The organism is Aminobacter sp. Y103A (assembly GCF_030294925.1).
Lineage (GTDB): Bacteria > Pseudomonadota > Alphaproteobacteria > Rhizobiales > Rhizobiaceae > Aminobacter > Aminobacter ciceronei.
Map to the genome: position 1 here is coordinate 115343 of NZ_AP017989.1, position 56271 is coordinate 171613.

The 56271-nt window shown below is 59.8% G+C and carries 48 protein-coding genes and 17 pseudogenes (1 of these 65 running past the window's edge); 44 read left to right on the top strand and 21 right to left on the bottom strand.

The window, feature by feature from the left end; all coding sequences use genetic code 11:
• Window positions 1-586: 586 nt before the first annotated feature.
• The 4 genes and pseudogenes from istB to Amn_RS31835 all read right to left on the bottom strand — a co-directional run.
• Window positions 587-1342 carry an IS21-like element helper ATPase IstB gene (gene istB, locus Amn_RS31820; protein ID WP_286299698.1) on the bottom strand — a complete coding sequence of 252 codons (756 nt, stop codon included), beginning with the start codon at window positions 1340-1342 and terminating at the stop codon, window positions 587-589.
• A gap of 15 nt (window positions 1343-1357) precedes the next feature.
• Window positions 1358-2893, bottom strand: coding sequence for an IS21 family transposase (gene istA, locus Amn_RS31825; protein ID WP_286299700.1), 1536 nt, complete (start codon window positions 2891-2893; stop codon window positions 1358-1360).
• 503 nt (window positions 2894-3396) lie between these two features.
• Window positions 3397-4284: pseudogene (locus tag Amn_RS31830) on the bottom strand (IS91 family transposase); the annotation flags it as partial.
• A gap of 15 nt (window positions 4285-4299) precedes the next feature.
• Window positions 4300-5202, bottom strand: a pseudogene (locus tag Amn_RS31835) (IS91 family transposase); the annotation flags it as partial.
• Here Amn_RS31835 and Amn_RS31840 point away from each other — a divergent pair.
• From Amn_RS31840 to Amn_RS31885, 10 genes and pseudogenes are all read left to right on the top strand, one after another.
• Window positions 5191-5961 (top strand): annotated as a pseudogene (locus Amn_RS31840) (IS110 family RNA-guided transposase); the annotation flags it as partial. The pseudogenes Amn_RS31835 and Amn_RS31840 sit on opposite strands and share 12 nt — an antisense overlap.
• 306 nt (window positions 5962-6267) lie before the next feature.
• Window positions 6268-6969, top strand: coding sequence for an IS6 family transposase (locus tag Amn_RS31845; RefSeq protein ID WP_199202433.1), 702 nt, complete (start codon window positions 6268-6270; stop codon window positions 6967-6969).
• Between the two features lie 302 nt (window positions 6970-7271).
• Window positions 7272-7772 carry a hypothetical protein gene (locus tag Amn_RS31850; protein WP_199202518.1) on the top strand — a complete coding sequence of 167 codons (501 nt, stop codon included), beginning with the start codon at window positions 7272-7274 and terminating at the stop codon, window positions 7770-7772.
• Between the two features lie 128 nt (window positions 7773-7900).
• Window positions 7901-8365 carry a phasin gene (locus tag Amn_RS31855; RefSeq protein WP_199202503.1) on the top strand — a complete coding sequence of 155 codons (465 nt, stop codon included), beginning with the start codon at window positions 7901-7903 and terminating at the stop codon, window positions 8363-8365.
• 105 nt (window positions 8366-8470) lie between these two features.
• Window positions 8471-9214 (top strand): class I SAM-dependent methyltransferase, encoded by a 744-nt coding sequence (locus tag Amn_RS31860; RefSeq protein WP_202367958.1) that lies wholly within the window; start codon window positions 8471-8473, stop codon window positions 9212-9214.
• The gene (locus Amn_RS31865; protein WP_199202516.1) at window positions 9211-9888 is read left to right on the top strand and encodes a sugar transferase; all 678 of its coding nucleotides are present in this window, start codon (window positions 9211-9213) and stop codon (window positions 9886-9888) included. Before Amn_RS31860 ends, Amn_RS31865 begins: the two co-directional genes overlap by 4 nt.
• 452 nt (window positions 9889-10340) lie before the next feature.
• Window positions 10341-10841: a hypothetical protein gene (locus Amn_RS31870; protein WP_199202518.1), complete on the top strand. Its 501-nt coding sequence runs from the start codon at window positions 10341-10343 to the stop codon at window positions 10839-10841.
• 128 nt (window positions 10842-10969) lie between these two features.
• The gene (locus tag Amn_RS31875) at window positions 10970-11434 is read left to right on the top strand and encodes a phasin (RefSeq protein WP_199202503.1); all 465 of its coding nucleotides are present in this window, start codon (window positions 10970-10972) and stop codon (window positions 11432-11434) included.
• Window positions 11435-11539: 105 nt separating this feature from the next.
• A complete protein-coding gene (locus Amn_RS31880) occupies window positions 11540-12283 on the top strand; it encodes a class I SAM-dependent methyltransferase (protein WP_202367958.1) in 744 nt (247 codons plus the stop codon).
• Window positions 12280-12957, top strand: coding sequence for a sugar transferase (locus Amn_RS31885; protein ID WP_199202516.1), 678 nt, complete (start codon window positions 12280-12282; stop codon window positions 12955-12957). The genes Amn_RS31880 and Amn_RS31885 overlap by 4 nt, the downstream gene beginning before the upstream one ends.
• Window positions 12958-13177: 220 nt before the next feature.
• On the opposite strand, the pseudogene Amn_RS31890 reads toward Amn_RS31885, so the two are convergent.
• Window positions 13178-14519: pseudogene (locus Amn_RS31890) on the bottom strand (IS1380 family transposase).
• A 221-nt stretch (window positions 14520-14740) separates the two neighbouring features.
• On the opposite strand from Amn_RS31890, the gene Amn_RS31895 reads away from it, so the two are divergent.
• A complete protein-coding gene (locus Amn_RS31895; protein WP_286299711.1) occupies window positions 14741-16258 on the top strand; it encodes a transposase in 1518 nt (505 codons plus the stop codon).
• 130 nt (window positions 16259-16388) lie between these two features.
• Window positions 16389-16603: pseudogene (locus Amn_RS31900) on the top strand (IS630 family transposase); the annotation flags it as partial.
• A 38-nt stretch (window positions 16604-16641) separates the two neighbouring features.
• On the opposite strand, the pseudogene Amn_RS31905 reads toward Amn_RS31900, so the two are convergent.
• A pseudogene (locus Amn_RS31905) lies at window positions 16642-16797 on the bottom strand (IS630 family transposase); the annotation flags it as partial.
• On the opposite strand from Amn_RS31905, the gene Amn_RS32785 reads away from it, so the two are divergent.
• The 4 genes and pseudogenes from Amn_RS32785 to Amn_RS31925 all read left to right on the top strand — a co-directional run.
• A complete protein-coding gene (locus tag Amn_RS32785) occupies window positions 16739-16900 on the top strand; it encodes a hypothetical protein (RefSeq protein WP_502874787.1) in 162 nt (53 codons plus the stop codon). The pseudogene Amn_RS31905 and the gene Amn_RS32785 sit on opposite strands and share 59 nt — an antisense overlap.
• 79 nt (window positions 16901-16979) lie before the next feature.
• Window positions 16980-17222: pseudogene (locus Amn_RS31915) on the top strand (IS110 family transposase); the annotation flags it as partial.
• Window positions 17223-17313: 91 nt separating this feature from the next.
• Window positions 17314-18468 carry an IS110 family RNA-guided transposase gene (locus tag Amn_RS31920; protein ID WP_202353872.1) on the top strand — a complete coding sequence of 385 codons (1155 nt, stop codon included), beginning with the start codon at window positions 17314-17316 and terminating at the stop codon, window positions 18466-18468.
• Window positions 18469-18768: 300 nt separating this feature from the next.
• A pseudogene (locus Amn_RS31925) lies at window positions 18769-19542 on the top strand (IS110 family RNA-guided transposase); the annotation flags it as partial.
• Window positions 19543-19615: 73 nt separating this feature from the next.
• Here the strand turns inward: Amn_RS31925 and Amn_RS31930 are convergent.
• A protein-coding gene (locus Amn_RS31930) for an IS630 family transposase (protein ID WP_502874785.1) occupies window positions 19616-20577 on the bottom strand; the annotation gives its coding sequence in 2 pieces (ribosomal slippage) (window positions 19616-20244 and window positions 20244-20577; 963 coding nt in all).
• A 595-nt stretch (window positions 20578-21172) separates the two neighbouring features.
• Between Amn_RS31930 and ltrA the strand changes: the two are divergent.
• Window positions 21173-22432, top strand: a pseudogene (gene ltrA, locus Amn_RS31935) (group II intron reverse transcriptase/maturase).
• Window positions 22433-22512: 80 nt separating this feature from the next.
• Window positions 22513-22857, top strand: a pseudogene (locus Amn_RS31940) (transposase); the annotation flags it as partial.
• A 206-nt stretch (window positions 22858-23063) separates the two neighbouring features.
• Here Amn_RS31940 and Amn_RS31945 read toward each other — a convergent pair.
• Window positions 23064-23756, bottom strand: a pseudogene (locus tag Amn_RS31945) (IS6 family transposase); the annotation flags it as partial.
• 56 nt (window positions 23757-23812) lie between these two features.
• On the opposite strand from Amn_RS31945, the pseudogene Amn_RS31950 reads away from it, so the two are divergent.
• Window positions 23813-23944: pseudogene (locus Amn_RS31950) on the top strand (IS6 family transposase); the annotation flags it as partial.
• A gap of 92 nt (window positions 23945-24036) precedes the next feature.
• On the opposite strand, the gene Amn_RS31955 reads toward Amn_RS31950, so the two are convergent.
• The 6 genes and pseudogenes from Amn_RS31955 to Amn_RS31980 form a co-directional block, all read right to left on the bottom strand.
• Window positions 24037-24711: a hypothetical protein gene (locus tag Amn_RS31955; RefSeq protein WP_244750064.1), complete on the bottom strand. Its 675-nt coding sequence runs from the start codon at window positions 24709-24711 to the stop codon at window positions 24037-24039.
• 901 nt (window positions 24712-25612) lie between these two features.
• Window positions 25613-26047: pseudogene (locus Amn_RS31960) on the bottom strand (Ros/MucR family transcriptional regulator).
• A 622-nt stretch (window positions 26048-26669) separates the two neighbouring features.
• Complete coding sequence (locus Amn_RS31965) at window positions 26670-27134, bottom strand: GNAT family N-acetyltransferase (RefSeq protein ID WP_199202513.1); 465 nt, start codon at window positions 27132-27134, stop codon at window positions 26670-26672.
• Window positions 27131-28093 carry a phosphotransferase enzyme family protein gene (locus tag Amn_RS31970; RefSeq protein ID WP_286299716.1) on the bottom strand — a complete coding sequence of 321 codons (963 nt, stop codon included), beginning with the start codon at window positions 28091-28093 and terminating at the stop codon, window positions 27131-27133. The genes Amn_RS31965 and Amn_RS31970 overlap by 4 nt, the downstream gene beginning before the upstream one ends.
• A complete protein-coding gene (locus Amn_RS31975; RefSeq protein WP_286299948.1) occupies window positions 28090-29541 on the bottom strand; it encodes an asparagine synthase-related protein in 1452 nt (483 codons plus the stop codon). The genes Amn_RS31970 and Amn_RS31975 overlap by 4 nt, the downstream gene beginning before the upstream one ends.
• Window positions 29542-29648: 107 nt before the next feature.
• A complete protein-coding gene (locus tag Amn_RS31980; RefSeq protein WP_202367956.1) occupies window positions 29649-29813 on the bottom strand; it encodes a hypothetical protein in 165 nt (54 codons plus the stop codon).
• Window positions 29814-30350: 537 nt separating this feature from the next.
• Here Amn_RS31980 and Amn_RS31985 point away from each other — a divergent pair.
• A pseudogene (locus Amn_RS31985) lies at window positions 30351-31048 on the top strand (IS6 family transposase).
• On the opposite strand, the pseudogene Amn_RS31990 reads toward Amn_RS31985, so the two are convergent.
• Window positions 31045-31287 (bottom strand): annotated as a pseudogene (locus Amn_RS31990) (IS30 family transposase); the annotation flags it as partial. The pseudogenes Amn_RS31985 and Amn_RS31990 overlap by 4 nt on opposite strands.
• A 209-nt stretch (window positions 31288-31496) precedes the next feature.
• Entirely contained in the window at window positions 31497-32957 is a 1461-nt protein-coding gene (locus Amn_RS31995; RefSeq protein ID WP_244750063.1) for an alpha/beta fold hydrolase, read from the bottom strand.
• A gap of 162 nt (window positions 32958-33119) precedes the next feature.
• Here Amn_RS31995 and Amn_RS32000 point away from each other — a divergent pair, with 162 nt between their 5' ends.
• The 9 genes and pseudogenes from Amn_RS32000 to Amn_RS32040 all read left to right on the top strand — a co-directional run.
• Entirely contained in the window at window positions 33120-33356 is a 237-nt protein-coding gene (locus tag Amn_RS32000; protein ID WP_199202509.1) for a vWA domain-containing protein, read from the top strand.
• A gap of 106 nt (window positions 33357-33462) precedes the next feature.
• Entirely contained in the window at window positions 33463-34974 is a 1512-nt protein-coding gene (locus Amn_RS32005) for a radical SAM protein (RefSeq protein WP_199202508.1), read from the top strand.
• A gap of 79 nt (window positions 34975-35053) precedes the next feature.
• Window positions 35054-36355: a radical SAM/SPASM domain-containing protein gene (locus Amn_RS32010; protein WP_244750062.1), complete on the top strand. Its 1302-nt coding sequence runs from the start codon at window positions 35054-35056 to the stop codon at window positions 36353-36355.
• Window positions 36356-36478: 123 nt separating this feature from the next.
• Entirely contained in the window at window positions 36479-37534 is a 1056-nt protein-coding gene (locus Amn_RS32015; RefSeq protein WP_199202507.1) for a helix-turn-helix domain-containing protein, read from the top strand.
• Window positions 37535-37842: 308 nt separating this feature from the next.
• A complete protein-coding gene (tnpA, locus tag Amn_RS32020; protein WP_286288512.1) occupies window positions 37843-38244 on the top strand; it encodes an IS66-like element accessory protein TnpA in 402 nt (133 codons plus the stop codon).
• Window positions 38241-38588, top strand: a complete 348-nt coding sequence (tnpB, locus tag Amn_RS32025) for an IS66 family insertion sequence element accessory protein TnpB (RefSeq protein WP_286288509.1) — start codon at window positions 38241-38243, stop codon at window positions 38586-38588. Before tnpA ends, tnpB begins: the two co-directional genes overlap by 4 nt.
• Window positions 38589-38681: 93 nt before the next feature.
• The gene (tnpC, locus tag Amn_RS32030) at window positions 38682-40265 is read left to right on the top strand and encodes an IS66 family transposase (protein WP_286299951.1); all 1584 of its coding nucleotides are present in this window, start codon (window positions 38682-38684) and stop codon (window positions 40263-40265) included.
• Window positions 40262-40879, top strand: coding sequence for a plasmid pRiA4b ORF-3 family protein (locus Amn_RS32035; protein ID WP_286288506.1), 618 nt, complete (start codon window positions 40262-40264; stop codon window positions 40877-40879). Before tnpC ends, Amn_RS32035 begins: the two co-directional genes overlap by 4 nt.
• A gap of 33 nt (window positions 40880-40912) precedes the next feature.
• A pseudogene (locus tag Amn_RS32040) lies at window positions 40913-41332 on the top strand (IS6 family transposase); the annotation flags it as partial.
• On the opposite strand, the gene Amn_RS32045 reads toward Amn_RS32040, so the two are convergent.
• Window positions 41287-41916: an ATP-dependent DNA ligase gene (locus Amn_RS32045; RefSeq protein ID WP_286299726.1), complete on the bottom strand. Its 630-nt coding sequence runs from the start codon at window positions 41914-41916 to the stop codon at window positions 41287-41289. The pseudogene Amn_RS32040 and the gene Amn_RS32045 sit on opposite strands and share 46 nt — an antisense overlap.
• Before the next feature lie 599 nt (window positions 41917-42515).
• Here Amn_RS32045 and Amn_RS32050 point away from each other — a divergent pair.
• Complete coding sequence (locus Amn_RS32050) at window positions 42516-42788, top strand: hypothetical protein (RefSeq protein ID WP_286299729.1); 273 nt, start codon at window positions 42516-42518, stop codon at window positions 42786-42788.
• A 23-nt stretch (window positions 42789-42811) separates the two neighbouring features.
• Here the strand turns inward: Amn_RS32050 and Amn_RS32055 are convergent, their stop codons facing one another.
• Both Amn_RS32055 and Amn_RS32060 read right to left on the bottom strand, forming a co-directional pair.
• Window positions 42812-44953: a type IV secretory system conjugative DNA transfer family protein gene (locus tag Amn_RS32055; RefSeq protein WP_286299732.1), complete on the bottom strand. Its 2142-nt coding sequence runs from the start codon at window positions 44951-44953 to the stop codon at window positions 42812-42814.
• A pseudogene (locus Amn_RS32060) lies at window positions 44950-45444 on the bottom strand (ATPase, T2SS/T4P/T4SS family); the annotation flags it as partial. The gene Amn_RS32055 and the pseudogene Amn_RS32060, both read right to left, overlap by 4 nt.
• Here Amn_RS32060 and Amn_RS32065 point away from each other — a divergent pair.
• The 6 genes from Amn_RS32065 to Amn_RS32090 all read left to right on the top strand — a co-directional run bounded on the left by Amn_RS32065 (window position 45389) and on the right by Amn_RS32090 (window position 48233).
• A complete protein-coding gene (locus Amn_RS32065; RefSeq protein WP_286299961.1) occupies window positions 45389-45625 on the top strand; it encodes a hypothetical protein in 237 nt (78 codons plus the stop codon). The pseudogene Amn_RS32060 and the gene Amn_RS32065 overlap by 56 nt on opposite strands.
• Window positions 45622-46164: a thermonuclease family protein gene (locus tag Amn_RS32070; RefSeq protein ID WP_286299734.1), complete on the top strand. Its 543-nt coding sequence runs from the start codon at window positions 45622-45624 to the stop codon at window positions 46162-46164. The genes Amn_RS32065 and Amn_RS32070 overlap by 4 nt, the downstream gene beginning before the upstream one ends.
• On the top strand, window positions 46161-46874 hold the full coding sequence (locus Amn_RS32075; protein ID WP_286299739.1) for a thermonuclease family protein: 714 nt from the start codon (window positions 46161-46163) through the stop codon (window positions 46872-46874). The genes Amn_RS32070 and Amn_RS32075 overlap by 4 nt, the downstream gene beginning before the upstream one ends.
• A gap of 108 nt (window positions 46875-46982) precedes the next feature.
• Entirely contained in the window at window positions 46983-47522 is a 540-nt protein-coding gene (locus tag Amn_RS32080; protein WP_286299744.1) for a hypothetical protein, read from the top strand.
• Window positions 47523-47534: 12 nt separating this feature from the next.
• Window positions 47535-47951 carry a hypothetical protein gene (locus Amn_RS32085; protein ID WP_286299747.1) on the top strand — a complete coding sequence of 139 codons (417 nt, stop codon included), beginning with the start codon at window positions 47535-47537 and terminating at the stop codon, window positions 47949-47951.
• A 24-nt stretch (window positions 47952-47975) separates the two neighbouring features.
• Window positions 47976-48233 (top strand): hypothetical protein, encoded by a 258-nt coding sequence (locus Amn_RS32090; RefSeq protein ID WP_286299750.1) that lies wholly within the window; start codon window positions 47976-47978, stop codon window positions 48231-48233.
• 164 nt (window positions 48234-48397) lie between these two features.
• Here Amn_RS32090 and Amn_RS32095 read toward each other — a convergent pair whose 3' ends face one another.
• Window positions 48398-48709, bottom strand: a complete 312-nt coding sequence (locus tag Amn_RS32095; protein ID WP_286299753.1) for a hypothetical protein — start codon at window positions 48707-48709, stop codon at window positions 48398-48400.
• A gap of 114 nt (window positions 48710-48823) precedes the next feature.
• Between Amn_RS32095 and Amn_RS32100 the strand changes: the two genes are divergently transcribed.
• The 4 genes from Amn_RS32100 to Amn_RS32700 all read left to right on the top strand — a co-directional run bounded on the left by Amn_RS32100 (window position 48824) and on the right by Amn_RS32700 (window position 52701).
• Window positions 48824-50437, top strand: a complete 1614-nt coding sequence (locus Amn_RS32100; RefSeq protein ID WP_286299756.1) for an RcgA family putative transporter — start codon at window positions 48824-48826, stop codon at window positions 50435-50437.
• Window positions 50427-51434 (top strand): RcgR family putative quorum lactone hydrolase, encoded by a 1008-nt coding sequence (locus tag Amn_RS32105; protein ID WP_286299761.1) that lies wholly within the window; start codon window positions 50427-50429, stop codon window positions 51432-51434. Before Amn_RS32100 ends, Amn_RS32105 begins: the two co-directional genes overlap by 11 nt.
• Window positions 51435-51996: 562 nt before the next feature.
• Complete coding sequence (locus Amn_RS32695; protein ID WP_353622457.1) at window positions 51997-52281, top strand: HNH endonuclease; 285 nt, start codon at window positions 51997-51999, stop codon at window positions 52279-52281.
• A gap of 231 nt (window positions 52282-52512) precedes the next feature.
• The gene (locus Amn_RS32700) at window positions 52513-52701 is read left to right on the top strand and encodes an ATP-binding protein (protein WP_353622454.1); all 189 of its coding nucleotides are present in this window, start codon (window positions 52513-52515) and stop codon (window positions 52699-52701) included.
• 48 nt (window positions 52702-52749) lie between these two features.
• On the opposite strand, the gene Amn_RS32110 is transcribed toward Amn_RS32700, so the two are convergent.
• Window positions 52750-53028: a Y4lK-related protein gene (locus Amn_RS32110; RefSeq protein ID WP_286299956.1), complete on the bottom strand. Its 279-nt coding sequence runs from the start codon at window positions 53026-53028 to the stop codon at window positions 52750-52752.
• 927 nt (window positions 53029-53955) lie between these two features.
• Here Amn_RS32110 and Amn_RS32115 point away from each other — a divergent pair.
• From Amn_RS32115 to Amn_RS32130, 4 genes are all read left to right on the top strand, one after another.
• Entirely contained in the window at window positions 53956-54405 is a 450-nt protein-coding gene (locus Amn_RS32115) for a DUF3846 domain-containing protein (RefSeq protein ID WP_286299763.1), read from the top strand.
• Window positions 54405-55412 (top strand): DUF8626 domain-containing protein, encoded by a 1008-nt coding sequence (locus tag Amn_RS32120; protein WP_286299764.1) that lies wholly within the window; start codon window positions 54405-54407, stop codon window positions 55410-55412. The genes Amn_RS32115 and Amn_RS32120 overlap by 1 nt, the downstream gene beginning before the upstream one ends.
• 322 nt (window positions 55413-55734) lie before the next feature.
• On the top strand, window positions 55735-56121 hold the full coding sequence (locus tag Amn_RS32125) for a hypothetical protein (RefSeq protein ID WP_286299766.1): 387 nt from the start codon (window positions 55735-55737) through the stop codon (window positions 56119-56121).
• A 47-nt stretch (window positions 56122-56168) separates the two neighbouring features.
• Window positions 56169-56271, top strand: partial view of a hypothetical protein gene (locus Amn_RS32130; protein ID WP_286299769.1) — the start only. It continues 413 nt past the right edge of the window; the window shows 103 of its 516 coding nt (coding positions 1-103); the start codon lies at window positions 56169-56171; the stop codon falls past the right edge of the window.

The window sequence follows — 56271 nt, forward strand, 5'->3', positions numbered from 1 at the left end:
TGAGCGGGTCAGGAATAATGTCGCAGTACGGGCATCAGGAAGCTTCTTGTCACCGACTTCATAAAGCCGACTGGAGCTGCAACCACTTGACTAGGAATGCCCTCCGAGCTTGACGGTGTCAGGCCCGGAACGCGCCTTGTTGGCCGTGTGCCAGTCCCTGACCGACAGCGGATTGCGACATGACAACTTCTCCACACCGGAGGTAACCGTGGCGAAAGTGCCGGCGCGTGAGCGCCAGGGAAGGCTGGTTAAAGAGGCGGCCCGCTTGCAGGACTCGAACTCATGGATGACCGAGCCTCCGCATCCTCGAGGCCCATTGCTTGGCGGACGCCATTATGGCGTTCTGCGTTCTGTCTTATCGCTGTGCCATTTGCCGCACAGGATGCCCGTAACGACATTGTTTCCCGCGTGAGGTGAAGCGATGCGAGCAGGGTAGAGTGCGTATTCCAATGATTCCGGACAGTGATTCCGAGACGAAACCGGACACCTATTCCGACAGAATACCGGACGCGATTCCGAGGCGAAGCCGGACGGCTAGGAGCGCCTCTGGGTCTTTTTCGATACTTGTCGACGAACTCGTTTTCGGTCAAGCGGGAGTTGCGTCTGAGACCGGCAGGACCTTGTGTTTGCGCATGCTTTCGCCGGAAAGCTCGATGCGATAGGCGTTATGAACAAGGCGGTCGAGAACGGCATCGGCGATGGTCGGATTGCCGATCATGTCATACCAGTGATCCACGGGAATTTGACTTGTGACGATGGTGGAACGCTTCTCGTAGCGATCTTCGACGATTTCCAGGAGATCGCGGCGTTGTTCGTCGTTGAGCTTCTCAGGGCCCCAATCGTCTAAAATAAGCAGGTCGGTTTTGGCCAGGCTCTTGAGCAACTTCGCGTAACGGCCGTCTCCGCGGGCAAGGGCGAGCGAGGCGAAGAGGCGCGGCACACGGTGGTACGCGACCGAGAGATCCTCGCGGCATGCCTTTTGGCCGAGGGCGCAGGCCAGCCAGCTCTTCCCAACGCCGGCTGGTCCGATCAGGAGCAGGCTATGGCGCTGTCTGATCCAGTCGCATGTCGCCAGCCTCATGAAGAGATTGCGATCAAGACCGCGGATTGCCCGGAAATCGGCGTTCTCGATCTGGGCGTCATGACGTAATCTGGCGGCACGGGCTCTGGCCTCGAAGCGCTTCTGACGGCGTGTTGTCGCCTCTCGTTCGAGCAGGAGGGCAAGCCATTCGCCATGCTGGAGGGCTCTTGCCTCCGGCTGCGTCTCCAGTTCCTGGAACGCGTTTGCCATGCCGGAAAGGCCGAGTTCGCGCAGCATGTCGATGGTGGGATTGGTCAGCATTTGTTGATTATCTCCTTAATGAAAGTAGCCTGGGCCGCGAAGATTGGCGTGCTCGCCGACGGCGGCAGGCTCGGCGGTGTGCCTGGAGGCTTTGTGGGATTTGATGAGGGCGCTGATGCTTTTGCAGTTGAGGCCGCCGATCTCGAGAGCACGAGCCGAAACGGCTTCGGCCTGCGCTGTGTCGATCGCCTGGTAGAGCTTGAGAACGCCTAGGCATGTTCTGAAGCCCTGTTCCGGATGCGGCCGGCTGGCAAGGATTGCGATGACTAGACCCTCGGTCTGTGGGCCGATCGAACGAGCCCAGCGGCGGAAGCGCTCCGGCGACCATTCCGCGTAGCGGCGGTGCGAACTGGGCATGTGGTCCGGATCGGTTCCAAAACGGGCGCCGCCATAGCGGCGCTGATGGGCAGCGACGCGTTTGCCCTTGAAGAAGATCTCGATCGTTCGGCTCGTCGCCCGGACATCTACCTGCTCTCGGATGAGGCTGTGCGGCACGGAGTAGAAGTAGCGCTCGAACTCCACGTGATAGTCCGTCGATACACGCGCCAGCCGCCACTCGGCGAACTCGTATTCCTCGGGCGGCAGCACGGCGAGCGCTGGACGTTCCATCGTCTCGAACAGGTCACGACGGCACTGGCCAAGTCGGCGCATGACGTGGGTGTTGATCCGCTCGACAGCCTCCCGGATAGCGGCATTGGCTTCGTCCAGAGAAAAGAAGGTCTGTTTGCGCAGCCGGCCGAGAATGCAGCTCTGTGCGAAACGGACGCCACTTTCGACCTTGGCTTTATCCTTCGGTCGCTTCGGTCGCGCCGGCAGAACGCCGACACCGTAGTGGGAAGCCATCATGCCGAAGCTACGGTTGATCTCCGGATCGTAAAAGCTTGCGCGGTTCACACCGGACTTCAGATTGTCGGGAACAATCAGGCGCGGGACGCCGCCAAAAAAGCGGAACAAGCGCACATGCGAGCCAATCCAGTCCGGCAGGGTCTGGCTCCAGGTCGCCTCGGCAAAGGTGTAGCTCGACGCGCCGAGCACCCCGAGAAATATCTCGGCCTCGCGGATCTCGCCGGTCTTGCGGTCCACGATCGGCAGCTTCTTGCCGGAATAGTCGACGAACACCTTGTCGCCGGCGACATGCTCCTGGCGCATCGTCGGCGTCAGCCGCCGCTCGAAACCTCTAAAGAGGTCACAGAATCGGCTGTACGCGTAGCCTTCGGGATGAACCGCCCGATACTCCTCCCACAGGATCAATAGCGTCACGCCCGGCTTCTTCAGCTCGACCACCAGCGCGCCCCAGTCGGGCTCGGCGCGTCGGCGTATTCCCTGTTTGACGCCCTGACGGGAGAAGAGCCGATGTTCGAGAGCATCGTCAGTCAGCTCCGCCGGCAACGGCCAGGAAAGGCCGGCGGCAGTCGCTCGCTCTATGTTGTCCTGCACCGTGCTGCGGGCAATCCCGAGCATGGTGGCAATGTCGCGAACGCTGATGCCGTCCGCGCTTAGCCGAAGCAGTTGTCTCAATTGTCTCATGGTCAGCCTTCTTCTCTTCGGCATGCGTGTCTCCTCTACCGTCGAGGAAATGCATGCCCAGGTTGCTGACCCAAAGGCACTATCCAGGCTTCAAAACTGTCCGGTATTTAATCGGAATCGCGTCCGGCTAATTCTCGGAATCGCGTCCGGTTTTTGATCGGAATGCCGTCCGGTAAATCGTCGGAATCTGGAGGGTTATGTGAGGTCGCATCGGTCGTCGCGGCGAGCTCGAGCGACCTCACATAAGCCGGATTGAAGTAAGGCGCGGGTTGTTAGCCGCTGTTATGGAGATAGTAGGGCACGCTGTTTGACGGCGATAGCGAATTCGTCGCGTGCAGCGGTGGCACGACCGAATTTTGGCTTGATCCGGCGACCTTCGCGAGCAGCTTGGCGGGCGATCGGTGGCGATTTTTGCGCTCTCAATGCACACTGTCGGTCTTTCGGTGTGACCAGGGCCAAGCGGTGTCGCGCGCAGGCCGGGCGCTTGGTTTTGCGGGCATATCGGAGGGGGTGCGGATTGTCGGAGTTCATGATGTATCGCACCAGAAAGATGATGGCCGGGGCGGCGAAACAGGCGCAACAGTGATCCCTGTCCTGTGCATGGGACGCCGGCAGTCAGGGCATTCGTAGGACTGCCTGTGCTGTGATTTGCCGGCCTGCTGCTGCCCGCCTGCTGGTGATGGCTGGTCGAGGAGCTGCCTGCAGAGACCGATCCGATCCCGTCGGTGGCTATTGGCGAGAAAGCCGAAGTGACGCATGCGGTGGAAGCCGGCGGGAAGCACGTGAAGAAGAAAGCGCCGGATGAACTCGCGCGGGTCAAGGCGCATGATCTTCTCGCGGTCCCGACCATTGCCACGGTAATCCTTCCATCTGAAGGCAACATGGCCGTCATCGACCTCGACGATGCGGCTGTTGGCGATGGCAACACGATGGGTGTAACGGCCGAGATAGGCGAGCACCTGGTCAGGGCCGCCGAACGGTGGCTTCGAATAAACAACCCATTCGACGCGGCGAGCACGCGCGAGATGGCGGGTGAACGCCTCGTCGTCGTTGAGATGGCTGAGTTCGTTGGAGAAGCGGAGTTCACCGTGAGCGAAGACGTCGGCAAGGGCAGTCAGAAACAGCCGCCGAAACAGGCGCGACAGCACGCGCACGGGCAGAAAGAAGCCCGGCCGGCAAGCGACCCATCTTGACCTGCCGGGCGAGAGACCGCCGCCGGGCACGACGCAATGGACATGGGGATGATGGGTCATGGCCTGGCCCCAGGTGTGAAGCACGGCGACGATGCCGATCTCGGCGCCCAGCCGCTTGGGGTCGGCGGCAACGGCCTGCAGCGTCTGGGCTGCGATCCGCATCAGCAATGCATAGACGACCGCCTTGTTGTGAAAGGCGATCTCGGCGATGCCAGGTGGTAGCCGGATTGTCGGAGTTCATGATGTATCGCACCAGAAAGATGATGGCCGGGGCGGCGAAACAGGCGCAACAGTGATCCCTGTCCTGTGCATGGGACGCCGGCAGTCAGGGCATTCGTAGGACTGCCTGTGCTGTGATTTGCCGGCCTGCTGCTGCCCGCCTGCTGGTGATGGCTGGTCGAGGAGCTGCCTGCAGAGACCGATCCGATCCCGTCGGTGGCTATTGGCGAGAAAGCCGAAGTGACGCATGCGGTGGAAGCCGGCGGGAAGCACGTGAAGAAGAAAGCGCCGGATGAACTCGCGCGGGTCAAGGCGCATGATCTTCTCGCGGTCCCGACCATTGCCACGGTAATCCTTCCATCTGAAGGCAACATGGCCGTCATCGACCTCGACGATGCGGCTGTTGGCGATGGCAACACGATGGGTGTAACGGCCGAGATAGGCGAGCACCTGGTCAGGGCCGCCGAACGGTGGCTTCGAATAAACAACCCATTCGACGCGGCGAGCACGCGCGAGATGGCGGGTGAACGCCTCGTCGTCGTTGAGATGGCTGAGTTCGTTGGAGAAGCGGAGTTCACCGTGAGCGAAGACGTCGGCAAGGGCAGTCAGAAACAGCCGCCGAAACAGGCGCGACAGCACGCGCACGGGCAGAAAGAAGCCCGGCCGGCAAGCGACCCATCTTGACCTGCCGGGCGAGAGACCGCCGCCGGGCACGACGCAATGGACATGGGGATGATGGGTCATGGCCTGGCCCCAGGTGTGAAGCACGGCGACGATGCCGATCTCGGCGCCCAGCCGCTTGGGGTCGGCGGCAACGGCCTGCAGCGTCTGGGCTGCGATCCGCATCAGCAATGCATAGACGACCGCCTTGTTGTGAAAGGCGATCTCGGCGATGCCAGGTGGTAGCGTGAGCCTTACGTGAAGCGCGGGAAGACGGATGCCGCGGACGCCGCCGCGATCTGCGAAGCGGTGACACGTCCCTCCATGCGGTTTGTTTCTATCAAGAGCGAGGCCTGCTCATCGGTTCTGGTTCTTCACCGCACACGAGACTTTCTGGTTCGCCAGCGCACGCAGATTGGCAATGCGATCCGAGCCCACATGACGGAGTTCGGTGTCATAACGGCGAAAGGCGCTCAGAATGTCGGTCGCTTGCGTGAACAACTGGATCGGCTGCCGCAGGCGGCTCGGTTGCCCATAACCCTGCTCTTCGAACAGCTGGCCGAGACGAATGAGCGGATCGAACGGCTGACCGAAGAGATCAAAGAGACCCACGCGCAAAGCGAGACAAGCCAGCGTCTAGCCACAATCCCAGGTGTGGGGATGCTGTCGGCGACGATCATCGCGGCGACGACGCCGGATGTCGACAATTTCGGCAGCGCAAGGGACTATGCCGCCTGGCTCGGCCTCACTCCCAAGCCGCACTCCACCGGAGGCAAGCAGAGGGTGGGCCGGATCTCGAAGATGGGCAATCGTTATATCCGACGCTTGCTGTATCTGGGCGCCATGGCGCAGATCATGCTCAGATGCAGACTCAAGCGCGAACCGAGCTCGGACTGGCTATCGGGCATGCTGATGCGAAAGAAGACGAAGATCGTCGCCGTCGCTTTGGCGCATCGCATGGCACGAACAATATTCGCCGTCCTGAGGGACGGATCGCGTTACGAGCCGCAGTCAGCCTGACAGGCTCTCGGAATGGTCAGGGCAAAGTGAGGTGATGGCGAACAAACGGAGACGAAGAACCAGGACACCCCGATCAATCCGAAGCGCCTCGAGCGCGCTCGATTGAGTGGGACCTGTTCTCCAAGCGGATATTCATCAGGGCGCGCAGCGATCCCGTTGCACATTCAGACGCCGTATACATGGCCGCAACCGACCTGTTCACCAAACCCGATCCGATAACCCTTGACCCGCAGGAGCCATCCATACACGGGTTGAAGGGCATCGTCAACTTAACGAAGCTTGGATACCGATGTGCGATGACGGGCTATGACAGAGCGTGACCCACTCTACCGCCGCCACCGCTTTCCCGCCGAGATCATCGCCCATGCTGTCTGGCTCTATTTCCGTTTTCCTCTCAGTTTGCGAATGGTCGAGGACTTGCTGGCGGCACGAGGGATTATTGTCTCGCATCAGACAGTCCGGCTTTGGGCAGAGAAATTCGGGCGGACCTTTGCCAGCGAGATCCGCCGCCGCTCAGCGGGTCGGCTGGGTGACAAGTGGCATCTCGACGAGGCCGTCGTTTCGATCCGCGGCAAGAAGCACTGGCTCTGGCGCGCCGTCGATCAGGACGGTTTCGTCCTGGAGGTTCTGGTGCAAAGTCGTCGCAATGCCAAGGCGGCCAAGCGTCTGATGCGCAAGCTGTTGAAGGGCCAAGGCCGCGCGCCGCGCGTGATGATCACCGACAAGCTTCGGTCTTACGACGCTGCAAAGCGAGAGATCATGCCGGGGGTCGAACACCGTTCGCATAAAGGCTTGAACAATCGGGCGGAGAATTCCCATCAGCCAGTCCGGCGACGGGAACGGATCATGAAACGCTACAAGTCACAACGCCATTTGCAGCGCTTCGTCTCAATTCATGATCCGATTGCCAACCTGTTTCACATCCCCCGCCACGAAATCTCCTCCAGCCATCATCGCGAACTGCGTTCAGAGGCAATGAACCTGTGGGCAAAAATCGCGCGGGCTTGAACCGCCGTGGGGCAAGCGGGCTACGACCGCCTCGCGCTCTTTAAGTTTACGATGCCGGAAAACGAGCTTCGGAAGGTGCACCACACATCATCGGATTCTTGCGGAATTTGCTCCATAATTCCGCAATTATGCGACTATGGTGCTGCCAGATAGCGGGTGTTTTCCGCCTGCGGCCTGATCTGGGTTGCGGGCGCGCGGCGATATATGTCCGCTTCTTCAAAGATCGGCTTCCATGCCGCCCACCGGGAGGAAAACGGCGAGTACAAGGAATCCGGAGTGGCCAAGGCCGAGATTGGATCATATTGCCCCATCTCGGCCTGCGCATCGAAGCGATACGGTTCTTCACGATCGCTGGGCCGAATGATTTCCTTCTGTTGACGACGGAACAGGCTCGGGCACTCGGAATCGATGTCTTCGAACAGGACGGCTTGAAGGTCACGACGGTTGACATCTACGCGGGTCGATTCGTGTCTTACGGCATGCTCTGCTCACGTTGCGAAGGATTCCTGCTATTCGACAAAGGAATCGTCGAGCGGGAGACCTGGAAGCAATCAAGGCGGGCCAGCAGATCGCAGGGAACGACGCCTGGATTGATGTCTGGACGCCGATGCAACGCGCCGCGCTACGGCGATGGCGGTGTAGTAGTCGTCGTGCAGAATGGCGGACAAACTTGCGGCATCATCTTCAGCGACGATCCTTGTGACCACCGCCAGCTCCGGAAGCGTGATCCCTTTTGGCCTCCGGGTGAACAGCTCCAACATGCGCTTCGATTGCCGCAACAATCACGCGTGCCCCGAGCGTGATGTCGGACATACGACACAGCTGCATTCGAGACATCGTGTTGTTCCGAAACGATTTCCCCTTTTGGCACGGCATATGCATGTTCATTGTGTGCAGGTAACAAACCACCACCAACCAAAAGGATCCGGAAATGTCCAAGATCACAGACAAGTCTGGCCAAACCGCTGAAACCGACGAATTCCAGCCATTCGACCCCAGCAAGGCCACCGATCAGTTTCGCGCGGCCGCCGAAAAGGGCGTCGAGCAATCGAAAGAAGCGCTTGCCAAATTCCAGCTCGGCGCCGATGAGGCTAAGAAAGTGCTTAAGTCGACCTTTGAAACCGCTAGGTCAGTCGGCAACGAGGTGTCGCTGGCGACGATCGCCGCGCTGCGCGCCAATGTCGACGCCGACTTTTCGCATCTTCAAGCTCTAGCCGGCGCGAACTCGCTGTCCGAGGTAATTGAGCTGCAGACCACATTTCTACGCAAGCGCGTCGAAATGGGGCTCGAGCAGGCTAAGGATTTTCAAGCGCTCACTACCAAGGCGGTGACCGATATCTCCAAACCGGTCAAGGAGATCTTCGAGAAGACACTTTGGGACCTCAAGGCCGCCTGATAGCTCAAGCGCTGAAAATACCTGGGCGTCAGGCCGGTCTGACCTCCATATTGGGGGCGATGCCCAAGTCCAGTGGAGATGGTTCAAATTGCGGAGAACCAGCCCATGGCGTATCAAGAACGTCCCGAACGTGAACGCGACTTCCACAACAAGCGCTTCGGCGCTGTGGAAGAACGCAGGCAGGATTCGTTCTACTTCGCGGCCCAGCCTGCAACGGATGCCTACTGGCAGCTGCTGAGAGAAACAGCGCCGGGAAAGACTGCGCTCGAATATGGCTGCGCGGACGGCGAGAACAGCATTCGCCTAGCGCCCTTCGCCAAGAAGATAACCGGCATCGACATCTCCGACGTTGCCATCCAGAAGGCGAAGAACGAGGCGGCGCGCCGCAGGATCAATAATGTCGCGTTCCGGATCGACAATGCGGAAGAGATGAGCCTGCCCTCGGCGACGTTCGTGTTCGTGTTCGGCGCCGGCATTCTTCATCACCTCATCCTCGACAACGCACTTCGCGAGATCCACAGGGTGACGCGACCCAGCGGCAACGCGATCTTCTTCGAATCGCTCGGCCACAATCCGCTGATCAATATGTACCGCAACTGGACGCCCGAGGCCCGGACGATCGACGAGCACCCGCTTTTGAAGAGCGACTTCGACATCGTTCGCAAGCATTTTTCCAAATGCGACCTGCAATTCTTCGGGCTTTCCACGCTTGCATCGATCCCGTTCCGCAGGAGCGTTCTGGGCCGTACGGTGCGGGCCATCGGCAAGCAAGCCGACAATGTGCTACTGAAGGTGCCAGGGCTCCGGTGGCAGGCTTGGATCGCCGTGAGGGCTCTGGAGGCGTCATGAGGGACGTTGCCAAGTGGGCCACCGCGGGCTTTTCGCAGGCTGACATCGATTTCCCGCCGCCGATCGGCGGCTTGCTCAAACGCAGCTTCGATATCACCGGTTCACTGATTGGCTTGATCGCGCTCAGCCCGCTGTTTGTCGTGATCGCTCTGCTCGTCAAATTTTCCGACGGCGGCTCGATTTTCTACGGTCACAGGCGAATCGGGTACGGCGGACGGGTTTTTCCTTGCCTGAAGTTCCGCACCATGGTTCCCGATGGCGACAAGGTTCTGGCAGCCTATCTCGCCACCAACCCGGACGCCAACGCGGAATGGGCAGCAACCCGCAAGCTGAAGAACGATCCGCGCGTCACCCGGGTCGGAGCAGTCCTGAGGAAACTCAGCCTCGATGAGCTGCCACAGATCTTCAATATCCTGCAGGGCGACATGAGCCTTGTCGGACCTCGGCCGGTCGTGCGCGACGAACTCGAGATCTATGGCACCTCCGCAGTGTATTACCTGAAATCCCGCCCGGGCCTGACCGGCCTGTGGCAAGTCAGCGGCCGCAACGATGTGTCCTATGACAGCCGCGTCGCCTTCGACCGCCACTATGTTGAGAACTGGTCGCTGTTCGAGGACGTTCGCATCATCATCAATACCGTCCCGGCCGTGTGGATGTCGCGCGGCTCTTACTGACCAGCCGGTGGCCAATGCCAGATATTGGCGCCGGCCATTCGACGCAAGCTCATCGGGCGATGGGGCTAACGCCACGAAATCTCCTCCAGCCATCATCGCGAACTGCGTTCAGAGGCAATGAACCTGTGGGCAAAAATCGCGCGGGCTTGAACCGCCGTGGGGCAAGCGGGCTACGACCGCCTCGCGCTCTTTAAGTTTACGATGCCGGAAAACGAGCTTCGGAAGGTGCACCACACATCATCGGATTCTTGCGGAATTTGCTCCATAATTCCGCAATTATGCGACTATGGTGCTGCCAGATAGCGGGTGTTTTCCGCCTGCGGCCTGATCTGGGTTGCGGGCGCGCGGCGATATATGTCCGCTTCTTCAAAGATCGGCTTCCATGCCGCCCACCGGGAGGAAAACGGCGAGTACAAGGAATCCGGAGTGGCCAAGGCCGAGATTGGATCATATTGCCCCATCTCGGCCTGCGCATCGAAGCGATACGGTTCTTCACGATCGCTGGGCCGAATGATTTCCTTCTGTTGACGACGGAACAGGCTCGGGCACTCGGAATCGATGTCTTCGAACAGGACGGCTTGAAGGTCACGACGGTTGACATCTACGCGGGTCGATTCGTGTCTTACGGCATGCTCTGCTCACGTTGCGAAGGATTCCTGCTATTCGACAAAGGAATCGTCGAGCGGGAGACCTGGAAGCAATCAAGGCGGGCCAGCAGATCGCAGGGAACGACGCCTGGATTGATGTCTGGACGCCGATGCAACGCGCCGCGCTACGGCGATGGCGGTGTAGTAGTCGTCGTGCAGAATGGCGGACAAACTTGCGGCATCATCTTCAGCGACGATCCTTGTGACCACCGCCAGCTCCGGAAGCGTGATCCCTTTTGGCCTCCGGGTGAACAGCTCCAACATGCGCTTCGATTGCCGCAACAATCACGCGTGCCCCGAGCGTGATGTCGGACATACGACACAGCTGCATTCGAGACATCGTGTTGTTCCGAAACGATTTCCCCTTTTGGCACGGCATATGCATGTTCATTGTGTGCAGGTAACAAACCACCACCAACCAAAAGGATCCGGAAATGTCCAAGATCACAGACAAGTCTGGCCAAACCGCTGAAACCGACGAATTCCAGCCATTCGACCCCAGCAAGGCCACCGATCAGTTTCGCGCGGCCGCCGAAAAGGGCGTCGAGCAATCGAAAGAAGCGCTTGCCAAATTCCAGCTCGGCGCCGATGAGGCTAAGAAAGTGCTTAAGTCGACCTTTGAAACCGCTAGGTCAGTCGGCAACGAGGTGTCGCTGGCGACGATCGCCGCGCTGCGCGCCAATGTCGACGCCGACTTTTCGCATCTTCAAGCTCTAGCCGGCGCGAACTCGCTGTCCGAGGTAATTGAGCTGCAGACCACATTTCTACGCAAGCGCGTCGAAATGGGGCTCGAGCAGGCTAAGGATTTTCAAGCGCTCACTACCAAGGCGGTGACCGATATCTCCAAACCGGTCAAGGAGATCTTCGAGAAGACACTTTGGGACCTCAAGGCCGCCTGATAGCTCAAGCGCTGAAAATACCTGGGCGTCAGGCCGGTCTGACCTCCATATTGGGGGCGATGCCCAAGTCCAGTGGAGATGGTTCAAATTGCGGAGAACCAGCCCATGGCGTATCAAGAACGTCCCGAACGTGAACGCGACTTCCACAACAAGCGCTTCGGCGCTGTGGAAGAACGCAGGCAGGATTCGTTCTACTTCGCGGCCCAGCCTGCAACGGATGCCTACTGGCAGCTGCTGAGAGAAACAGCGCCGGGAAAGACTGCGCTCGAATATGGCTGCGCGGACGGCGAGAACAGCATTCGCCTAGCGCCCTTCGCCAAGAAGATAACCGGCATCGACATCTCCGACGTTGCCATCCAGAAGGCGAAGAACGAGGCGGCGCGCCGCAGGATCAATAATGTCGCGTTCCGGATCGACAATGCGGAAGAGATGAGCCTGCCCTCGGCGACGTTCGTGTTCGTGTTCGGCGCCGGCATTCTTCATCACCTCATCCTCGACAACGCACTTCGCGAGATCCACAGGGTGACGCGACCCAGCGGCAACGCGATCTTCTTCGAATCGCTCGGCCACAATCCGCTGATCAATATGTACCGCAACTGGACGCCCGAGGCCCGGACGATCGACGAGCACCCGCTTTTGAAGAGCGACTTCGACATCGTTCGCAAGCATTTTTCCAAATGCGACCTGCAATTCTTCGGGCTTTCCACGCTTGCATCGATCCCGTTCCGCAGGAGCGTTCTGGGCCGTACGGTGCGGGCCATCGGCAAGCAAGCCGACAATGTGCTACTGAAGGTGCCAGGGCTCCGGTGGCAGGCTTGGATCGCCGTGAGGGCTCTGGAGGCGTCATGAGGGACGTTGCCAAGTGGGCCACCGCGGGCTTTTCGCAGGCTGACATCGATTTCCCGCCGCCGATCGGCGGCTTGCTCAAACGCAGCTTCGATATCACCGGTTCACTGATTGGCTTGATCGCGCTCAGCCCGCTGTTTGTCGTGATCGCTCTGCTCGTCAAATTTTCCGACGGCGGCTCGATTTTCTACGGTCACAGGCGAATCGGGTACGGCGGACGGGTTTTTCCTTGCCTGAAGTTCCGCACCATGGTTCCCGATGGCGACAAGGTTCTGGCAGCCTATCTCGCCACCAACCCGGACGCCAACGCGGAATGGGCAGCAACCCGCAAGCTGAAGAACGATCCGCGCGTCACCCGGGTCGGAGCAGTCCTGAGGAAACTCAGCCTCGATGAGCTGCCACAGATCTTCAATATCCTGCAGGGCGACATGAGCCTTGTCGGACCTCGGCCGGTCGTGCGCGACGAACTCGAGATCTATGGCACCTCCGCAGTGTATTACCTGAAATCCCGCCCGGGCCTGACCGGCCTGTGGCAAGTCAGCGGCCGCAACGATGTGTCCTATGACAGCCGCGTCGCCTTCGACCGCCACTATGTTGAGAACTGGTCGCTGTTCGAGGACGTTCGCATCATCATCAATACCGTCCCGGCCGTGTGGATGTCGCGCGGCTCTTACTGACCAGCCGGTGGCCAATGCCAGATATTGGCGCCGGCCATTCGACGCAAGCTCATCGGGCGATGGGGCTAACCCGTCCTATTCATGAGCCTTGTGGTTCGAGCGCCGTTGAGCGTTCGGTCATGCAGGTGTGAGGCGTCTTTTTCACCGCAGCTGAGACTGGACTTTGGAACGCGCTGGAGGGTCAAGGTGTCGGTTCGGCGGGGCTTTGATGCCCCGGCGCTCATGGTCCTGCGGGCTGCAGCGTGAGAGCGATTTGTCGGAACAGGCTGGCCTCGGGACAGGCGGCGGCGAAGGCCAGGCGGATGCGCGAGACGGTTTCGATGACGCGGGCGCCGAGCTTGAGGAGCCTGAGCCGCAGCGTGGCGAACTCGGCGCTGCTGAGATGATCGGTTGTGGGCACCGCCTCGCGCAGGGTGAGCATCAGCCAGTATGCGGCGGTGTGCAGGACGAGGCGCACCTGGTTGGCAATCGGTGAGCGGCAGCTGGTGCGGTCGGAGGCAAGCTGGCTCTTGTGCATCTTGATCAGGTTTTCGGCCTGGCCGCGGGCGCAGTAGATCACGTCGTAGACATGCTCGGCGGAGGCTTTGTCGAGATTGGTGACGACGAAGCGGATGTCGAGGCCGCGGGTGGTTGCCTCGATGCGGGCGCAGACGCGACGTTGCGTCTTCCAGGATTTCGCCTTGTATCGGGTCTCGGCATAGCCGCGCAGCACCGGCTTTTGCTCGAGCGCGCGGCGGGTGCGGATATCGTCGGCGGCTTCATCAACGAGACGCTGGAGAACCTTGTTGCCGGGCAATCCGAAGAGGTAGTCGAGCGCATTGTTCTCGCACCAGGCCATGACCTCCGCCCGGCCATAGTGGCCGTCGCCGCGGACCAGGGCGGGTGGCCGGCCAGCGGGCGCGGATGCGCCTGACAAGCCGGCGCAGATGGCTGCGGATCTCCTTGCCCGTCGGGGTCTTGCCAGGACGCAGGATCATGGCGACCGGACGTCCGGTCGCGGCGTCATAGATGTGGATCGGCAGGAAGCAGCGCTCGTCGTAATGGGCGTTGAAGAGCGAGAGCTGCTGATGGCCGTGAACGACATCCACAGTGTCGTCGATGTCGAGCGTCACGCTTTTGGGCGGCGCGGCATAGCTCGACAGCCACAGATCGACCAGCACCCAGCCGAGCCGGATGACGGTGCGCAGGTCTGGCAGGTTCTCCAGGCGCGAGCAGGTCGGCTGCGAGCACAGATCAATCCCGCTGTCGGGCAGCCGCCCGCAGGCGAGCTTGAAGGCCGGATCGGTGCGCAGCCGATCGAGATCGTTGGCATCCTCGTAGCCGCATGCGATCGCAAAGATGCGGGCGCGCAGAATGTCGGCCATGGCGTGCGTCACCCGCTGTGGGTCGCGCGGATCGTGGATCGCAGCCGCCAGCCTGTCGGCCAGTTGCAGGCGTCGCTCGGCCGCGGCCAAAAGCATGACGCCACCATCCGAGGCGATGCGTCCGCCGTCAAACGCAGCTGTGATCTTCTTGCGCCCAACGGCTGGAAATGAGAGCGGCAGCAACGTATCGTCGGTCATGGCGGGTGTGGCTCGCGAGACGTGGTGGCAGGACTGGCTTAGACAACCGAATCCTACGCCAAATCAATCGCTTAGGCTACATCCGCCAACCTCTCAGACGGGTCGTTATAGCGCGACAATCTGGGAGAGAAGCCGCATTGCATCGCCTGAACTGCTCCCGGATGTTGGGCCGTTGCCTCATCTGATTTGCTCCCCGCAGTTTTGGGGCGGGAGCAAATCAGATGAGGCGGATAAGCATGGCGACGCGGGATGAGCTGGTGAAGGTGGTAGCGGAGCGCTACGCCCGAGGCGATCGGGCAGAGAAGTCGCGCATTCTCGATGAATTCGCGGCGGTAAGCGGTGTTCACCGCAAGCATGCCATGCGGTTGCTGCGGAATGGCCCACAGGCGCAGCGTTCGGGCCCGCGACCGGAGCGCCGGCTTTATGACGACGCGGTGCGTGAAGCGTTGATCGTGCTCTGGGAGGCTTCGGACCGTATCTGCGGCAAGCGTCTGAAGACCTTGATTCCGATTCTGGTGGAGGCGATGGAGCGTCATGGGCATCTTCATCTAACAGCAGAGATCCGCACCCGGTTATTAGCGATGAGCGCGGCCACGATCGATCGCGCTATTCGCGAGGTTCGAGACATCGCTGGTGGGCCGAGACGTCGTCGCAGCACAGCGCCCACCGCGCTCCGGCGCAGCGTTCCGATCCGAACCTTCTCCGACTGGCAGGATCCTCCGCCTGGCTTCGTCGAGGCCGACCTGGTGGCGCACAGTGGACCGACGACGCGGGGAAGCTTCATACAAACGCTTTGTCTTACCGACATCGCGAGCGGATGGACGGAATGCGCGCCCTTGCTGGTGCGTGAACAGAAGCTGTTGAGCGAAGTGCTGACAGAATTGCGGCGGCTCCTGCCATTTCAGCTTCTCGGATTCGACACGGACAATGACAGCGTGTTCCTGAACGAGACGATACGCGACTACTGTCTGGATGCCGGCATCGAGTTCACCCGCTGCCGTCCTTACCGCAAAAATGACCAGGCCTTCGTCGAACAGAAGAACGGCGCCGTGGTGCGACGCATTGTCGGGTATCGTCGGCTGGAGGGGCTTGAAGCCGCTGCTGCCCTTGCACAGCTCTATTCGACGGTTCGGCTGTTCGTGAACTTCTTCCAACCCTCCTTCAAGCTGGCCGGAAAGGAACGGGACGGCGCCCGCGTGCGCAAGCGCTATCACCCCGCGGCAACACCGTGCCAGCGACTGCTGGCAGATCCACGCACGCCTGAACCGGTTCGTGCCAGGCTTGCGCAAACACAGGCGAGGCTGGACCCGGTAAAGCTGCTGCAGGAGATGCGATCGGCGCAGCAGCGCCTCGTCGACATTGCCGATGAATCCTGCACGCCAGCGCTGGTGGTGAGCGATCCGGCGCTGGACCAGTTCCTGTCGGGTCTGCGGACGGCCTGGAAGGAGGGGGAAGTCAGCCCAACCGCAAGAGCCAGGCCGAGGCAAAAGCGAGGGCGTCGCCGACCGGATCCGCTCGTCAAGGTCACAGGCCAGTTGCGCGCGTGGTTCGACGAAGAGCCCTGGCGGACGAGCCGCGAATTACTGGTGCGTCTGCAGGCGGAGCAGCCGGGGCAATATCCTGATCCACTTCTGCGCACGCTGCAGCGCCGCTTGAAGATCTGGCGGAAGGAAAAGGCACACGCGATGGTGTTCGGCCCAATGCACGTGGAGCCGGCAATCGAGCCGATCGCGCATTGATCGAATCCTAGCCCAGGGGAACATTATGGTGAGGCAACGGAAAGATCGTTCGGGAGCATTCCAGGGTGAGGCAATACGCGCTCTCACGTTGATTGCCGCGCCGCAGGTCGTCGTGCATAAGACGGGCTAGATGGTGGAGCGGCTGGTCGCCGAGCAGTCGGTGCGGATCAGCCGCAGCGCCTTGAGCGCCTGGCTTCGCGGCCACGGGTGGACATTCAAAAAAAGTCTGCACATGCACTGGAGCAGGACCGCTTCGACATCCTGACGCGCCGTGCCTGGTTCGACGGCCAGCTTGATCTCGATCCGGCGAAGCTCATGTTCATCGATGAGAGTGTGCTGCAGAGCAGCGGAAGGAGTTCAACATGAACTAGAGCACGTCCTGTTTAATCCGGTTCATATCCTGCGGCCTTAAAGTAGTTGGCGCATTCGGCTGGCGTGAAGAGGTCGAGAAGCGGACCGACGGCGTCCCACAGAGCCTTGATGGTTCTCTCGGCCTTTGCTCGCAACAACGCCTTGAGCTTGGCGAAGGCGTTCTCGATAGAGGTCGAGAAGCGGACCGACGGCGTCCCACAGAGCCTTGATGGTTCTCTCGGCCTTTGCTCGCAACAACGCCTTGAGCTTGGCGAAGGCGTTCTCGATTGATGGTGTGGATGGCTCCTGCTCCCGGCGTCGCATTGCGCCATAGTCGGGATGTCATCGTCCCCTAGCAGAGGAGCCATCCATGTCCGAACTTGCCACGGTCGGTATCGACCTCGCAAAGACCATTTTCCAGATCCATGGTGTCGACGAGAGCGGCCGAGTTCTCGTGCGCTGCCAACTTCGCCGAAGCCAGTTGCTCGCGTTTTTCCAAAAGCGGCCGCGGTGCCTGATCGGCATGGAGGCCTGCGCGGGTTCACACGACTGGGGGCGCAAGCTTCAGGAGATGGGGCATGATGTCCGACTGATGCCGCCGTCTTATGTGAAGATTCCATGAGGAGGAGACGCGCGCGCCTAGCTCTGGAAGAGTTGGGTCGCTCACTTTCTCGATGGAGACCTTTGCCATGCAGACTGCCAGAATGACCACCGCACATACGATTGCGACCGTTGAGTGCGGCGCGATTTTCGTTTCTCTGGAGCTCAGCCGCTCGACGTGGCTGGTGACCACCCTTGCGGCCCCCGTGGGGTCCAAGCTGTCGAGGTATCAGGTGCGGGGTGGGGATATGCCGGGGCTGCTGGAGCGGTTTTCGGATCTGCAACGCCATGTCCACCGCCGGACCGGCCGGATTGTCCCAGTGATCGTGATCCAGGAAGCCGGACTGGACGGGTTCTGGATTCACCGCGCTCTGGTCGCGGAAGGGATCGAGAGCCACGTCGTTGACCCAGCTTCGATCGCGGTTTCGCGCCGGCATCGCCGCGCCAAGACAGATCGGATCGACGGGGAGGCGCTTGTTCGCACACTCATGGCGTGGAAAAGGGGCGAACCGCGGGTCTGTTCGATGGTTTGCGTACCGACACCGGAAGAAGAGGATCGTCGGCGCCTTTGCCGGGAACTGAAGACTCTGATCGGAGAGCGTATCCGTCATGTAAACCGGTTGAAGGGTCTGTTCTTCGCGCAAGGGATCGGCGGGTACGAGCCTCGGAACAAGGACCGCCGAGAACGCCTGGAGGCTCTGCGCACCGGAGACGGGCGGCCGCTTCCGAAACATCTCAAGACGCTGGCCCTGCGCGAGCTGGAAGTCATCGAGCTGCTGAACCGGCAGATCGAGGCCGTGAAGGCGGAGCGTGATGCGCTCTTGGAGGAGGCTCCGGCCGCCGGTTCCGCCCTGGAGCCGGTTCGGATGTTGCTCGAGCTCAAGGGCATTGGCCCCGGTTTTGCCGGCGCCTTGTGGTCCGAAGGCCTGTTCCGGAACTTCGCGAACAGGCGCCAGGTCGCGGCCTATGCCGGTCTTGCGCCCACGCCCTGGAAGAGTGGCACGATCAACCACGAACAGGGTGTCTCGAAGGCGGGCAATCCCCGTTTGCGCGCCATTGCCGTGGAAATGGCCTGGCTCTGGCTGCGGCATCAGCCGGGTTCGGCGCTTGCATGCTGGTATCACGAGAGGGTCCGCCGGTTCGGCCCACGCACCAGGAAAGTCACGATCGTCGCTCTGGCGCGCAAACTGCTTGTCGCTCTGTGGAAGTACGTGACCGGCGGTGTCGTGATCGAGGGCGCCAGAATGAAGGCCGTCTGACCGCCACCCGGAAAACTGAAACCAATTCCACCGGGACCCGATCAGTTCCGGCGGATCCGGGGGGACGAACCGGCGTAGGGTTTGGCCTCGCACGCCGTAGTTAAGAATGGTCCCGTCCTCCCGAGCCCTGTCCGCAGGATGCGGAATTCTGGTGCAGCCGTTATTTCGGCGACCGCATGTGAGCTTGAGCGCGCAGGTCGACTGCGACACGCGTTCCAATGAAGGGTTCGGACCTTGGATCCGAAACATCAGAGGAGAAAACGATGACCTGAAAATCCATACTTGATCCAATCCTCCTCATGTGAGCCTTACGTGAAGCGCGGGAAGACGGATGCCGCGGACGCCGCCGCGATCTGCGAAGCGGTGACACGTCCCTCCATGCGGTTTGTTTCTATCAAGAGCGAGGCCTGCTCATCGGTTCTGGTTCTTCACCGCACACGAGACTTTCTGGTTCGCCAGCGCACGCAGATTGGCAATGCGATCCGAGCCCACATGACGGAGTTCGGTGTCATAACGGCGAAAGGCGCTCAGAATGTCGGTCGCTTGCGTGAACAACTGGATCGGCTGCCGCAGGCGGCTCGGTTGCCCATAACCCTGCTCTTCGAACAGCTGGCCGAGACGAATGAGCGGATCGAACGGCTGACCGAAGAGATCAAAGAGACCCACGCGCAAAGCGAGACAAGCCAGCGTCTAGCCACAATCCCAGGTGTGGGGATGCTGTCGGCGACGATCATCGCGGCGACGACGCCGGATGTCGACAATTTCGGCAGCGCAAGGGACTATGCCGCCTGGCTCGGCCTCACTCCCAAGCCGCACTCCACCGGAGGCAAGCAGAGGGTGGGCCGGATCTCGAAGATGGGCAATCGTTATATCCGACGCTTGCTGTATCTGGGCGCCATGGCGCAGATCATGCTCAGATGCAGACTCAAGCGCGAACCGAGCTCGGACTGGCTATCGGGCATGCTGATGCGAAAGAAGACGAAGATCGTCGCCGTCGCTTTGGCGCATCGCATGGCACGAACAATATTCGCCGTCCTGAGGGACGGATCGCGTTACGAGCCGCAGTCAGCCTGACAGGCTCTCGGAATGGTCAGGGCAAAGTGAGGTGATGGCGAACAAACGGAGACGAAGAACCAGGACACCCCGATCAATCCGAAGCGCCTCGAGCGCGCTCGATTGAGTGGGACCTGTTCTCCAAGCGGATATTCATCAGGGCGCGCAGCGATCCCGTTGCACATTCAGACGCCGTATACATGGCCGCAACCGACCTGTTCACCAAACCCGATCCGATAACCCTTGACCCGCAGGAGCCATCCATACACGGGTTGAAGTCGGGACTGTAGGGCGGCAGGTAGAGCAGGCTCGCCCCTGCGGCCTCAATCGCGTCGCGCACGCCGGCGGCCTTGTGGGCGGGCAGGTTGTCCATGACGACTACGTCGCCCTCCGACAATGTCGGGACCAGCACCTGCTCGACATAGGCCACGAATACGTTGCCGTTCATAGCGCCGTCGTAGACGAAGGGCGCTGTCATGCCCGTCAGCCGCAGCGCTCCGGTGAAGGTCGTGGTCTTCCAGTGGCCATGCGGCACGCCGGCCCGGCAGCGCTCGCCGCGCGGCGCTCTTCCACGCAGGCGGGCCATCTTTGTGGAGAGGCCGGTCTCGTCGATGAACACGAGCTTCGCCGGATCGAGATCGAGCTGGCCGTCGAACCAGTCCCGGCGCCGCTTCAGGACGTCGGGGCGATCCTGCTCCAGTGCGTGCGCGGACTTTTTTTGAATGTCCAGCCGTGGCCGCGAAGCCAGGCGCTCAAGGCGCTGCGGCTGATCCGCACCGAATGCTCGGCGATGAGCCGCTCCACCATCTCGTTCAGCGTGATGTCCTTGCGCTCCTCGATCAGCCCGACGATGAAGGCTTCATGCGCATCGAGGCTGGAGGCGCGGCGGCGGCCCTGCGGGCGTGGCGCCAGTTCGCCGATCTTCGCCCGCGCAATCCAGCGGATCGCGCTGGACACTCCCACGCCGAACCGCGCCGCCGCTTGCCGCGCCGACATGCCCTCGTCCGAAGCCTTCAAGACCCGCGACCGAAGATCCCCGCTCAATGCTCTTCCCATCATCCACCTCCATCGAGGTGGATGTTGAATCAGCACAAAACGCAGCCGTCACATCACAATCGATTCATCGATCACAGGACGTGCTCTAGGACCGTAGCGTAAAGCTGCGTGAATGATGGGGGACGGCCCTCCGGGATCGGCTTTCAGGAGCAGGTCTCAAACCAGTCCGAGCTGCTGCGGTAAAGAGCCGTGGTGGTGAGCGTCGGATGAAAAGTTCGGACGAGATCCGAGCAGGTGGGTGTCCGAAAGACGAACGAAAGTGAACCCTTCGAAGACGCGTCGTTATGAATGTAAGTGTCGCCGAAACCAGGACCGTCTCGTCGTCCTGGGACAAGTCCGCCGGGTGCCTGATGACAGGGCGGGCGGCGACCGGCGTTGAGGGGGCGTGAGTCGGACACAGGCATTCGCGCGGAACTGCAGGAACCAGGCTCCTGATGCAAAGGGAGAAGCTCAAGCGGGCCAAACCGCAAGGCGAGAGTACCGATGCAGGGGACTGGGGCGGACCGGCCCGTATGAGCGCTGAAGGCCCTGTAATGGGGCCGGAGCAAAGGGGTCGGATCAGGTGGTCGTATTGTTTGGAACAACTGGAAACAGGATGACTTCAGAAGATACGACAGACAAGCCGTTTCGAATTGCGAAACGACAAGTGTACGAAGCTTACAAAGCGGTCAAAGCCAACCAGGGCGCAGCCGGGGTGGACGGGCAGACCCTGGAGATGTTCGAGAAGGACCTTGCAGGAAACCTCTACAAGGTCTGGAATCGGATGTCCTCAGGGACGTACTTCCCACCGCCGGTTCGCGCTGTCTCCATTCCGAAGAAGAGTGGGGGCGAAAGGGTTTTGGGTGTGCCCACCGTCAGCGATCGGATCGCACAGATGGTGGTCAAGCAGATGATTGAGCCGGATTTGGATATCCTCTTTCTTCCAGACTCCTACGGCTACAGGCCGGGAAAATCGGCTCTGGATGCCGTTGGCGTGACGCGTCAGCGGTGCTGGAAGCATGACTGGGTTCTGGAATTCGACGTCAAAGGGCTGTTTGACAATCTTCCGCACGATCTCTTGCTGAAGGCGGTCAGGAAGCACGTCACATGCAAGTGGGCTCTGCTGTACATCGAAAGATGGCTGGCAGCGCCGATGGAGAAGAACGGAGAAGTCGTCGAGCGCACACGCGGTACCCCGCAAGGGGGCGTTGTCAGCCCGATCTTGTCGAATCTCTTCATGCACTATGCATTTGATCTGTGGATGACGCGGACACACCCTGACCTTCCATGGTGTCGATATGCGGACGATGGCCTTGTGCATTGCCGGAATGAGCAGCAGGCAGAAGCCCTCAAGGCGGAGCTTGGTGCTCGACTGGCAGCATGCGGGCTTCAAATGCATCCGACAAAGACCAAGATCGTCTATTGCAAAGACCAAAGGCGCAGAGGGAATACCCGAATGTCGTGTTCGACTTCCTTGGGTATCAGTTCCGACCGCGACGCGTGGCGAACACGCAGCGAGATGAGTTCTTCTGTGGCTACACGCCTGCGGCCAGCCCAACGGCGCTGAAGTCGATTCGAGCCACGATCAAAAGCTTGAACATCCCGCGGCAAACGCCGGGGACGCTGGCTGAAATTGCCCAACAGCTCAATCCACTCCTTCGGGGATGGATAGCCTATTATGGCCGTTACAGCCGTTCGGCCCTGTCCACTCTGGCTGATTACGTCAACCGGAAGCTCAGGGCGTGGATCATGCGTAAGTTCAAGTCGCTTTCAGTCTCATAAGACGCGTGCCAGCCTCTTCGTGAGAAAGCTGGCGCGGGAAAATCCAGGACTGTTTGTGCACTGGAAGGCGTTCGGAACGAATACGTTTGCCTGATGGGAGCGGTGTGAATCGAGAGGTTCACGCACCGTTCTGCGAGAGGCCGGCAGGTGAAATCCCTCCGGCCTACTCACCCCGGCCTCTCCACAAAGATGGCCCGTCTGCGTGGAAGAGCGCCGCGCGGCGAGCGCTGCCGGCCAGGCGTGCCGCATGGCCACTGGAAGACCACGACCTTCACCGGCGCGTTGCGCCTGACGGGCATGACCGCGCCCTTCGTCGACGACGGCGCCATGAAGGGCGGCGTGTTCCTGGCCTATGTCGAGCAGGTTCTGGTCCCCACTTTGTCAAAGGGCGACGTCGTCATTATGGACAACCTGCCTCCCACAAGGCGGCCGGTGTGAGAGACGCGATCGAGGACGCGATCGAGACGGCCGGCGCGCAGCTCATCTTCCTGCCGCCATACTCGCCCGATCTCAACCCCTGTATGGATGGTTTCCTGCAGGTCAAGGGTATCGGATCGGGTTTGGTGAACAGGTCGGTTGCGGCCATGTATACGGCGTCTGAATGTGCAACGGGATCGCTGCGCGCGCTGATGAATATCCGCTTGGAGAACAGGTCCACTGGGGATGTCACGTTGTGTCCATACACGCGTTGAGACCTGCAGCCGCTGATGTCCGCTGACCATGGCCACGGCTTTCCATTCCGCCATGGCCTGCAGGCGGTGAAGATGTGTAGCGAGAGCGCAGCGTTTTGAGCGGGGCGGGACGAAGAGATTGCGCAGAGCCGAGAAGATCGAAACGAAGCGTTGCAGTGCTCCTGGTGATCGGAAGCCTTGCATAATCCGCTCCCGTTTTCGCAGCGGCACATGCGAATTCTCGGCACGGTTGTTCAATCCCTTATGCGACCGATGCTCGACGTCCGGCATCACCTGTCGCCTGGCTGCTCCATAGGAGCGCAGCTTGTCGGTGATCATGCGCTTCGGCGCGACGCCTTGCTTCTTCAGCAGCCGCGTCAGCAAGCGCTTGGCCGCTTTGGTGTTGCGGCGGTTCTGGACGATCTCGTCGAGCACATAGCCATCCTGGTCAACGGTCAACGGCGCGCCACAACCAGTGTTTCCTGCCGGCGATGGTGATGACGACCTCGTCCAGGTGCCAAACATCGTTTCGGCTGTGCTGCTTGCGGCGCAAGCGGCGAGCGTACTGCGGACCGAACTTGATGCCCCACCGGCGGATTGTCTCATACAAAACCACAGGATCCCGCGATCCAGCAGCATTTCCTCGAGACGCAGGCTCAAGGGGAACCTGTAGTAGAGCCAGACCGCATTGGCGATGATCTGCGGCGGGAAACGATGGCGCTTGTAGCTGACGGTTGCGGTGTTCATGACATCGGGTCTATGCCGCAAATCCCTGAACGCGAGTTAAGTTGACAACGCCTCTCCGGCGGATCAAGCGCCGTGTTCGGCCGATGCTCGGCTTCAAATCTCCCGCAGCCGCAAGCATCATCCTCGACGGCATCGAAATGCTTCACATGATGCGCAAACGACAGGCGAGGTTCGCCTTCAACCCAAATCCGTCTTGGCCGAGCCGCAATCCTCGCCGCCGCATAAGCACCGCCCGCCATATCTTCTTGCTTCAGTTCAAAAAAAGTTGCAACAGAACCCGTCACGGTTGCTGTTCAGATAGGCACCTTGCCCCGCTGGTAGCTGCCCCCTTGAGGCGCGCGCCGGCGAGCTCGAGGAGCGCGTGGGCTATCTCGTCCTCGGTCCAGCCAGATTCCGCTGCGCGCTCAACCAATGCCTGGAGGGCCGGTTCCAAGGCGAGCTGGCATTGAAGGCCGCGGTCCGGATGATCCACCGGGCAGCTTGGTTGCATGACCGCAATGTTTGATCGCTTCATTGCAGGCCATGGGCTCTCATCTCTCTCCTTTTGCCACACGAGGCGCGCCAGCTCACGTGTTGTTGCTGGTGTGCGCCCCGGCAACCGCTTCATCTTGTCAATCAGCCGCTCCAGCGATCCCGCGCGTCCCAACTCCGTAAAGAAATGATGCGGCGTGACGCTACCGAGCCGGTGCAGCTCGGCCAGCTTCCACACATACGGATAGTCGACCATGAAATCGGATCGAGGCGAGGCCTTGGACGGTTCAGCCTCGGTCACGATGCCGCCGCCCACGTGCCGATCGGCCCTCTCGATGATTTGGCGCACCCTCGTTATCGACAAGCCATGTTCCTGCGCCAGGTCGGCGAAGCGCTTGCCTTTCAGAAAGCCTTCGACCAGGGCGACGTTCCTATCGACGGTCGGGCTAAATCCCCAACAGGCACGCAATTTTTCCAGCATCATTGCGTTCATCCATCCGGTTGTTCGCGCTCCTGCAAACCCTAACCGGCCAAATCGGCGCTTGGAAGACCCGCCAGACCACGTCATGGCCCGGCGCGTAGGATGCGGGCGATCACCATGATCGTTGTCGACCGCCGACCAGGCGAATGTCGGCTTCGATCTTACCTCCTTCCCTTACACTGGGGGCGGCACTCACGTTCACTCGTTGTTCTTTTCCAAAAGCGGCCGGTAATATATGGTCTGCGACTACATCAGCGCTCAGCGAGTCACCTCGAATGACAGTCCAGCCCGGGTTCTCAATGAACCGAAAGTCAGCTGCCCAAGCTGCAAGGCCGACATCAAGCTGAACGAATCGCTCGCGGCGCCGCTGATTGCGCGAGGACTATGAGCGGCGTCTGCCGCAGAGCAACGCCTCGATCGCGGCTTGAGAGGAAGCTTAAACGCAAGCAAGCCGCAATGCGGCGCTCGACCGCCGATGATCGGGAGGCCCGTTCTGAGATCGGCCCAATCGGAGACGCTTGCACAATGGATCCGTGCCGACCGCGCCAACCATGATCGCCACGCCATCGTTGCTCAGGCGCAGGCGCGGTTCGGGATCGAGCTAGCCTCGACATCCGTCGAACCCCCTGAGGAATCTCTCCGAAAGCCAGGCAGCGTCCGCCGTCGCCGGCGTCTGTGGGGGCCGATGAAGCCAAGGAGAGCGCGCGCCAAGCTACTCATGACCCCGCTTCCGGTTCGTGAATCGGAGTCCGCCAAACTTCGCCCTGGGACACGAAGCTCTGCGCCGGTTCGCAAAACTCGTCGCACCGACAACGGCTCGGCGGCATCCAGGTGCAATGTTCGTTGCGGCATCAACGCCACCATTTGGAGTGGCGTTGAGTGCCGAATGCGATAGCGTCAGACCTCAGGCCTTCGCTTTGCGTTTCGCCGCAGGCTTCTTGGCCGGAGCTTGCTTCCTTCCCAAGCCTAGCGACTTTGCCAAAGCCGATCGGGTCGCCGAGTAACTCGGCGCAACCATGGGATAGTCCTTCGCCAGACCCCATTTCGCCCGGTATTCATCAGGGGTCAGCCCATGACTGGTCGCAAGATGGCGCTTAAGGGACTTATATTTCCTACCGTCCTCAAGACTGATGCCGGAAACACCGACTTTTTCGGGTTAACTGCCGGCATGGGGGCGGGCTTTACGATCGGAGCTGGCGGCCCAATATTGGACAACGCCGAATTCACGCTGGCGCTCAAATCCGGCAACCCCGGACACTGGCACTGCATTTTTCTGAACATAGGCTGCAACGATATCTGCAGTAAGTTCAATCATATTATTGCTTAGTTCCCCGGGCATCACTGTGCTCCTTCAATCATCACATTCTCATATACGCCATAGGGAACGATATGCATCCAAACGTATGGCACCTGAAATTTCTACAATCAAGCCATATGCTGGAATTTCTATGTGATGGTAGGGGGAATAACGGTTGTTCGTTTCGCAACACAGCGTGTATACGCAAAAGTCGACTGCTAGGCCTTGCGATGCGAAAGCCGATTGCAACTGCATCAGTCTAGAATAGTCTAAGAAGTGCCAAAGGTGGACGGTAGCCTAATGCAAAGCAGGATATGACTGCATGAACCTCGACAGAGCTCAGACAGTGTAGTGTCGAGTGCGTCTCCGAGGGTTTTAGAGGTGCTCGATGTAATTGAATGCGTCCGCAAATTCCCATATATGGGTTTTGTGCAATCAATCGATCTAAAAGTGGTATAACGCATATTATGGAACTGCAAATATGCAAGTAAAAACAAGCACAGCTGAGAAGCGCGATCGATGACCGAGGTTCGCACGGGCCGTCAACGGCGTGATGGACGTCAACTCCTTCATCACGTTTGGCAGCCCGCGAATCTGCCTAACTAAGTCTTCGATCACCTCGCGGATCGCGACTTGAACCGCGGCACGATCTTGGGCCGAGTTTTCAGTTTCCAGGGTCCTGCACCAACGAAACGAGGCCCGGCGTCGGCGCCGGCTGCGCCTCGAAGAAACCGCGCGAGCGTAGCAGGGTCAGGCAGGCCTTGTTGCGGGCATCCACGACCGCCAGCAGCCGCTCCAAGAATGCCGCCCGCTTGTAGTGAATCAGCGCGTCCACGATCGCGGTGCCGATCCCCTTGTGGAAATGGTCAGGGCGCACTCCCACCTCGATGTGAGCCCGCCGCCGGCATGGGGTCAGGTAGGCCGCCCCATACCCCGCGGGCATTCCTGCCCAACGGGCCACAAGGTAGTGGCCGCGCCCGGCCGCGATATCCACCAGCTTCCCCTCGATTTCCGTCCGGAGCTCTGCGACAGGCGGCGGAGTGGAAATCCACCGGTTGAATTCCTCCCCAGCCTGCAGCTCGGCCAGCCAGGGCACGTCGGCCAACCTGGCATCGAAGACGGTTATCACGAGCCCCTCAAGAAGCGTAGGGAACCGCTGGCAGCCCGCTCGACCATACCAGCGGCGCTCCCTAGGGCATCAACCCAGGTTTCGGTATCCAACTGGCAGTAGTCTTGTAAGAAACGCAGCGACCGCAGGTGCTGGACTGCTACAAGCCACCGCAGGGAATTGCTTAGCTCGGCGTCGTCTTTCGCCCGGTCATAACCAGTGAGGAACGCTCGCCACAACTCGGCGGCGCCATCGCCTGTTGCCAGTTCCAGCCACCACCCGACGGTGGCCAGATCGAGCCACTGTGGGCCAAGGCCGCAATCGTCAAAATCGAACATCACAATCCGATCGATAGCCCTGTGCAGGTTGGCCATCCGAAAATCGCCGTGGCAGAACCCTGCAGGCCCCGCCGCCCGGTTCATCCCTTGACCCCGCAGATCGGCCACCGCAGCCACCAGCCTGGCGCGCTCAGTGGCGAAGCCGTCCTCAATCCGGGCGATGGTCCGATCAATCTCCCCCTCGGCCGCCAGCTCGCGTTGGGGCGCGAGTGCGGCCAGCTGCGTCTGACCATGCAGGTCGGCCAATGCCGCGCCGGCAGCCCGCAGATCATCGGGACGCGCGCGCACCGGCTCGCCCGCCGCCACCTGAAACACGGCCATTGGCCGGGTGCCGGACCCCGGCACTTCCAGCTGCGTCAGCAGTTGCCCCTTCTGACTAGCCACGGCCCTTGCCACGTCCAGTCGATCGGTGGCCACTACGGCATCGAGCACCGCAAGCTCGGCCGCTATCTCGGCCTTCGGCCGACCTTCGGGCCGGTAAAGGCGAACATAAGCCACTGGCGCTCTGTCCGGCCCTGCAGCAAGCGTCCAGTTGACGCCACGCACGACCGTGCGGACCTCGGCCGAAAGGCGGTACTCCGCCTCCAAAGCGGCCGCAACGACCCGTTCCACTGCTGCAGTATCGTTCGTCGCCACCATCATGTCACTTGCCGCACAAATCGTTCCAGCCACAGGAAGAACGCCAGCGGCGCGCAGGGCGCTTCCGCCCGTGTTGCCGCGACCTCCTCCAATAAATTCAGTACCGCCCGTTGATCGACCAGGCCGAAATCCGCTAGCGCGCAGTCCTTCAGCTGCGATGCTATTCGGTCGGCCTCTTGGGCGATTAACTCCGGAAGCACACGCGCGAATGTCTCCTTTGCGTAAGTGCAGGGGAATATGCCGGCATTTAGGCCCAAATTAAGGTATTTGCGCATTGTCGTTCGCTGGAACCGAGCCGACAGTGGGAGCGCATGGCAATATTCCATCAACCGCGGATCACTCAGCGGATTGATTGGCCACAACCCGCGCCGCAGCAGGTATGGAGCCCTGCACACATGCGCTAGTAGCGTCGGCATGGAAACTACGCTCGTGGGCGCATCGAACAACCGCATCGAGCGTGCTGCCGTCAGGGCGCGTTGTGTCAGAATGCTTTCGGCATAGGAACCGACTTCTGCGATCATCGTCTCGCTCGACAGGCGCTCAGGGGCCATTTCGCCAGCGAACAGCTGGAATAGTTCATCGCCGCCTATTCCCGTGAGCAGGTACTGCGCGCCTTCGCTTCGCGCATCGGCCCAAATAGCCTCGAACGCTTCCAGGTAGAACTCGCCCAACGGGTGCTCCTTCCGCCGAGCGTCTGTCCGGAGATCGAGGCAGGGCAGGAAGTCGGCCATATTCACGGTGCTATCCCGCAGCTCAAGCTGCGCGACAATCGCGTTGCGCCGTTCCATCTGGGCATACCGGTGCTTGCCATCCAGTAGGATGCCCTTGCTGGAGAGCCTGCCCATCGTGTGACGCGCAGCAACTGCGACTGTCGCCGAGTCCATTCCGCCGCTCAGCTCAATTGTAGCCCCGCTTTCCTTGATCGGCCTCATGGTCAACACCTCATGCAGCAGCTGACGGAATCGGGGGGCAGGATCGAATCCGCCCTGCTCGTCCGTTGGTCCGACCACTTCCACCGCTTCCGGATAGCAGTAGTTGGCCACGCCGGGTGCAACATAGATGGAACCGCGTTCCGTCAACATCGTGACGCCGGCGCATATTTGCCGCGCCGAGTAGAAGGTCCCGAGCGTCAGGTAATGCGCTGCGATTTCCGCATCGAGCGCGAATGGCACACCTAGGAAGTCCGCGAAATCCCATGACAGTAATATCACATCGTGCTGGGCGCGACAGTAGATCGGCGCAGACCCAAGAACGCCGGCGCGAATGCGCATACGGCGTTCTCCTTCCATCACCTCGATCATTACATAGTCCAGCGGCCAGGCCACACATTCCTGATAGAGCTCGACATAAGCGTCCAAATCAAAAGCCTCGACTGCCGCCGGTGTGACCATTCCGGCTGCTCGCTCACGTACAACGGCGAACCATTGGCCGTCGGTCCTGACCAGCACCATTTCCAACGCTGGGTGATCAAAGGCCTGGATCCAGCTCCTACCGAATTCCACTCGGCCCGCGCGTTGCCAAACGCGGCCTCTCAGATCCTGTAGCCTGATTTCCGCTTTCAACACTTTCGTTGTCTCAGAAAGAGCCGTCCCGATGGCGCGGTATTGAAGCGGGGTGAGAGGTACGTCAGGGTGGCGCTGTCACCCGGCAAGCGGCGCTTCGGCAGCGGCGCCTGGGCGGCAGCGGACTTCTGCATGGGGCGATCAAGATTCTGCTTCTTCATGGCAAATCTCCATCTGAAAAGCCGCAGGATGGCGGCAAGCGCATCTTACTTCGGCAGCACGGTAGGGTGCGTGAAACCTTCTTTACGTTTGCGTTATGCTCGTGCAGAAGAAAGCCGACAACAACATCGACCCTCTGATCGAGCTCACCGCCGGTGTCGTATCAGCCTATTGTCCAACCGGTCCCTGTGGGCGATCTTCCTGCCCACGGCGGCGAGCAATGCCGCCCGTTCTTTGTGCCCATTCGGCCGGTTGTCGGCGACCCGCAAGCCGGGTATGTGCCCGCTAAAGGTTTGCGTATGTTTGATCGGGTTCTGCCTTTTTCTCGGGGCTGGCTTTACTGTTGGGTGGCGTCTGCGCGCAGCGATGATGGCATCATTATTCCGAGATCGCTTGATGCCAGGCGACTCTTTGACAAAGAGCCGCCCCGCCTGCAACAACCACAGAACGAAACCAGCGTGTTTCCGGTTGCCACAGGAGCCGGAGAGGCGTTGTCAACTTAACTCGCGTTCAGGGATTTGCGGCATAGACCCGATGTCATGAACACCGCAACCGTCAGCTACAAGCGCCATCGTTTCCCGCCGCAGATCATCGCCAATGCGGTCTGGCTCTACTACAGGTTCCCCTTGAGCCTGCGTCTCGAGGAAATGCTGCTGGATCGCGGGATCCTGTGGTTTTGTATGAGACAATCCGCCGGTGGGGCATCAAGTTCGGTCCGCAGTACGCTCGCCGCTTGCGCCGCAAGCAGCACAGCCGAAACGATGTTTGGCACCTGGACGAGGTCGTCATCACCATCGCCGGCAGGAAACACTGGTTGTGGCGCGCCGTTGACCAGGATGGCTATGTGCTCGACGAGATCGTCCAGAACCGCCGCAACACCAAAGCGGCCAAGCGCTTGCTGACGCGGCTGCTGAAGAAGCAAGGCGTGATGCCGGACGTCGAGCATCGGTCGCATAAGGGATTGAACAACCGTGCCGAGAATTCGCATGTGCCGCTGCGAAAACGGGAGCGGATTATGCAAGGCTTCCGACCACCAGGAGCACTGTAACGCTTCGTTTCGATCTTCTCGGCTCTGCGCAATCTCTTCGTCCCGCCCCGCTCAAAACGCTGCGCTCTCGCTACACATATTCACCGCCTGCAGGCCATGGCGGAATGGAAAGCCGTGGCCATGGTCAGCGGACATCAGCGGCTGCAGGTCTCAACGCGTGTATGGACACAACGTGACATCCCTACTTGATAGATGGCTTCGTGGCTGATGCAGATCGTCTTGTCGTCCGGGAAGTCGATCGGCAAGCGTCGGGCAATCTGCTCCGGGCTCCAAGCCCTGGCCCATCGCCGATCCTTTCGCGGGCCATGCCGGCGGCCCTTCCACGGAACGGCGGGACCAGCAGCGGCAGCGCCACTCGGGGTCATGACTACGCCGGCCAGTCGCTGCTCCACATAAGTGCCCAACGTTGTGTTGAGCGCAAGCTTGGCTGCCGAAAACCCGGCCTCAAGACACGCATCGATCAGTCGTTCCTTCGCCACCGGGTCAAAGCGACGTGTGGCCGTCGATGTTAGAGTCTGACCAAAAAAGGCTTTAACGAAATCAAGCACTTTCGAGCCTGCGGGTGCGGAGGCGGATGTGGGCGACCGCCCTCAACACCATTTATGTGTAGACAACGTGACATCGCCCTTGTTCTGACCTATTGCACCCCCCCGCCCTGCTCTACGGGAGTGAAGGGAGGAGAGTCCAGGAGCGATGCTGTGTCGCGTGCCTGTAGGCCATGCAGGAAGAAGGCTCTGCGAACTGCACGCTGGTACTCGTGATCCAGTTCCAGTCGATGGCCACCCCGAACCAATAGGAAGCGGGCGCTGGGATAGGCCGATGCGATGGCTTTGCCTATTGCCGGAGAGAATACGACATCATCCTTTCCCGAGACGACCAAAACCTCCCCCTGAAAACGGCTCCGATCCAACTGCAGATTCGGCAAGGGCGCATGCTGATGCAGAAAATTCTTTAGGATTTCTGCGGACCACTGGTAGAGTGGGAGGTCGTACCCATATGAGCAGGCCCCATTCTGCAGATCGGTTCCAAGTAGCTCGTACATCCGCACTTTCGCGGCATCGGCGGCAGGCAGGCCTAGCAGGGCGCGGCTGAGCCACCAGTTCAGGCTCGGGTGCAGCTCATACCAAGCATACGGTAAGGGGTTGTGGCTTAGCTCTGCGCGGATGACCTTACGAAGTGTTGCCAAGCCCGACTGTCCTTGTCGCCCGAGTTGAAAGAGCATATAAGCCAAGCTCAGGCGCCTGCCATTCTGATGCCTTGCAATCTCTGACAGGGTGTCAGCGGCCCCCGGATCGAACTCAGCGAAGTTGCGAGCGAAGGTCCATCGCTGCTGGCGGGCTAAGTCCGGCGCTCCCGTGGTGGCCAGCAATGCCCGGGCTACGTGTTCCCCATGTCGATCCAGGTATTGTTGGGCAAGTACGCCCGCGCCTGAGGCTCCGAAAATCATGATGCGCCCGCCTGACGGAAGCAGCCTCGCTGAAACCATGTCCTGCCTTACGCGTTCGATATCCTCGACGCGCTGCCAGGAGCCATAAAGGTTCATTGCGCGGCGCAGATCCAGCTTGCCGTTTGGATAGACCTCCGGGAAAACCGTGGGGCTGTGGCCGCGATGGCCGATCAGCACATAAGATACCCCAGGCAGCTGCTCATCAAAGAAAGAGAAATCAACGCCCGGGCCAACTATTTCCATTTGCCCGTCCGTCAGAAAAAAGACTACGGGACCTTGGGGATTGAAGTTAGGGCTGAGCACATAGAACGCGCGAAAGCGTCCGCTGCTTTCATCTGCATAATCAATCGGAAGAGTAAGATATCGATGGTGCGCATCTGGTGGCATCTGCGGGTAGTACGCATCCAGCGCGAGGCGCGCATTCGGTGGTTCTTGCGCCACATGCCATAGCGAATAGCCCCATATCCCACTTACCGCGCCAACAGTTAAGAGTATGACCAAAGCGGATCGAATCCTTCGACGGGAGTTTTTCATTGTGAAACCTGGCGTTGGCTGTGTGATGTGCGGATGGAGAATACTACTCAGTGCGATGAGGGATTTGCGGCTAACCGCGATGACATGAACACCGCGACCGTCAGCTACAAGCGGCATCGTTTTCGCCGCAAATCCCTCACCAGCATTTAGGTTGATAACACCCGCGCACTGTCAGTCAAGAAGGTTAAGAGACAGGCTGACCTGCATCAAGGCAGCCCAATCTGAAAACAGGCATAGTCGTAAACGTGGTTCATCCACACAACCTAATGGAGATGGAAAATGAAGACGATCGAAGAGCGCAAGGTTGTTACCGTCAAGGGCAGAGAAGTCGATTTCGGGACTTTGCTGCACCAGTATGAGTCTGACAAGTTGATCCAGGAGATGCAGACCCTGATCAAGAAAAAGGGCCTCAAGGTCGACCTCGTTCCTGGCGAGGGAGCACCGACGTTGGGAGAGCCCCTACTCGCATCGGGCTGCGACAGCTGCACCGTCTGTCCCTGCATGATCTGCTGGTAGGCCAATCCAGTGGTCAGGATACCATCCGGATCCAAGCGCATCTGGATGGTACCGGCCAAGTAGAGGATTCGGTCAACTCCGGCAAGAGTGCGAGAGAGACAGTGCGATGACGACAAAGCTACCCATAAGACCAGATCAGTTTGTCGCAGTGCGCCGGGACTTCGTCTTCACACAAGATGGGAATCGGCCAATTCTCTATCCTCTTGACTACATCAACACGCACATCCATTTCTTAACTCCGATCCAGGGATTCGCCCTATCGTTACTGGATGGCGTCTCGCGCTTTTCCGAGATCGATCTCTTCTTCCGTCAACTTTTTCCGGAGGCAGCGGCTGGGAGCCTCGTCGAGACACTCTCCGGCGTCGACGCTCTGGTGCGCGCCAGCGTATCGGCTACGGGAATTGGTGCTCACGGCATCGTGGAGATTGCCGATAACCCGATTACCGAGGCGCTCCGCTTCGACCCGCGCTGTTTCGTCATTGATCAGCAGGCATATTCGCGTGTGATGCAGGAGATCAAGACCCGATTCCGTCTAGAAGCGCCGATCAACCTCTATACGGTCTTCACACATCGCTGCCAAACCGACTGCCTTTACTGCTACGCCGACCGACGCATCAAAGCAGGCAAGGAGATGCGTCTTGAACGTTGGCGCGAGTTGATCGAGGAGGCAGCCTCTATGGGGGTGCGGATGTGCTCACCCGATAATGGGGACACCTTCGTGCGGCAGGACGGGATCGACTTTCTCAATCTGCTTGTCGAGCACGAGATGCTGTTCCTCCTATCGACGAAAGCATTTCTGGACCGTAACGCGGTCGCGCGGCTAGTCGATGCCGGGTTCAAGGAGAAGATCAACGGCGTGGTCGAACGGCCTGTGCAACTTAGCTTCGATGCCGCCGACGACCACATGAATATGCGCGTGCTGAACGTCAGGAAACCCCGCACGCAACTGGCGGCCATGACCTTCGAGAGCTTTATGACTTTCGGCATACAGCCTATCATAAAGGCGGTCATTACTGGATTAAATGTCGATCAACCGAAGAAAATCGTTGAGTTCTTCTATCCTCGCGGCGCTCGCACCTTCAGTTTTGTGCGTTATTCGCGCTCATTCCACCGTCACAGCGACGATCTGTTCGTTACGGGCGCACATCACGCAACGCTTGCCCGCGAGTTTGAGGCAATCCGAGCCAAGTATCCGGACATCGCGCTAAACGAAAATCTGTCGATCGCCCCAACGCCGGCTGGAGAGCTGACGTCGGAGCGCAAGCTGCAGATCTGGAGCCAGCGGATTGGCTGCGGAGGCGGGTGGCACGCTCTCGGCATCGGTCCCGACGGCGGCGCCTTCCTGTGCGAACAGATGGCCTACGAGGAGCCATTCCTGGTGGGCGACGCCCGACACCAATCGTTGCGCGAAATCTGGACTGGTTCCCGATTGCTCAACTTTATCCATCCGAGCCGCGAGCGGTTTGCCGGGTCCAGTTGTGAGGCCTGTTCGTCCTTCGAGAGCTGCGTGTGGGAGAAGGGTCGATGTTACCGGGACGCCTATTTCTCCTATGGCTCGGTCCACACCACGCCGCCGTTGTGCCCTTTCAACGACAAGCCGGGCGTGCGGCTCAGCTAAGGGAAGCGTTACGACCATGACTATGGCCCGGAATTGGAAACCGTCAAGCTTCAACATGCCCTTCAGTGAGTCAGACGACATGACTCTGCTGCTTAACGCGAGAAACGGCCAGACTCTTGAACTGGATATGGCCGGCTGGGCTATCGTCAAAAGGTGTCTCGACAGCCTAAAGCACGGAGACGCCGCGCCAGATCGCGAGCTTGTGAGCTGTCTCGCTACGCTTGGTTTCGTGGTGCCGGCCGAACTGGACGAATTCAGCGACGAGGAGGAGCGGCTACGCCTCAACAAGGTCGACAAATCACGCCTGTTTGTGACCATCGCGCCAACCATGGCTTGTAATCAGCACTGCAGCTACTGCTTCCAGCGCAGTATAGCCAAGACGAAGATCATGTCGGAAGAGCTGCAGCAAGCGACAGTGGAGTTCGTCCGTCGCCAACTGGGCGACAGCCGTCAGCTAGTCGTCCAGTGGTTCGGCGGCGAGCCGCTTATCGGTTATGCCGCAATCACTTTCATGACGCGGGCATTCAAGGCGATCTGTGCCGAGCGCGGCATCGACTACTATGCTGAGATGCTGACCAACGGCGTCCTGCTGACGCCGGAAAGGGTAGCCGCCCTGCCCGAACTCAGCATAAAGGCGCTGCAGATTTCCCTTGACGGCACGCCCGAAACCTATTCTGGGCGGCGACAGGTGCCAATAGCGAAGGCGGAGGCCCATTATCGGTTCTTGGCCGAGCACGTGCAGGACATCGTTGATGCCACTGGGTCCCTCACCATGCGCATCAACGTGGATCGGGATAACATTGAAGAGGCCAAATATGTCGTGCGTCTCTTCAAGAGCCACGGTGTGGTCGATCACCGCATCGATTTCCGTCTTGGTTTCATCAACACCAGCCGAGGTCTGGTGGATTGCGTGCCGCACGACTGTTTCACCAACACTGAGTTCGCCGAGAAGGAGTTGGTGTTTCGTCGCTTCCTCGAGGCGGAGGGATATATGGTGTTCGGTATGCCGCGGCCCAAGCGCTACCCTTGCACCGCGGTTGTGCGCAATTCGTTCACGATTGATCCACACGGCAACCTCGGCAAGTGCATCCCTGCTGTGGGCACATCCCAGTCGACATTCGCGCGCATTCTGCCGGACGATATGGATAGAACACTGCGGGACGTGACGACGGCTGAGATGCCATATGAGCGCTTCAACCCATTCCACAGCGAGGGGTGCGGTGGCTGCCTTATGCTGCCAACGTGCTTGGGCTCGTGCCCCAAGCACCATGTTAGCGGCCGCCGCGTGGTGGCCTGCGGCATGCGGGAGGGCTTCGGTGACAAGATCACCTTTTATCATCGCTTTCATAAGCGGCGGCTCGATGGCCGTACGCAGGTCTAGCGTTGGATTTGCTTCAACACGCCCCACGGAGGCAACTTACGATCGGAGGGCACCGTGGCAAGAGCCAAAGCTAAACGTCGGAGTATATCAGCCGTTGCGAAAGAGCGGCCAGAGGAGGGCTCAATGGCCCTCGCGCGTGAGCGGCTCGGTATCCTTGAGTTGGCGACGACGCTAGGCAACGTCGCGGAGGCGTGTCGTCGCGGCGGCATCGACCGCACGAGCTTCTACGCGTGGCGCCGCCGCTTTCGGGAGCAAGGCTTAATTGGATTGCAGGACCGGTCGCCGATTCCCCGCAATCACCCTCAGAAGACGCCACGGCAGACGGCAAGGCGGGTTGCGGCGCTCGCCTTGCAACATCCGGCATATGGTTGCAATCGCCTACAATATCTGCTGCATAGCGAGGGACTGCGCCTGTCGGCGGTCACGGTGCAGAAACTCTTGAGAGAGCGCGGCCTCGGCTGCCGTCGGCAGCGGTGGTTGACGCTTGAAGCGCTCGCTACTAAACGATCGCTCAGACTCACGGCCGAGCAGTCCGCTTTCGTCGAAGCCATCAACCCCAGCTTTCGTGAGCGTCACAGTGAAACTCAGGCGCCCGGGGAGGTGCTCTGCGCCAACATTCTGCCTGTTAGTCGCCTCCGTAACGAAGGCAAGATCTTTCTGTGTTTCGTCGTCGATATCTACTGCGCCTATGCCTTTGCAGCGCTTAAGGTCGGCTGGCATGAGCAAGCGCTCACCGAGTTGATGCAAAACTTCGTCGTACCATTCTATGGAGTGCGTGAGCTCGTAGTGAGGGAGGTGATCGCCAGCGCTGCGTTGCCATGCGGCGATTATGCGCCCACTTTCGCGACGGCTGAGATCAAATACCATGCCACTCGACTGCCCCCGGGGCATCTTCACGGCTTCGCCGAGCGTTTCGGCCGGATCGTATCCGGCGAGTTCTTTTGCGGTCGCCGTGCGGCGGTGGATCGTTTAGACATGGATTGCATGCAGACGGAGCTTAGGCTCTGGCTCGAAAAATACAACGCCAAGCGCTGTCTCGACGGCTATCGCAACTACGGGACTCCGCCGGCTGAGATGATGGACCGATGGCTCGCGGTACGCGTCCCACGACCAACTGAGCAGCCGACAATGTCAGGTGATCTGTCAAACAGCTTCCAAAACCGATTCCGTGGTTGTTGACACACGAGACCGCGCGGATCGCGCCTCGTTCGCTGCTTCGCGGACTGCGGAGCGTCTCTATGCTAGCGGACTACGTCGATATCTCCATCCGCTCGCACAGCTCACCGGCGGAACTGATCGTTGATAAGGCGTTGATAGGGGCCTTCAGCGGTCTGAAATAAAGGACTGAAAAGCCACGTTCGTTCCGATCGGCAACCTTCGTGAGGATCAAACACTGGTTGTGGCGCGCCGTATCCCTCCGGTGAGGACCGCCTTGCGGGCTGAGGGCGAACGTCGGAAGTCCTAGGGATAATCCTAGGAGTAGCCCTATGACGATGCCGCGGGTGGAGGTGATCACGTCGGTCGAGAGACGCCGGCGGTGGTCGCGTGAGGAGAAGGAGAGCCTGGTCGCGGCGTCTCTTGAGCCTGACGTGTCGGTGTCGGAAGTCGCGCGATCGGCGGGCATTCACGTCAGCCAACTCTTTCGATGGCGCAAGGACCTGTGTGATCGGGTCGATGCCGGTCCCTCGCAATTGGTCGCGGTCGAGATCGTTCCTGCTGCTGCGCCGCCCGCCGTTGAGGCGCCGGCGCCATCGGCGTCTCCCGGCCGACGTCGCCGCAAGAGCGGCATCATCGAGATCGAGCTTGGCGGCGGGCGCCGCGTCCGCGTCGATCGCGACGTAGATGCCGAGGCGCTGCGGCGCGTTCTGGACGCGCTCGGGTCCCGATGATCCCGGTTCCGAGCGGCGTGCGGGTATGGCTGGCGACCGGCCACACCGACATGAGGAAGGGCTTTCCGGGCCTGGCGCTGGTGGTGCAGGAGACGCTAAAGCGTGATCCGCACAATGGTCATCTGTTCGTCTTCCGCGGCCGTCGCGGCGATCTGATCAAGGTTCTGTGGCACGACGGCCAGGGCGCCTGCCTGTTCTCGAAGAAGCTCGAGCGCGGCCGCTTCATCTGGCCATCGCCGGCCGACGGCGCAGTCACTATCACGCCGGCCCAACTCGGCTATCTGCTCGAAGGCATTGATTGGCGCATGCCGCAGAAGACCTGGCGGCCGACGGCGACCGGCTGACGATTTTGGCCTTGCACATGGCGGTGGATGTGATTCCATCGATTGGTGTCCGCCGCTGAATCGCTCCCTTCCGACCTCGCCGCCGCCCACGCGATGATCCTCGCGGAGCGCGCCGCGCGCGTTGAGGCCGAAGCCCTTGCCGCCCGCGCGGCGGCGGTCAGTTCCGGGACGGAGGCGCTGATTGCACGACTGAAGCTGGAGATCGAGAAGCTCAGGCGCGAGCTCTATGGCAGCCGTTCGGAACGCAAGGCCAGGCTGCTCGAGCAGATGGTACTACAGCTCGAGGATCTGGAGGCGGACGCATCGGAGGACGAACTCGCTGCCGAGAGGGCGGCGTCCCAGACACAGACGGTTCGCTCATTCGAGCGCCGGCGCCCGTCGCGCAAGCCGTTCCCGGAGCATCTGCCGCGCGAGCGCGTGGTAATTGCCGCACCCGAGAGCTGCCCGTGCTGCGGATCGGTCCGGCTGTCTAAGCTGGGCGAGGACGTCACCGAGACGCTGGAGGTGATCCCGCGCCAGTGGAAGGTGATCCAGACGGTGCGCGAGAAGTTCTCGTGCCGGCAGTGCGAGGCGATCACGCAGCCACCGGCGCCGTTCCACGTCACGCCGCGCGGCTTTGCCGGCCCGAACCTGCTTGCCATGGTGCTGTTCGAGAAGTTCGGCCAGCACCAGCCGCTGAACCGGCAGAGTGAGCGTTATGCCCGCAAAGGCATCGAGCTGAGCCTGTCGACGCTGGCCGATCAGGTCGGCGCATGCGCGGTGGTGCTGCGTCCGCTGCATGCGCTGATCGAGGACCATGTGCTCTCGGCAGAGCGGCTTCACGGCGACGACACTACGGTGCCGATCCTGGCGAAGGGCAAGACGACCACCGGTCGAGCCTGGATCTATGTCCGCGACGATCGGCCCTTCGGCGGTGCATCACCACCGGCAGCCCTGTTCTACGCATCCCGCGACCGGTCCGGCGATCATCCCGAGCGGCACCTGAGGCAGTTCACCGGCATTCTGCAGGCCGACGCCTATGCCGGCTACAACCGGCTCTACCTCCGCGACCGCAAGCCCGGACCGGTGACGGAGGCGCTCTGCTGGAGCCATGCGCGGCGCAAGTTCTTCGTGCTTGCCGACATCGCCGCCAATGCTCGTCGGGGAAAGGCCGCGCCGCCGATCTCGCCGATCGCCTTCGAAGCCGTCAAACGCATCGATCTCCTGTTCGACATCGAGCGCGACATCAACGGCTTGGCTGGCGAGCAGCGTCTTGTCGTCAGGACCGAAAGAAGCGCGCCGCTCGTCGCCGAGCTGGAAGCATGGATGCGTGGCGAGCGTGCCAGGCTCTCGCGCCACGCCCCGGTCGCCCAGGCGATCGACTACATGCTCAAACGCTGGGCGGGCTTCGCTCGTTTCCTCGAAGACGGGTGCATCTGCCTGACGAACAATGCTGCCGAACGGGCGCTGCGCGGCTTGGCTCTCGGCAGAAAGTCGTGGCTCTTCGCTGGGTCGGACCGTGGCGCCGATCGCGCGGCCGTCATGTATACCCTGATCGGCACGGCAAAGCTCAATGATGCTGACCCGCAGGCTTGGCTCGCCGATGTGCTCGCCCGCATCGCCGACACGCCGCAAAGCCGGCTGTCCGAACTCCTGCCGTGGAACTGGAAGGCGCAATCTGCAAGATTGGCGGCATGAGCCACGCCGATCGCATCGCCCGCATCAGGATCCAGCTCGATGACTGGCAGCCAGCCATCTGGCGGCGCGCCGAGGTGCCGCTGACGGCAACGCTCAAGGCCTTGCACGACGTAATCCAGGCGGCCATGCCGTTTGACGACTATCACCTGTTCGAGTTCCGCGCCGACGGAAGGCGCTACGCCATCCCTAATCCCGAATGGGATAGCCTGCGCGATAAAACCTACTCGGCGAAGACCTTGCGGCTCGGCTCGCTGGTCGATCGCGGCATCATGCAACTGACCTACACCTACGACTTCGGTGACGACTGGAGGCACACGATCACGATCGAGGCGGTCGCCGATGCCGATCCCGCCGCCGAGTATCCCCGCTACATCGACGGCGCCGGCCGCGCCCCACCCGAAGATGTCGGCGGCATCCCCGGCTTCGAACTGTTCCTCGACGCCATCGCCGATCCCAAGCACGAGCAGCATCGCGAACTCAAGCGCTGGCACGGCCGTCCGTTCGATCCCGCACATGCCGATGAAGACGAAATCCAAACCCGGATGAAAAAGCTCGCCAGACGCCGCGCTCTCGGCAAGGTCGGCTTCGAGAAAAGCCGTAGTCAGGCACGCTGACAATCCAAGGCGGCCGCGGCCCCCACCGGAGGCTTACGGCGCGCCGTTGACCAGGATGGCTATGTGCTCGACGAGATCGTCCAGAACCGCCGCAACACCAAAGCGGCCAAGCGCTTGCTGACGCGGCTGCTGAAGAAGCAAGGCGTCGCGCCGAAGCGCATGATCACCGACAAGCTGCGCTCCTATGGAGCAGCCAGGCGACAGGTGATGCCGGACGTCGAGCATCGGTCGCATAAGGGATTGAACAACCGTGCCGAGAATTCGCATGTGCCGCTGCGAAAACGGGAGCGGATTATGCAAGGCTTCCGATCACCAGGAGCACTGCAACGCTTCGTTTCGATCTTCTCGGCTCTGCGCAATCTCTTCGTCCCGCCCCGCTCAAAACGCTGCGCTCTCGCTACACATCTTCACCGCCTGCAATGTTCCTGGACGCGCAGCAGCGATGCGTGGCGCAACTTGTCTTCGCCCCGTAGGTGCTTGACGTGGCCCTTCAGGCCCGGCTTGACCCACGTTGTCGCCTGCCGCTTCACCCCCTCAGGTGCCGGCCCGGCGTGCTCCTGAACGCGCTTCCACAGCCGTTCCCGCATCTCACGGTTCAGCGTGATAAAAGCGGATCCGACATATTTGCGGGTGCCTGGCTCTCCCATGAGGGCGAAGGCGGGCTTGCCCTCTCCCGCTGGACGCCGAGCAATTCGAGGTCGCTCACGATATAGCTTTTGGTCTTCAGCCATGCCGTCGTAGGCGACGAAGTAGAGGTCATGCTGTCGTCGCGTGATTGCTCGCCGAAGCGCGGCGAAATCCGGAAGTCCGGCATCGTTGGTGACGATCGTTTCACCATCGACGATCGCCGTCTCGACATCGAGCGCCTTCGCGGCTTCGACCAGGTCGCGATATTCTGCAGACCAGTCGAGGCCCCGCCTGGTGTAGATGCGAACATCCGGGCCGTTGATGACGATCTGCGAGCGGTAGCCGTCGAGCTTGACCTCGTGAATCCAGTCATCCCCCTCGGGAGGCTTCGCAACCAGGGTCGGCAACATCGGTGGAATGAACGCCAGCCGGCCAGTGCCGGCACTCACTTGTTAAGGCACGGGATCGAGTCTAGGCCCGCACGATCTGGGGGCTAGGGGAACGGAACATGATCATTTTATTAAATTAGCAAGGACTGATGTATGGAAGGGCCTATATTCACCTCAGCCGGCAAAAACTACCCCCGTAAGCCGGTTAAGCTCGGCGCCAGTCCCCCCTCGATGCGACGCCGGGCCGCTGTTCTGAAACCGAACGGCGGCAATGGCGGGCGGCGGCTCGGTTTTGAGCATTGTCGACGCTTTTGGGTGCCTGCGTCCTCTACGTGCTCGTCGGCACTTGATGTTCTTCCTGCCATTGCCGACCTCCCCCTGTAGGGTAATATCGAGGTCTTGGAGGGGCAAGAGCTGGTGAGCTTTATGCCGCTATTGGAACGCAGCCAGTGTGATTGTCTTAAACACTCATCCTGGCAGCGGGGGGAATGATAATGCGCTTAAGAATGATCCTGCCACTCCTTCTTCTCTGTCCGCACTTCTGTTACGCAGATTCGGCCACAGTCGAATTAGCGAACGAGAGTTGGCTGGCATTTCAATGTTCCTATTACGCGAACACCATGGAAGGCGAAGGTGCCGAAAAAGCCAGACTAAGCAAACTCGCTTATGTTTGGGGCACTAAATATTTGACTGCTGCCAACGAGGGTCTGGTAGCCAACAGTGAGTTGCTCAACATACCGAGGGAGTTCATCTATCCAGGGCCGAGCATAGATTACGTGCTTGGGGCAGTGTCGGTATTTGCTATGGATATGGACGGAGCTAAGAACCACATGGATAATCTGTCCAGGTGGGCAGCTGCGGAATACAAGAAGAAGAACTGCCAACATCTCTAACGCCTAAACCCACCCTCGGCTTTTTATGCTGGGATTTCCACGGCCTCCAGGCCGAGTTCGACGGGGTCGGGGACCGTCGTTGCGAAAATATCGAGATAGTTTCGCCGTTTCGTCGGCGACACTTGGCCGAGCTTTTCGACTTTCTGAGAAACCGTTTCCTTGAGGCGTTCAGCGCTAGGTTTCAGGCTTTCTTCGGCAAACTTAATCCGCGCGTCGATAGCCGCTACGTCCGGTGTCGCCTCCGCTTCGTTTCCAGATCCACCACTCGAAGCCGCTTTAGCGCGTTTCGGTTTCGGCAGGCTAACTTTGCGATTCACGGTGCGAGCTGCGGACTCCTTTGTTGCCGGCGCCGGTTTCACGGTCGCAGCGATAGTTGGTATTGCCTCAGCGCCATTAACTGGTGATGACATTCTCTTTTCGAAATCAGCCATCCCGGTAGTCGGGGCACCGACATCTTCGGCGGGCTGGCCTGCCCGGTTGTAATCGTCGGTCAAAGCCGGAACCGGCTGTACCGGGAGATATTCGATCGGTGGCACATCCGGCATGTGAGTCTGCGAAAAGGCTTCAGCGGACTTGAATGGCTGTGTCTCGAAAAATCGCAGCTTGTCGCCCAAGATCGGGCGCTGGCCTTCAACAAGCAGTACCATCTTTCTCTCCGGCATCTGCCGGATTTCCTGTGGCATCATCAGGTCACGCTCGCGAATCTGTTCGACCTTCGTGCGCCTTGGCAGGCCGAAGAGCTCGATCGTGCGCGATTCCGACTGGTAGCGGATGGTCCGCTTGCCGAGCGCACGGGATGCATAGTCGGCGGTCGCCTGATCATTCGCACCTAGAATGAGCTGATAACCACAATTGCCGAGCAGCGAATGCCGGGAGGTTTCGCCGTAAATCTCGTCGAGATTCTTCAAGTCCTGGATGATGATGGCGAGCTTGATATTATACCCTGCCACATAGGGCAGTTTGGTCATGATTTCGTCCATCTTCTTCAACTGCCGAAACTCGTCGAGCAGGAAGTAGACCGGCAGTGAGTTCGGATCGTGCTCGAGGGTAAGAATGTCCATTGTCTGTTGCACGAACAACGTCAGGAGCGGCTTGAGCAGCGTGATATCCGTGATGTTGGGCGCGAGGTAGACGGAGATCGGCCGACGCTTCATCGCACGGAGATCCATGTCGGTGACGTTCGTTGCGGCGACGACACGCTCGTTCTTGAATGGCCGCATCGCCTTCTGAATATCGAGCAAGGCTGAAGCGGCGGCGCGCTCGGAAAGGGCTAGGTAGGCGTTGAAGCTTTCCAACGTGAATTTGGACAGGTACGGCTCTTTTGCCTTGATGAATTTCATCAACGCCTGCAGGTCGACGCCGCTGTTGAAGAACGAGTTGACCTCCCCGAGATTGCGCCGGCCGTTATAAAACGGGCTTTCCAGCACATAGCTGATAGCGCCTGCCATGACCTGTTGAGCGGTCGCCTGCCACACCGAGTTTTCGGATTCGGTGTTTTCGGGAACGAGAATACTCGCAGTGTTCTGGATATCGGTCGTGCGATTTCCGCGTTCCTGGCGAATGAAGTCGAGAGGGTTGTAGCGGTTCGTCCGCTCCGCGCCTGGCGCGAAAAGGAAGACCTGGCTGCCGCTGCGTCGGCGATATCCGGCCGTCGCCTTGAAAATCTCTCCCTTGAGGTCGGTAACGATCATCGACCCTTCATGCAGCAACGCATTCGGAATGACATAGCCGGCGCCTTTGCCCGATCTTGTTGGCCCGATGATCAGATGGTGACGATCATCCTTGGTGCGCAGGATATTGCGGCCGACACGACCGAAGACATGGCCGACTTTGCGAAACCACTTGCCGCGGCGCAGAGAGGCGATGTCCTGAAAGGCCGCGTCACCGAGTGGGCTGCCTTGCGGCCGAAGGCCGATGTAAGAGACGAGGCCGCCGGCGAGGAGGGCAGGGACGAGCGCCCCGATCGCGACCATCTGCAATGTGGTGTTGCTCTTGTAGAGCCAGAATTGTTGCAATGGGGCGAATGGATTGGTGGTGATCGTCGCTTCGAGAATGCGGCCGTCACGGAAAAAAATCTGGAGGCCGAGGCCATAGCCGAGAATCCAGACTGCAAACACGATTGCGGTGCAGAAGAACAGGTAAAAGGCCTTATAGCCCTGGCTCATGATTCATCCCGGGCAAAGAAGATTTCCGACACGCCGCGCTTGCCGCCGTCGCGGCGGAGCTGGATGACGATCGGGATGACCATCTGAATGTAGGACATCAGATCGGCCTTGGAATAACCTGACGACATGCCAGCCTGTTGCATCATCATGGCAAGTTGCTCGTAGGCACCCATCGGCGTGTCGGCATGGACAGTGGACATGCTGCCGGGGTGGCCGGTGTTGATCGCGCGGAGGAACGAGAAAGCTTCGGCGCCGCGGATTTCGCCGACAAACAGGCGGTCGGGGCGCATGCGAAGCGATGCTTCGAGCAGGCTTTGAATCGTCACGTCAGCCGTGCCCTGATCGCCCTTTGAGGCGACGAGGTGCACCTTGTTGGCCTGGGGCGGGAACAGTTCGCGTGTATCTTCCAACGTCAGAACGCGCTCATGGGCATCGATGCTTTTCAAGCATGCGTTGAGAAACGTCGTTTTGCCGGAGGAAGTGCCGCCGCTGAATCCCGGCAGCCTCGATTCCGTTGATATGTTCGAGGAGCAGCTTTTGTCCCTTGGCGCGTTGCGCCTGACAAAAAAGCCCGATGGCTCCTATGACCGGCCGGACCTCGCGCAGGCCGAAGATGTCGGCAAAGAAGGGTCCTACGGCATGTGGGCCGATCCGCGAGTGAAGGCCCAATGAGGTGTTCACTCGCCCTTACGCTCACCGTGGCCAGTGTTGCAACGGCGCTTAGTGCGCCTGACGGCTATTTTGACCTGGAGCCGGGCATAACACTGGAAACCGGCGACACCTGGGTTGCAGAGGGGCAACGCTATCGCCTGTTTGGGGTTCAATCCTGCCTTCGCGGCACCAACTACACCGACTTGAAGCGGCAAAAGCGCGATTGTGGCGATGCGTCCCTGGCAATGTTTGCTGCCTATATCAAGGACACCAAGCCGGTTTGCGCGCCGGTCGCCAAGACCGCGGACCTAACCTACGTCATCTGCTATGCCACCGTTGGCAAGGATCGCCTCGACCTCGCCACCATGATGATTTCGAGCGGCTACGCCTTCGCTTCGCTCGATGATCAGGGCATGCCAATTCATCCGCCGTACTCCGTGGCCGAGCTGGACGCCCGCGAACGCAAGGCCGGTCTCTGGCAGTTCCCCGATGTTGTACACCCGGCAGTCCTGTTGGCCAAGACAGCCAACGAGCGCGCCAAGAAGGAGGCGAAGCAATGAAAGCCCAACTCCTCTTGTCGGCAGCAATGCTTGCCCTCACCGCTGAGGCCGTCGAAGCGGCGGATGTCATCAGGAATGAGCCTGTCCGCAAGGTCTACCGGCCAGCCGTAGAACCATCCGCCGCCCAGGTGACCCGGGTGCATCCTGTTCTAAGGGGGCGGGTCGCGGTCATGGACGGGCGGACGCTCTGGTACCCTCAGTACGCACAGAGCGTCCAATTGGCCGACATCGACGCTTGCGAGCTGCCGCAATGGGCACTCGATCCCAAGTGGGAAGACCGTGAGAGAGTGAAGGCTCCTCCACCCGTCCCGTGCGGACCATTTGCCAAGGCATGGCTTAAACGGACGGTCGGCAACAAGTCGGTGACCTGCAACGTCGTCTCCTACAGAGTCGACGGTACGGCGATCGCGCGTTGCACCACCGGCGCTCGAGATCTTGCCCTGGAAATGCTTCGTGTTGGCTGGGCGCGAGTTGCCTCGCCCTATCTCGTCAATGGCCAATATGCCGCCTATCAGCGTTACGCCATGGCCGCGCGCTACGGCATGTGGGCAACCTACGTGCTCGACATGAATGAATGGCGCCGCAAGGCGGTCGACAAGACGCCAGATCGCCGGCCGATCGCTGATTTCAATCTGCTGGCCGAACGCGAGAGTGAAATATCCCCGCCTTTTGCCGATGCCCGCAAGCGACCGTTGAGGACAGACCGATAGCTGCCGGACTTCGTCTACATGGCAGACGCTTCGAAGCGAACCGCTCCACCCAACGACACACCGTCTGTCGCCTGGGCGACGCCCGCAATAATCAGAGGACCGCCTGACATGAGACACCTGATTTATGCCGCCGGCATCGCCGGCGCCGCGCTCCTTCCAGCCACAGCGGCCAAGGCACAAGACGCATCCTGGGGCTGCCAAGTCCTGCTTTGCGCAGCCTCGCAAAACCCTTCCTGGCATGGCGTGGAATACTGCGTCTCGCCGATGATCAAACTTATTGCTGCCATGTCGAAGCCTGGCTTCTCGTGGCCCATCTGCAACGAAGCAAAGGCCGGTGCACCGGGTCGTGAGGAATATGCCGATTGCCCCGAAGGGACCAAGATCGGCTATAGCCAATATGGCCGGGACGGAAATCGCAGCGCACCGGATCGTTGCGTCAAGACCCTCAACACCTGTCAAACGCACCCCGGTCTAAACGGTCCCGCCCATCAAGCCGGCGTGATCTTGAACCGCCGTGCCCGTGACGGAGAAAACTCTTGCATCAAGCAGATTTCCTCGCAGCGGCCGAGGCGCGCTGACCCCTGGTACTTCGACATTCCGAATGATCAGGGCGTCAAGCAACGCCACTGGTTCAATCTGAATCTCTAGTGGGTCAGAGCGATGAACAATGCCGTCCTACTCGCCATAACAGCCGGCGTCGGCCTTGCGGCCGGCGCCGGCGGAACCTGGCTGGCAATTCCACACCCGACTGTCGAGGCAAGGACCATTGCCAAGGCCGAGCTCACGGCGGCGATAGCCGCTGATCCCTCACGGTGTCCTCTGCCAGTCGTGGAGAAACCGTCAGAGGGTGAGGCCCTGGCTGCCTATCAGAACGCGCGATCCAGCTCACCGTTGGTCTGGGATCGCAACGACCTGCCGAAGATCTCGCTTGCCCTTGGCCAGTGCGACAAAAACAACAACGGCCCCGGCGTTTCGTGCATGACCACGGTCAAGATGTCGCCCAAGGCACAGCCTCTCAACCGTGTTGTGGGCTTCGCAAAGGCAGCCAACGGCGGATGGGTTGCCACAATCTTCTAGGCCGATACGGGAAAGGTGTTCGTTATGGAAGATCAATTTCTCGACTACGTGACGGTCCTTGCAACAGCGGTGGTTTGCTTCGTCATCTCACTCTGCTTCGGCTGGAACTTGCTGGCTGCGTTGCTTTTTGGAATCGTCACCGGCGCGGTACAGGCCGGACTCATCCGCCTGGTTCATGGAAGGCCTGACTTGCTGCAACAGGCCATCAAGGAAACGTCTGCGCTACAAACGCCTGGGCGGTGGGCCTTTTCCCTTGATGTTGTGCCATCAATCAGCACATGAATTTTTTGGCCAGAACTGTCCCGAATGACCGGAGTCGACCCGTTGCTGTCGTCGAAGATACGTCCCTCTAAAGACTGCTTCGGTCTACCAGAGCTTTAAGCACCTGTGGCATGCAAAAGCCCGCTTTTGAGCGGGCTTTTTCACCCCCATGATGGCTGATCACCTCACCCAAACGGCTCCGCCATCTCCATAACCGTCGCCATTTCCCTTTCCTCGAGACGCTCCCGCCTCGCGATCAAATATGCCGCGATGTATACCAGCTTCCCGATGGATTCCCGGTGATCGGTGGGCTGATACCCAATCACGTCGCGCCGCGCCGCGGCCTCGTCCAAGGCGATCACGTCGCCAGCCCCAGGCCCCTTCTCAGCCTCTCGGAACGCTTTGGCCGCTCTTTGAGCTGCGACATGTCGTTCGGTTATGTCGGCCAGCCGCGCATAGCGTTCATCGACATCCCATAAACCCGCCTGTCCCTTCATTCGATCCTCTCCCGTGCCGGCCAAAATCGAGTTGATAAAAACGTTGATCAAGGACGAGAGCACGATAGGATACGAAGGCTAGCGAAACGAAACGAAAGCAGCGCCTGTAAGCCATTGATTGAGAATGAAAAAATATTTCTCCCTCCGCCGGGAGACGAAAGTGATTTCAAAGAATTATTCAAGCGGTTGGCCGCGGCGGGTGCTGGTCGGCCATTGGGCAAGGACGGGTTTCCTGCAGGCCCATGGACGCCCGAGCTCCTCGCAGAGGCGATTTCACAGATCGATTCCAACCGGATTGGGGTCGATCTGCGAACGGTGCAGCTTTGGTTTCAAGAGAACGAGAAGGGAATTAGCACTGCCAATATTCGTTGGCTGGCGAGGGTTTTTGGGTGCGATGATCCGGTGGCAACTAGCGAATGGCAGATGGAGCTTAGTGCGGCGCAATCGCGGTTATCGGCCAAGAGACGAGAATGGAAAAGAGCCGGAAGCAGCGTTGCACAGGAGTTTCCAGATACAGCACTGGCTGCGACGTTCGATGACGACACAGCGTCTCCGGCAGAGCTAAAACGGAATACTGACGCCAAGGGGCCGAGGCGGCGTTTTAGTTTGGCGAGGAAATCGGAGGCTTTTTTTAGTCACGGATCTCCCCTGAATTTACCGGCGTCGGTGTTTGCGGGTGTCACCGCTCTTGGGTTTTTGTCGTATATTGCGGGGATTCACAGCGTGACATATGGCCGGGCGGATGGCGTCGTCAAGCAGGTTGGGTTTCTTTGGACAGCGAATTGGACATTCGTCTTCATGGTGTTTTTGCCACTATTTTTTGCCTTCGTGACCGAGCTAGTGACCTTTTGGAAAGATGAAAGCCGCCCAAAGCTTGTAGCGCACGGCGACAAGATGGAAAGCGACGATGCCTGGGCGCGCAGCGTAGAAGCTTCTTCGTATTCATATTGTGCGGTTTTTTTGATTTGTGTGCTGTTCGCCGGTCTTTTTCAGTGGATCGGCGTGTCATTGATGCCGTTGATGAAAGGTGGTGGCAACTATGCGACGGATTGGGGCTCGTTAGCGATTGTGCGCCCTGAGGTCATATCGGTGCCAGAAGCGGTCGTATTCACCGGGCTCGCTTACCTATACATGTGCCTGTGCTTTTATCTGTTCTTCGTAGGTCTCATTTTGCTCTATACGGTGATCCATGATCTTTGGAGAATCGGAGAAGCAGCGAGTAATCGGCCGGAGATGGATTATCAACACGAGCTCAATGAGGCCAGCCTCAGGGTTATGCGTGGGATTTTTCGGTGTACTGTTTTGGGGATTCTGATCGCCATAGTCATGAAGGTCCAGAGTGCTTACCTGACATCGCGTGGAGAGAATATTGTGGCTTGGTTGGTCGGTGATATGTCTTCCGCCTTCTATGGTCGCAACGATGTGATCGCCGAGATCAGCTATCGTAGGCCGACCCATTACAGTAGCCTTCTTATCGCGATTTCGACCTGTGTTGTATTTCTGTACGGCTCCATCCGTTTAGGTGTCGAACGTCGGTTTTGTATGCCTTTGTGGAGGATGTCAGCGATCGTCGCGTTACTCGTGGCCGGCTACTTGCTGATCGATGCATTTGCCGGCTTTTCGATCCTTCTAGGCGTTGGAGTGCTGCTCGCAATATACGGCCTGTTTGATCCAGGGTTGGGGCGATGGCGAGCGAGTAAGTTAGGAAACAATCAGAGTGTATCATAGTTGGCTTGATCATTGGGATGAGCGGCGGGCGCGACGCGGTGAGGAAGGGAAGAAACCAACGGATTTCGTCCTTGACGCGGAACGCGCCTTTCCAGGTGCGAAGAAGATAACAAGTATCGAGGAGTTCTGTGCCCTTGCGGACCAAGCCGTGGCTGATCCAGCCTTTTTCGATGAGCCGAGTGTGAGTGATCAGGGTTTTGAAAGGCTAGATGGGTGGCTCAAATTTCCATCGGACATTTCTACTGATATCGAACAGAACAATGTCGTCTCGGCGAAAATCACAGAAAGCGGGTCGTTCGATCAGGCGATGGTGATTTTTCACCATTGGAATGCAAGCGCCCGGAATCGCCAGATTGCCAACTTTTTCTCGCAGCGTGGAATCACGGTTGTCGAGATTGCTATGCCTTATCACTTCGAACGCAGCCGTCCCGGCTCCGTGCACGCCGACTATATGCTTAGCCCTAATCTCGGTCGAACGATCCAATCTGTAAGGCAGGCAGTGTTGGATGGGCGAAAACTCATACGTTGGTTGAAAGGCGAAGGCTATCGAGAGATTTCGGTTCTCGGAATGAGCTTAGGTTCCTGGGTTGCGGCCATAGTCGCGGCACACGACTTGGCTGTGTCAAAAGCCTCGTTGTTTCTGACGGCGGGGAGTCTAGCGGATATGGTTTGGACGGGCCGCGCGACACGATCGATACGCGCCAGCCTTGAGCCTGAGATTGAGCTGACCGATCTCAGAAGGGCCTGGGGTCCACTTAACTTGGAGAATTACGCGCATAGTTTGGCACGGCCCGATCTCGATCTTCAGGTTGTGTTGGCTAAGAGAGACAAAGTGGTGTTGCCAGAGCTGTCGGAGAGGTTCATGCAGAGGCTAAAGGACGCCGGGGCTAGGCCAAATATTTTGGAATTAAACTGTGGTCACTATTCGCTCGCCATGCCGCCTTACATTTTGTTGGCCGGTTTGAGCTTGAAGCGGTTACTAAGGCGCGGCCGTTGAGCGGTTTCTGTCGTCTGCTGACAAGTCGGCCGGTGAACATGAGTTTGGCGTTGGCCGGTCAGTTCACCAGCAAATTCTCTGGTAGGTGTCACGACACGAAGTGATGTGCCGCTAATCCTCGTTTCAATCATCCCGCACCAGCTCCTTCAAAAGCGGCCGTACCATCATCTTTCCTTCCGAATGGAAGGCAGGGCAGGCCTCGCCTCTGCCTGTTCGGCGAGGACCGGGAGAGTGGAGACAAGCACAAAAGCCGGAAGGGGGATCACCCACCCGAAGGGCCGGCCGTTAGGTAGCGGCGGGTGCTGCAGGTCGAAGGCCGAAGCATGGGGAAAGCCGGTTTGTGCTTGGGCAGGGGGTTTACATTTTCCCCCATTGATTTCAAATATCCCTGCCCACGTTCTCGGGCATACCCCGTTAGTCGGGGCTCAACATAAGAGCATGCTGTGCCAGCTCTCTAACGGTCGGATCAATTTCCGACGAGGGGAAAGGCATGTGCATTCAAACTTTGCGGCGAGCTGCCGCGTTAAAACAAAACTACTGCTGCTGGTATTGCGATTTTCAAATGTGGGAACGCAACTGCGAAGAGTTTGCCAGAAAGCACAACATATCGGTTGGAGAAGCGAAACGATTTCAGTGTACAGCCGAACATCTTATCGCCCGCCGCGACGGAGGTACGGATATCGCGAGCAACATCGTCGCTGCCTGTTTGTTCTGTAATAGAACGCGGCATAGGATGCCTTCGGCTCTCACTCACAAACGCTACCGACACCGGGTCTCTCGCGCGATTAGAAAGAAGAAGTGGCACCCGTCTTCTATCCATGCGGCACTGGGTGGTGTTTGCCGATGACGCTGCTACCCCACCTGTCGTCGTCCAAAGCCCAACCAGTGGATTCTTGCGTTCCAATATCCAAGCCTGGCCAGAGCCTCCGCCTGGAGGCGGGCGCCGGCGCCGGCTCGTAGCGAGGAAAGCTAAAACCGTTCCGGCAAGACGCCGCAGCCCGAAATGGATAATCTTCGGTCAGCTTCATTTCGCCTGTTACAGTCGCCTATGCTCGAAGTCGTGGATAACGGAAGGGGCATGCTGTCCGAGATCCTGGAAAAGGCGACTGTGCCATTTTCTCAAGCGCACACGTCGGCCGGACTGACAGGCTGTGCGCAGATGGTAAACACGATGCGAGGAAAATTCAGGATAACTTCGACACCGGGCATAGGCACTCTGGTGAGTATCCTCCTTCCGATCTCTGCCAACAGAGCCAAACCGAGTTAGCTTTCCCAAAGATTTGGAAGTCTACATCCTGCCCATTTCCCCGCGCGATCATTGGCGAGTTTTCGTATTCGCCGACCAGTGCTTCGCTGACGAACCGACCTCGAGATAGCGGCCAATCGAGCGCAAATAGGCGGCGATCTCTCGTACCAAGAAATCTCGATCGCCGTAGGTCTGTTCGATCCGCTCCAGCTCCGGCAATGCAAATTTCAATTCACTCGGCGATAGGTCGGCATCCCCGAAGACGTATTTATCGTGGCCGACAGCGCAGATATCGCAGCCCGCCTTGATCACCTCATCAACGAATGCTGGGATTTCGCTTGTCTTCATGAGCCTTCTGTTTCTTGCCCTCATAACTGCACCCTTCCCTTTCCGATGTTGCCAGCCGCGTCGAAGGTTGGCGCTGATCTCCTTTTCGATGTCTACACTGAGCGTGTGATTGCCGAACGGAGCTTTGCGATAGGGCGGCTTGTCGAAGTGAGGATCCCGGACCTCGCGCAAGCCAAGCTGATCTATCCAGTCGTCGAATGATGGTCTGGCATATCCCGTGCCAATTGGCCCCTTGTCCAATATAATCTGTTCAACCGCATGTAGCCGAAATGGGTAAGCAGTTGCCCCTGACAACTGGCATCTGGTGCGGTAGTCTAGGGCACGCCGCTTCGTGGCCGCGCTCTATGCCTAGCGGCACGGAGCCCGGTTTTCAACCGGTCTCCGCCCATTCGGGTTACGATCGCTCGTGCATGCTGCTTCGCAGCCGGATCGTCATTATCGTTGAACCAAATTGGCGGTATCAACCGTTTACAGCGCGGAGCAAATTCAGCATAGTGCGCCCCGCACGATAGCTCTGAGTTGGTGATGGCAAGTCGCTAGCCCTTCTTGTCATACACTGCGGGGGAGCCGTCCTGGCGTAAGCCGGCGACGGCTCCTTTCAGTTCAGAATGACAGCCGCGATCGCAGCCGACGTTGATTAGCTGAGAGAGGGAAAGAGGGCTCCGCCCTCTCTCCCTCGCAAGCGAAAAAGCGGTCTCCCCGTCCTTCCTCCGCGCGGCCAATGCCGCGCTCCGTGCAGGATCGACTCGGATCCGCATGCGCGGATCAGCGCCGACCCTCTGGCTTCGCCTGCGGGCGGGCGAACCCCCTCCACTTTTTCCCTTGCCTCCCTCTCTCCCGCTGTTCCGCACGAGCTCGGCAGCAGGAGCGGGCTCCTGCCCCTCGGGCAAGAGCAAGACCGCTTCGCGCAGAAAGAGGAGCTAGACTTTGAAGCAGATCGCTTACCTATTGGACCCCGAAACGTCGATCTTTCGCGCGGTCGAGTTTCCGGCCGGGAACAGCTACAAACCGCTGTGTGACCTGATCAGCTGCCAAATGATCGAGGTTGTGCGCTTCGATGAACGGCATTCCCTGTTCGCCGACGAGGAGGGGTTGCGTGACGGGTTGACCGCCTTCACCATTTTTGAAGGCTATCCGCAGCCATTGGCCGGGAAAATCGTTCTCGTTGGTAGCGATGGAAGCGAGCCCTACGCCTCTCCCCTGATCAGCGTTGAAGATGCAGCAGCCTATTTCAAGTGCTGCCGCCCGGTACTGGACCCCGTGTTCGCGACCGGCGACGAAGTGACGGCGGGAGGGTTGATCATCGCAGGCGTGTTGATGGGCTTGCAGGTTCGTATCGAGCGCCGCGCTCCTTCCATTGTGGAAGGAGAGGCGTGATGACAGTCGCCATTGTCGAAAACGGGACGCTCGTCGTCTCCGTTGGAGGCTTCGCCGCGAGTATCGCGGCGAAGTCCATCGAACACCAGTTCGACGCCCTCACCCATTTTCCGGATCGGCGCGCAAATATCGAGCTCGACGAGCTTGCAGCGCGTCTCAATGACTTTGCGGCCTATGTCGAGGACCTGGCCGGCAAGGGCGATATTGCACCCGAGTTTAATGGCGTTGCCGAGGTCGAGGCGTTCGCGCGGCGTCATATTGATTTGGCTCGGCGGTTTTGGGCGGCGGAAGGACGGTGCATGAACTGGTTCATCACCGGCCCCGCACGCTTTCCCGTCGCCCGCAACGACAAGCGCATGAAGGTCGCAGACGCCCGCCGTGCCGACCTGGCCGCGCATCCGGTCACAGCCCGCAAAGCCGTTAAGCGGAAAGCCTTACAGCATGGGGCGGATGACGAGCCGATTCGCTCGGGAGATCCCGCTGCCGTCGAGAAGATCAAGGCCAAGATCGATGCCCTGGCGCTCTCCATCGACAAGGCCAAGGCGGCGAATGCGATCATCCGGCGCATGGAGAGGGACGGCGCGGCCGATGCCGCCATGATCAAGGCTGTGGTCACGCAAACGGGTATATCGGCCGCGATCGCCGTGCGCGGCATTGTGCTGGCCGACTGGCAATGGAAACGCGGTTTCGACACCTCGGGCAACCGGGCCGAAATCCGCCGCCTGCAATCGCGACTGAAATCACTGGCGCGGATGCAGGAGCGGGGAAACGAAAGTCAGACCATCAAGACCGGAATCGGAGGCGTCGAGATCATCGAAAACGTCGGCATGGCGCGCATTCAGATGATCTTCCCGGCCAAGCCCGACGAGGCAACAAGGCGGGCGCTGAAAGCCAACGGCTTTCGCTGGTCGCCGTCACAGGGCGCTTGGCAGCGCCATCTGAACGAGGCCGGACGATGGGCGGCCGAGCGGGTGATGAAAGCCATCACCACCGAGGGCGCCGCGTGAGCGGCGCCCCAGATCCAAGCGAAGACGGAGCAATCATCATGACCACGCACAACGGCCAAGGGCCAGCAGCCTTGTTATGGAGTTTTTCGGGAATAGCGATCCGTTCTTCGGTGGCGACACCGAGGGGAAATAATCGATCGAAAAGTCTCGCGAGATGCCGATCCCCGCGGTCGCCCTAGCCATGCCCTGGCCGTAACGCGGCTAACGGTGCGATCCATCCTGACATGAATGCGCCGACAGTCGTGCTACCGTCAGAGCGCGGCCGGCCGATGTTACGACACCGATCCGGCAGCCTGCCATGAAGTGAAAAGGAGAGTTCACCATGTTCAGGATCAATCGCCGCGCCTTGCTTCTCAACGCCGGCAGCGCCGTTATTGCGTCGACGGTTGCGGCATCGGCTTTCGCCACAGAGCCGCGACTCCGGGACCGGGAACCGTCCCGCGATCTGCGGGCGCTGATCAAGGCGCACAAGGCAACGTACGCGGCGTTCGGCAAAGCGATCCACGACGTGGACGACAGTAACCGCGACCACGACAGAGCCAGCCGGGCTGAGGAAAGGGCGCTGCTGGCTGTATGCGCCTATCCTGCGGTCGGGGAAGGTGATCGCCGGGCCAAGGCCCGATATCTTCTGAAGATCGAGGCGCGCGGTGAGCTCGACCTGGCAGAGCACACGCAGGCTCTTCTCCGTTCGACGATGTGGAAAGAATAGGACCGCTTCTGTCCTCATAACATCGCTGCTGGGAAACGAAAGGCCTTATGACTATGACGATTTCTCCGTTTCTCACCGCTCTCGGATCCGAAGGTCCACCAGCCGACCGAGCGAAAGACATGGACCTGTATGGATGGCTGATTGGAAGCT

Excerpts from the sequence above, each read along its gene's own strand:
- istB (WP_286299698.1), bottom strand. The coding sequence starts at position 1,342 with ATGCTGACCAATCCCACCATCGACATGCTGCGCGAACTCGGCCTTTCC.
- istA (WP_286299700.1), bottom strand. The coding sequence starts at position 2,893 with ATGCCGAAGAGAAGAAGGCTGACCATGAGACAATTGAGACAACTGCTT.
- Amn_RS31845 (WP_199202433.1), top strand. The coding sequence starts at position 6,268 with ATGACAGAGCGTGACCCACTCTACCGCCGCCACCGCTTTCCCGCCGAG.
- Amn_RS31855 (WP_199202503.1), top strand. The coding sequence starts at position 7,901 with ATGTCCAAGATCACAGACAAGTCTGGCCAAACCGCTGAAACCGACGAA.
- Amn_RS31860 (WP_202367958.1), top strand. The coding sequence starts at position 8,471 with ATGGCGTATCAAGAACGTCCCGAACGTGAACGCGACTTCCACAACAAG.
- Amn_RS31865 (WP_199202516.1), top strand. The coding sequence starts at position 9,211 with ATGAGGGACGTTGCCAAGTGGGCCACCGCGGGCTTTTCGCAGGCTGAC.
- Amn_RS31875 (WP_199202503.1), top strand. The coding sequence starts at position 10,970 with ATGTCCAAGATCACAGACAAGTCTGGCCAAACCGCTGAAACCGACGAA.
- Amn_RS31880 (WP_202367958.1), top strand. The coding sequence starts at position 11,540 with ATGGCGTATCAAGAACGTCCCGAACGTGAACGCGACTTCCACAACAAG.
- Amn_RS31885 (WP_199202516.1), top strand. The coding sequence starts at position 12,280 with ATGAGGGACGTTGCCAAGTGGGCCACCGCGGGCTTTTCGCAGGCTGAC.
- Amn_RS31895 (WP_286299711.1), top strand. The coding sequence starts at position 14,741 with ATGAGGCGGATAAGCATGGCGACGCGGGATGAGCTGGTGAAGGTGGTA.
- Amn_RS32785 (WP_502874787.1), top strand. The coding sequence starts at position 16,739 with ATGGTTCTCTCGGCCTTTGCTCGCAACAACGCCTTGAGCTTGGCGAAG.
- Amn_RS31920 (WP_202353872.1), top strand. The coding sequence starts at position 17,314 with ATGACCACCGCACATACGATTGCGACCGTTGAGTGCGGCGCGATTTTC.
- Amn_RS31955 (WP_244750064.1), bottom strand. The coding sequence starts at position 24,711 with ATGATGCTGGAAAAATTGCGTGCCTGTTGGGGATTTAGCCCGACCGTC.
- Amn_RS31970 (WP_286299716.1), bottom strand. The coding sequence starts at position 28,093 with ATGATGGTGGCGACGAACGATACTGCAGCAGTGGAACGGGTCGTTGCG.
- Amn_RS31975 (WP_286299948.1), bottom strand. The coding sequence starts at position 29,541 with ATGGTGCTGGTCAGGACCGACGGCCAATGGTTCGCCGTTGTACGTGAG.
- Amn_RS31980 (WP_202367956.1), bottom strand. The coding sequence starts at position 29,813 with ATGAAGAAGCAGAATCTTGATCGCCCCATGCAGAAGTCCGCTGCCGCC.
- Amn_RS31995 (WP_244750063.1), bottom strand. The coding sequence starts at position 32,957 with ATGCCGCTTGTAGCTGACGGTCGCGGTGTTCATGTCATCGCGGTTAGC.
- Amn_RS32000 (WP_199202509.1), top strand. The coding sequence starts at position 33,120 with ATGAAGACGATCGAAGAGCGCAAGGTTGTTACCGTCAAGGGCAGAGAA.
- Amn_RS32005 (WP_199202508.1), top strand. The coding sequence starts at position 33,463 with ATGACGACAAAGCTACCCATAAGACCAGATCAGTTTGTCGCAGTGCGC.
- Amn_RS32010 (WP_244750062.1), top strand. The coding sequence starts at position 35,054 with ATGACTCTGCTGCTTAACGCGAGAAACGGCCAGACTCTTGAACTGGAT.
- Amn_RS32015 (WP_199202507.1), top strand. The coding sequence starts at position 36,479 with ATGGCCCTCGCGCGTGAGCGGCTCGGTATCCTTGAGTTGGCGACGACG.
- tnpA (WP_286288512.1), top strand. The coding sequence starts at position 37,843 with ATGACGATGCCGCGGGTGGAGGTGATCACGTCGGTCGAGAGACGCCGG.
- tnpB (WP_286288509.1), top strand. The coding sequence starts at position 38,241 with ATGATCCCGGTTCCGAGCGGCGTGCGGGTATGGCTGGCGACCGGCCAC.
- tnpC (WP_286299951.1), top strand. The coding sequence starts at position 38,682 with ATGATCCTCGCGGAGCGCGCCGCGCGCGTTGAGGCCGAAGCCCTTGCC.
- Amn_RS32035 (WP_286288506.1), top strand. The coding sequence starts at position 40,262 with ATGAGCCACGCCGATCGCATCGCCCGCATCAGGATCCAGCTCGATGAC.
- Amn_RS32045 (WP_286299726.1), bottom strand. The coding sequence starts at position 41,916 with ATGTTGCCGACCCTGGTTGCGAAGCCTCCCGAGGGGGATGACTGGATT.
- Amn_RS32050 (WP_286299729.1), top strand. The coding sequence starts at position 42,516 with ATGGAAGGCGAAGGTGCCGAAAAAGCCAGACTAAGCAAACTCGCTTAT.
- Amn_RS32055 (WP_286299732.1), bottom strand. The coding sequence starts at position 44,953 with ATGAGCCAGGGCTATAAGGCCTTTTACCTGTTCTTCTGCACCGCAATC.
- Amn_RS32065 (WP_286299961.1), top strand. The coding sequence starts at position 45,389 with ATGCTTTTCAAGCATGCGTTGAGAAACGTCGTTTTGCCGGAGGAAGTG.
- Amn_RS32070 (WP_286299734.1), top strand. The coding sequence starts at position 45,622 with ATGAGGTGTTCACTCGCCCTTACGCTCACCGTGGCCAGTGTTGCAACG.
- Amn_RS32075 (WP_286299739.1), top strand. The coding sequence starts at position 46,161 with ATGAAAGCCCAACTCCTCTTGTCGGCAGCAATGCTTGCCCTCACCGCT.
- Amn_RS32080 (WP_286299744.1), top strand. The coding sequence starts at position 46,983 with ATGAGACACCTGATTTATGCCGCCGGCATCGCCGGCGCCGCGCTCCTT.
- Amn_RS32085 (WP_286299747.1), top strand. The coding sequence starts at position 47,535 with ATGAACAATGCCGTCCTACTCGCCATAACAGCCGGCGTCGGCCTTGCG.
- Amn_RS32090 (WP_286299750.1), top strand. The coding sequence starts at position 47,976 with ATGGAAGATCAATTTCTCGACTACGTGACGGTCCTTGCAACAGCGGTG.
- Amn_RS32095 (WP_286299753.1), bottom strand. The coding sequence starts at position 48,709 with ATGAAGGGACAGGCGGGTTTATGGGATGTCGATGAACGCTATGCGCGG.
- Amn_RS32695 (WP_353622457.1), top strand. The coding sequence starts at position 51,997 with ATGTGGGAACGCAACTGCGAAGAGTTTGCCAGAAAGCACAACATATCG.
- Amn_RS32700 (WP_353622454.1), top strand. The coding sequence starts at position 52,513 with ATGCTGTCCGAGATCCTGGAAAAGGCGACTGTGCCATTTTCTCAAGCG.
- Amn_RS32110 (WP_286299956.1), bottom strand. The coding sequence starts at position 53,028 with ATGAAGACAAGCGAAATCCCAGCATTCGTTGATGAGGTGATCAAGGCG.
- Amn_RS32120 (WP_286299764.1), top strand. The coding sequence starts at position 54,405 with ATGACAGTCGCCATTGTCGAAAACGGGACGCTCGTCGTCTCCGTTGGA.
- Amn_RS32125 (WP_286299766.1), top strand. The coding sequence starts at position 55,735 with ATGTTCAGGATCAATCGCCGCGCCTTGCTTCTCAACGCCGGCAGCGCC.